General features: G+C 53.5%; 43 protein-coding genes and 1 pseudogene (1 of these 44 running past the window's edge). 35 read left to right on the top strand and 9 right to left on the bottom strand.

Going from position 1 to position 57671, the window contains the following annotated elements:
- The 13 genes from galE to M891_RS0111215 all read left to right on the top strand — a co-directional run.
- A protein-coding gene (galE, locus tag M891_RS0111275; protein WP_016311207.1) for a UDP-glucose 4-epimerase GalE crosses the window boundary here: on the top strand, positions 1-702 show its 3' portion. The gene continues 285 nt to the left of window position 1, outside the view; 702 of the gene's 987 nt are visible here — the last part of the coding sequence; the start codon falls outside the window, past its left edge; its stop codon occupies positions 700-702.
- A 12-nt stretch (positions 703-714) separates the two neighbouring features.
- Positions 715-2292, top strand: coding sequence for a UDP-glucose--hexose-1-phosphate uridylyltransferase (locus M891_RS0111270; protein ID WP_028538909.1), 1578 nt, complete (start codon positions 715-717; stop codon positions 2290-2292).
- 191 nt (positions 2293-2483) lie between these two features.
- The gene (locus tag M891_RS0111265; protein WP_028538908.1) at positions 2484-3647 is read left to right on the top strand and encodes an iron-containing alcohol dehydrogenase; all 1164 of its coding nucleotides are present in this window, start codon (positions 2484-2486) and stop codon (positions 3645-3647) included.
- A 143-nt stretch (positions 3648-3790) separates the two neighbouring features.
- Positions 3791-4321, top strand: coding sequence for an NfeD family protein (locus M891_RS0111260; protein ID WP_016311210.1), 531 nt, complete (start codon positions 3791-3793; stop codon positions 4319-4321).
- A 24-nt stretch (positions 4322-4345) separates the two neighbouring features.
- Complete coding sequence (locus M891_RS0111255; RefSeq protein ID WP_036700134.1) at positions 4346-5932, top strand: flotillin family protein; 1587 nt, start codon at positions 4346-4348, stop codon at positions 5930-5932.
- A 190-nt stretch (positions 5933-6122) separates the two neighbouring features.
- Positions 6123-6968 (top strand): glucose PTS transporter transcription antiterminator GlcT, encoded by an 846-nt coding sequence (glcT, locus tag M891_RS0111250; RefSeq protein WP_028538906.1) that lies wholly within the window; start codon positions 6123-6125, stop codon positions 6966-6968.
- Between the two features lie 235 nt (positions 6969-7203).
- Positions 7204-9279, top strand: coding sequence for a glucose-specific PTS transporter subunit IIBC (gene ptsG, locus M891_RS0111245; protein ID WP_028538905.1), 2076 nt, complete (start codon positions 7204-7206; stop codon positions 9277-9279).
- A gap of 131 nt (positions 9280-9410) precedes the next feature.
- On the top strand, positions 9411-9686 hold the full coding sequence (locus tag M891_RS0111240) for an HPr family phosphocarrier protein (protein ID WP_009224359.1): 276 nt from the start codon (positions 9411-9413) through the stop codon (positions 9684-9686).
- Positions 9679-11391, top strand: a complete 1713-nt coding sequence (gene ptsP, locus M891_RS0111235; protein ID WP_028538904.1) for a phosphoenolpyruvate--protein phosphotransferase — start codon at positions 9679-9681, stop codon at positions 11389-11391. Before M891_RS0111240 ends, ptsP begins: the two co-directional genes overlap by 8 nt.
- Before the next feature lie 373 nt (positions 11392-11764).
- On the top strand, positions 11765-12403 hold the full coding sequence (locus tag M891_RS0111230; protein WP_028538903.1) for a 50S ribosomal protein L25: 639 nt from the start codon (positions 11765-11767) through the stop codon (positions 12401-12403).
- 194 nt (positions 12404-12597) lie between these two features.
- On the top strand, positions 12598-13311 hold the full coding sequence (locus M891_RS0111225) for a DsbA family protein (protein ID WP_016311216.1): 714 nt from the start codon (positions 12598-12600) through the stop codon (positions 13309-13311).
- A gap of 44 nt (positions 13312-13355) precedes the next feature.
- Complete coding sequence (locus M891_RS0111220; protein WP_028538902.1) at positions 13356-13802, top strand: disulfide oxidoreductase; 447 nt, start codon at positions 13356-13358, stop codon at positions 13800-13802.
- 137 nt (positions 13803-13939) lie between these two features.
- Positions 13940-14848: a hypothetical protein gene (locus M891_RS0111215; RefSeq protein ID WP_051416940.1), complete on the top strand. Its 909-nt coding sequence runs from the start codon at positions 13940-13942 to the stop codon at positions 14846-14848.
- 83 nt (positions 14849-14931) lie between these two features.
- Here M891_RS0111215 and M891_RS0111210 read toward each other — a convergent pair whose 3' ends face one another.
- Positions 14932-15813, bottom strand: a complete 882-nt coding sequence (locus M891_RS0111210; protein WP_028538900.1) for an AraC family transcriptional regulator — start codon at positions 15811-15813, stop codon at positions 14932-14934.
- Between the two features lie 132 nt (positions 15814-15945).
- Between M891_RS0111210 and M891_RS0111205 the strand changes: the two genes are divergently transcribed.
- Positions 15946-17919 (top strand): glycoside hydrolase family 127 protein, encoded by a 1974-nt coding sequence (locus tag M891_RS0111205; RefSeq protein ID WP_028538899.1) that lies wholly within the window; start codon positions 15946-15948, stop codon positions 17917-17919.
- Between the two features lie 5 nt (positions 17920-17924).
- Here the strand turns inward: M891_RS0111205 and M891_RS23765 are convergent, their stop codons facing one another.
- Positions 17925-19238: an MFS transporter gene (locus tag M891_RS23765; protein WP_051416938.1), complete on the bottom strand. Its 1314-nt coding sequence runs from the start codon at positions 19236-19238 to the stop codon at positions 17925-17927.
- A 267-nt stretch (positions 19239-19505) separates the two neighbouring features.
- On the opposite strand from M891_RS23765, the gene M891_RS24645 reads away from it, so the two are divergent.
- The 3 genes from M891_RS24645 to M891_RS0111185 all read left to right on the top strand — a co-directional run bounded on the left by M891_RS24645 (position 19506) and on the right by M891_RS0111185 (position 27684).
- Positions 19506-23921 (top strand): WIAG-tail domain, encoded by a 4416-nt coding sequence (locus tag M891_RS24645; RefSeq protein WP_051416936.1) that lies wholly within the window; start codon positions 19506-19508, stop codon positions 23919-23921.
- A gap of 385 nt (positions 23922-24306) precedes the next feature.
- Complete coding sequence (locus M891_RS0111190) at positions 24307-26571, top strand: FMN-binding protein (RefSeq protein WP_051416934.1); 2265 nt, start codon at positions 24307-24309, stop codon at positions 26569-26571.
- A gap of 156 nt (positions 26572-26727) precedes the next feature.
- Positions 26728-27684 carry a 3'-5' exoribonuclease YhaM family protein gene (locus tag M891_RS0111185; protein WP_028538897.1) on the top strand — a complete coding sequence of 319 codons (957 nt, stop codon included), beginning with the start codon at positions 26728-26730 and terminating at the stop codon, positions 27682-27684.
- Between the two features lie 21 nt (positions 27685-27705).
- Here the strand turns inward: M891_RS0111185 and M891_RS23755 are convergent, their stop codons facing one another.
- The gene (locus M891_RS23755) at positions 27706-28569 is read right to left on the bottom strand and encodes a M15 family metallopeptidase (protein WP_198032032.1); all 864 of its coding nucleotides are present in this window, start codon (positions 28567-28569) and stop codon (positions 27706-27708) included.
- A gap of 104 nt (positions 28570-28673) precedes the next feature.
- On the opposite strand from M891_RS23755, the gene M891_RS0111175 reads away from it, so the two are divergent.
- The 9 genes from M891_RS0111175 (at position 28674) to M891_RS0111135 (ending at position 41208) form a co-directional block, all read left to right on the top strand.
- Positions 28674-29552 carry an ROK family protein gene (locus tag M891_RS0111175; protein WP_016311226.1) on the top strand — a complete coding sequence of 293 codons (879 nt, stop codon included), beginning with the start codon at positions 28674-28676 and terminating at the stop codon, positions 29550-29552.
- Between the two features lie 121 nt (positions 29553-29673).
- Entirely contained in the window at positions 29674-30870 is a 1197-nt protein-coding gene (locus tag M891_RS0111170; RefSeq protein WP_028538896.1) for a GntR family transcriptional regulator, read from the top strand.
- A gap of 787 nt (positions 30871-31657) precedes the next feature.
- Positions 31658-32998: an ABC transporter substrate-binding protein gene (locus tag M891_RS0111165; protein WP_028538895.1), complete on the top strand. Its 1341-nt coding sequence runs from the start codon at positions 31658-31660 to the stop codon at positions 32996-32998.
- Positions 32999-33026: 28 nt separating this feature from the next.
- Entirely contained in the window at positions 33027-33914 is an 888-nt protein-coding gene (locus tag M891_RS0111160; protein WP_016311231.1) for a carbohydrate ABC transporter permease, read from the top strand.
- Positions 33911-34837, top strand: coding sequence for a carbohydrate ABC transporter permease (locus M891_RS0111155; RefSeq protein ID WP_016311232.1), 927 nt, complete (start codon positions 33911-33913; stop codon positions 34835-34837). The genes M891_RS0111160 and M891_RS0111155 overlap by 4 nt, the downstream gene beginning before the upstream one ends.
- A 19-nt stretch (positions 34838-34856) precedes the next feature.
- Entirely contained in the window at positions 34857-35984 is a 1128-nt protein-coding gene (locus M891_RS25800) for a glycoside hydrolase family 76 protein (RefSeq protein ID WP_051416929.1), read from the top strand.
- On the top strand, positions 35984-37033 hold the full coding sequence (locus tag M891_RS25795) for a glycoside hydrolase family 76 protein (protein ID WP_051416928.1): 1050 nt from the start codon (positions 35984-35986) through the stop codon (positions 37031-37033). The genes M891_RS25800 and M891_RS25795 overlap by 1 nt, the downstream gene beginning before the upstream one ends.
- Before the next feature lie 114 nt (positions 37034-37147).
- Positions 37148-38416, top strand: coding sequence for a glycoside hydrolase family 125 protein (locus M891_RS0111140; RefSeq protein ID WP_028538891.1), 1269 nt, complete (start codon positions 37148-37150; stop codon positions 38414-38416).
- Between the two features lie 41 nt (positions 38417-38457).
- Positions 38458-41208: a carbohydrate-binding protein gene (locus tag M891_RS0111135; protein ID WP_028538890.1), complete on the top strand. Its 2751-nt coding sequence runs from the start codon at positions 38458-38460 to the stop codon at positions 41206-41208.
- A 69-nt stretch (positions 41209-41277) separates the two neighbouring features.
- Here M891_RS0111135 and M891_RS0111130 read toward each other — a convergent pair whose 3' ends face one another.
- Positions 41278-41619: a cupin domain-containing protein gene (locus tag M891_RS0111130; protein ID WP_016311237.1), complete on the bottom strand. Its 342-nt coding sequence runs from the start codon at positions 41617-41619 to the stop codon at positions 41278-41280.
- A gap of 257 nt (positions 41620-41876) precedes the next feature.
- Between M891_RS0111130 and M891_RS0111125 the strand changes: the two genes are divergently transcribed.
- From M891_RS0111125 to M891_RS0111095, 7 genes are all read left to right on the top strand, one after another.
- Positions 41877-42050 (top strand): hypothetical protein, encoded by a 174-nt coding sequence (locus M891_RS0111125; RefSeq protein WP_157268794.1) that lies wholly within the window; start codon positions 41877-41879, stop codon positions 42048-42050.
- A 207-nt stretch (positions 42051-42257) separates the two neighbouring features.
- Positions 42258-42638 (top strand): Na-translocating system protein MpsC family protein, encoded by a 381-nt coding sequence (locus M891_RS0111120; protein ID WP_016311239.1) that lies wholly within the window; start codon positions 42258-42260, stop codon positions 42636-42638.
- 125 nt (positions 42639-42763) lie between these two features.
- Positions 42764-43546, top strand: coding sequence for an ABC transporter ATP-binding protein (locus tag M891_RS0111115; RefSeq protein ID WP_016311240.1), 783 nt, complete (start codon positions 42764-42766; stop codon positions 43544-43546).
- Positions 43547-43582: 36 nt separating this feature from the next.
- Positions 43583-44485, top strand: coding sequence for an ABC transporter permease (locus tag M891_RS0111110; protein WP_028538889.1), 903 nt, complete (start codon positions 43583-43585; stop codon positions 44483-44485).
- Between the two features lie 54 nt (positions 44486-44539).
- A complete protein-coding gene (locus M891_RS0111105) occupies positions 44540-45574 on the top strand; it encodes an ABC transporter substrate-binding protein (protein ID WP_028538888.1) in 1035 nt (344 codons plus the stop codon).
- Between the two features lie 42 nt (positions 45575-45616).
- The gene (locus M891_RS0111100; RefSeq protein WP_036700147.1) at positions 45617-46243 is read left to right on the top strand and encodes a cysteine hydrolase family protein; all 627 of its coding nucleotides are present in this window, start codon (positions 45617-45619) and stop codon (positions 46241-46243) included.
- Between the two features lie 19 nt (positions 46244-46262).
- A complete protein-coding gene (locus M891_RS0111095) occupies positions 46263-47636 on the top strand; it encodes an MFS transporter (protein WP_028538886.1) in 1374 nt (457 codons plus the stop codon).
- Between the two features lie 71 nt (positions 47637-47707).
- Here the strand turns inward: M891_RS0111095 and M891_RS0111090 are convergent, their stop codons facing one another.
- The 3 genes from M891_RS0111090 to M891_RS0111080 form a co-directional block, all read right to left on the bottom strand.
- Positions 47708-49195 carry a UxaA family hydrolase gene (locus tag M891_RS0111090; RefSeq protein WP_028538885.1) on the bottom strand — a complete coding sequence of 496 codons (1488 nt, stop codon included), beginning with the start codon at positions 49193-49195 and terminating at the stop codon, positions 47708-47710.
- The gene (locus M891_RS0111085) at positions 49183-50625 is read right to left on the bottom strand and encodes a tagaturonate reductase (RefSeq protein WP_028538884.1); all 1443 of its coding nucleotides are present in this window, start codon (positions 50623-50625) and stop codon (positions 49183-49185) included. The genes M891_RS0111090 and M891_RS0111085 overlap by 13 nt, the downstream gene beginning before the upstream one ends.
- Before the next feature lie 207 nt (positions 50626-50832).
- The gene (locus tag M891_RS0111080; RefSeq protein ID WP_028538883.1) at positions 50833-51864 is read right to left on the bottom strand and encodes a LacI family DNA-binding transcriptional regulator; all 1032 of its coding nucleotides are present in this window, start codon (positions 51862-51864) and stop codon (positions 50833-50835) included.
- A 172-nt stretch (positions 51865-52036) separates the two neighbouring features.
- Here M891_RS0111080 and M891_RS0111075 point away from each other — a divergent pair, with 172 nt between their 5' ends.
- The gene (locus M891_RS0111075; RefSeq protein ID WP_028538882.1) at positions 52037-52957 is read left to right on the top strand and encodes a dienelactone hydrolase family protein; all 921 of its coding nucleotides are present in this window, start codon (positions 52037-52039) and stop codon (positions 52955-52957) included.
- A 38-nt stretch (positions 52958-52995) separates the two neighbouring features.
- On the opposite strand, the gene M891_RS0111070 is transcribed toward M891_RS0111075, so the two are convergent.
- The gene (locus M891_RS0111070; protein ID WP_028538881.1) at positions 52996-53877 is read right to left on the bottom strand and encodes an AraC family transcriptional regulator; all 882 of its coding nucleotides are present in this window, start codon (positions 53875-53877) and stop codon (positions 52996-52998) included.
- Between the two features lie 114 nt (positions 53878-53991).
- On the opposite strand from M891_RS0111070, the gene M891_RS0111065 reads away from it, so the two are divergent.
- The gene (locus M891_RS0111065) at positions 53992-57036 is read left to right on the top strand and encodes a glycoside hydrolase family 2 TIM barrel-domain containing protein (protein WP_028538880.1); all 3045 of its coding nucleotides are present in this window, start codon (positions 53992-53994) and stop codon (positions 57034-57036) included.
- A gap of 452 nt (positions 57037-57488) precedes the next feature.
- On the opposite strand, the pseudogene M891_RS25560 reads toward M891_RS0111065, so the two are convergent.
- Positions 57489-57671: pseudogene (locus tag M891_RS25560) on the bottom strand (hypothetical protein); the annotation flags it as partial.

Here is a 57671-nt window from a genome sequence, read left to right as displayed (position 1 = left end):
ACGCTTTGTTTGCTGGATGCGATGGATCAGGCGAATGTACGTAAAATCGTGTTCTCTTCCACGGCGGCAACCTATGGTGAACCTGAAAAGGTGCCAATTGAAGAGAGTGATCCAACCCGGCCAACGAATGTCTATGGGGAAACCAAGCTGACGATGGAACGGATGATGGCTTGGTTCGATCAGGTGCTGGGGATCAAATACGTGTCCTTGCGTTACTTCAACGCCGCTGGTGCCCATGAGAGCGGCAAAATCGGCGAGGACCATCGCCCGGAAAGCCATCTGATCCCATTGATCATTCAAGCGGCATTGGGACAACGTCCATCCATTCAGGTGTTTGGTGATGACTACAACACGGGGGACGGTACCTGCATCCGTGACTATATCCACGTCAGCGACTTGGCCGATGCCCATCTGCGCGCGGTGGATCATTTGCTTAGCGGCGGGGAGAGCGATGTATTTAACCTTGGCAACGGGCAAGGTTTCTCGGTGAAGGAAGTTATCGAAACCGTGAAGCAGGTCACCGGCCGTGACTTCCCGGTTGTCATCAGTCCGCGCCGTGCTGGCGATCCGGCGGTGCTCATTGCTTCCTCGGACAAAGCCCGCCGCGTGCTGGGCTGGAATCCGACCCGCAACAAGTTGTCCAGCATCATTGAAAGTGCATGGCAATGGCATAACAGCCATCCGAACGGCTATAACGACTAAGGGGTGTTATGGATGGGAGTCGAAGAGAAAAGTCGTCAAGACGCGCTTCATGCGATTGAACGGCTGGTGAATTATGCGCTCGAACAAGGCTTGATCGATTGGTGGGACGTGGACTATTCGCGTAATCGTCTCCTAGAGTTGTTCGCCTTCGATGAGCCGTACGCCGGTGAAGTGGCGACAGAGGCGCTGACTGGACCACAGGAACCGCTTGAGATTCTAATCGATTACGGGCTTGCCATCGGTTTGATACCGGAAAACACCGCTACGTACCGCGATTTGCTGGATGCGAAAATCATGGGCCTGCTCATGCCGCGCCCGTCGGAAACGATCGCTGCCTTCCGCAAAACGGAAAGCGAGCAGGGAATTGCCGCCGCGACCGACGCCTTCTACAAACTGTCGGTAGCCAGCAATTACATTCGGATGGACCGGGTGCGCCAGAACATCTATTGGGAGCAGCCCACACCGTTTGGAGACATGGAAATCACGATCAATCTGTCCAAACCGGAGAAAAATCCGAAGGAAATCGCGATGGCGAAGCTGCTGCCCCCTCCGGTATATCCAAAATGTCAGCTGTGCCGCGAGAACGTGGGGTATGCTGGACGGTTGAATCATCCCGCCCGCCAGAACTTGCGAGTCATTCCGCTGACGTTAAACGGAGAGCCGTGGTTTTTCCAATACTCGCCTTACGTCTATTACAATGAGCATTGCATCGTGTTCCACCACGATCATGTTCCGATGAAGCTGACCCGCGATACGTTTAAGCGGTTGCTGGAATTCACGACGTTGTTCCCGCATTACTTCATCGGTTCCAACGCGGATCTGCCGATCGTCGGCGGGTCGATTCTGACGCATGATCATTTCCAGGGGGGACGCCACACATTCCCATTGGAAAAAGCACCAGTCGAAGTCGTCTATGCGCATCCGGACTTCGCCGGTGTTACCGTCGGCAGGGTGAAGTGGCCAATGTCGGTGCTGCGGGTAAACGGTCAGAACCGGGAAGCCGTGTTGGAAGCGGTAGATCATCTGTACGAGAAATGGAAGCACTACAGCGACCCGTCTGTTGGCGTCCTCGCATTCTCCAAGCAGGAGGGGGAATTCGTGCCGCATAACACGGTGACGCCGATTGTCCGCCGCAGCGCGGACGGCGGGTATGAAGCGGACATCGTCCTGCGCAATAACCGGACGAATGAGCAGCATCCCGAAGGCATCTTCCATCCGCACCGCGAGATGCATCATATCAAGAAGGAGAACATCGGCCTGATTGAAGTCATGGGTGTTGCCATCCTGCCGGGCCGGTTGAAGGAAGAGCTGGCGGCGGTTGCTGACATTCTGAGCGGTGATCAGGCGCTGTATCAGCAAACCGTATCGGAACCGAATGCCCGCTTGGCCGTGCATGCGGACTGGGTGAAGGAACTGGTGGCACGCGTGGGCATGTCGCTGGGGCGTAAAGAGGCCGAAGCGCTGCTGCGTGATGAGGTGGGCCACAAGTTCGCCGAGATCCTTGGACATGCCGGCGTATTCAAAGCAACGCCGGAAGGCCATGAGGCGTTCGAACGCTTTGTGGAATCGATCGGGTACCGCAAACGTTAAGGCATGGATCGGTACAAAGGAGAAGGGTCATTCCAAGCTGTAAAGGTTTGGGTGATCCTTTCTTTTTCTGTTTGGCTTGTTGTTACAGTTAGAAGTATAATAGTTTGGGAGTTCGAAGAGGTTAGTAATAACACGATTGCTTAGTAGAAACACTACATTGATATAACCTAAATTTAAGGAGGAGTTACGGGATGGACAATTTCGTATTTCATAATCCAACGAAGCTGATCTTCGGTAAAGGCCAGCTGGAGGCGCTTCGGAACGAGGTGCCGGCTTACGGCAAAAAAGTGCTGCTAGTCTACGGCGGCGGCAGTATTAAACGCAGCGGGCTGTATGATCAAGTAACGTCCCTTCTGCGCGAAATTGGCGCCGAAGTAACGGAGCTTGCAGGCGTTGAACCGAACCCGCGTCTTTCGACGGTGCATCGTGGAGTCGAGCTGTGCAAATCCAACGGCATCGAGCTGGTGCTTGCGGTTGGCGGCGGCAGCGTGCTTGACTGTGCGAAGGCGATTGCCGTCGGAGCGAAATACGATGGGGATATGTGGGATTTCGCAGAGCGCAAAGCTGTGCCGAAGGATGCTCTGCCGCTTGGTACGGTGCTGACCATGGCTGCAACCGGCTCCGAAATGAACGGGAACTCCGTGATCTCCAACGAAGTGACCAAGGAAAAGCTGGGCTGGGGCAGCAAGCTGGCTTATCCGGCATTCTCCATCCTTGATCCGCAGTTTACGGTGACGTTGCCGAAAGATCAAACGGTATATGGCATGGTGGATATCATGTCTCATGTATTCGAGCATTACTTCCATCCGACGCCAAACACGTTGCTGCAGGATGAGTTCTGTGAAGGGCTGCTGCGGACCGTGATTGAAACGGCACCGAAGCTTGTACAGGATTTGGAAAACTACGACCTTCGGGAGACGATCCTGCTGTGCGGTACGCTCGCGCTGAACGGCGTGCTGAACATGGGCTTGTCGGGAGATTGGGCGACTCACAACATTGAGCATGCCGTGTCGGCGGTTTACGATATTCCGCATGGCGGCGGCCTGGCAATCCTGTTCCCGAACTGGATGAAATATAACTTAAAGCACGATGTTGCCCGCTTTAAGCGTCTGGCGATCAACGTCTTCCATGTTGACCCTGCGGGCAAGAGCGATGAGGCAGTGGCGCTTGAGGGGATTGAAGCGTTGCGTTCCTTCTGGAACTCCATTGGTGCACCAAGCCGCTTGGCGGATTACGACATTGACGACAGCCAATTGGAAGTGATGGCCGATAAGGCGGTCCGCTTTGGTCCATTTGGTAACTTTGCCGTGCTGGATAAACAGGACGTGCTCGAAATTTATCGGATGTCGCTGTAATCGCCATTTCCTAACTAGTTACTTCAAATAACCGGTCTTACGATTTGCGTCGTGGCCGGTTTTTCTTTTTTTGAAACATATTTCACCAATTTACGTATTTAATTGTAGAGTTCAACAATATTTTGGGTAGAGGGAGGAACGGGATGGAAGCGCTGTTTTGGGGTTGTTTTATCGGCGGTGCTTTGTTTGCCGTCATCAGCGCCGTGCTTGGTGACTTGATTGGAAGCTGGCTGGATGGCATCTTTGATTTCTTGTCCGCCGATTTTCTCAAGCCGATCATCACGGCCTCGGCGATCACGTCCTTTGGCGGAGCCGGCATTTTGCTGGACCGATATTCCGGGCTTGGCACAGCTGCTGTAGTGATGTTAGCCATTGTGATTGCCGTCCTGCTGTCTGTTCTCGTCTATTTCGTCTATGTGAAGCCGATGGAGAACAGCGAGAATTCCACGGGATTCTCCGAATCGGAGCTGCCCGGTAAAATTGGTGAAGTCACGGTGCCTATTCCAGCGCAAGGATTTGGCGAAGTGATGGTGAAACAGGCAGGCGGCAATTCGCTGCATATCGCTTCCAGCTGGGATCGGAAGGAGATTCCCGCCGGAACCGCCGTTGTCGTGATCGAGACGGCGAAGGACGGGACCGTCCAGGTTTCCGAGCTTTACCCCCACCCGATGTAGTACCAATTAAAGAAGAGGGAGCTGATGTCATTGTTCGAAGGTGTTGCTGATTTCCTACTCATCCCCGGGATCGTGATTGCAGTCATCATCGTGCTTGGGCTGGCATTTTGGGCAAGATACAAAACGGTGGGTCCCGATGAAGCAATGATCGTGACGGGGTCTTTTCTAGGGAACAAAAACATTTCCGACGACCAATCCGGCCGCAAAATCAAGATCGTGCGCGGCGGCGGGGCGTTTATCTGGCCGATCTTTCAGAAAGCCGAGTTTCTGTCGTTGCTGTCTCATAAGCTTGACGTGATGACGCCGGAGGTCTACACCGAGCAGGGGGTCCCGGTATCTGCGGACGGCGTGGCCATTATTAAGGTAGGCAGCTCGGTTGAAGACGTCGCAACAGCAGCAGAACAATTTATGGGCAAGCCGATTGAGTCGTTGAAGGGCGAGGCACAGGAAGTGCTGGAAGGTCATTTGCGCTCCATCTTGGGTTCGATGACCGTTGAAGAAGTGTATCGTAACCGCGATAAGTTCGCTCAGGAAGTGCAAAGCGTTGCAGCACGTGATCTGAAGAAAATGGGGCTGCAGATCGTCTCGTTCACGATCAAGGACGTTCGAGATAAGCACGGTTACCTGGAGGCGCTAGGGAAACCGCGGATCGCTGCAGTGAAGCGGGATGCCGACATTGCTGAGGCGGAAGCTCAACGGGATGCACGAATCCAGAAGGCGTTGGCGGAGGAAGCTGGGCAGAAGGCTGAGGTGGTCCGCGATACGAACATTGCCGAGGCAGAGAAGGAGAAGGAGCTGAAGGTTGCGTCCTTTAAGAAAGAGCAGGATACCGCCAAAGCCGAAGCCGACCAAGCTTATAACATTCAGGAAGCTCGGGCGAAGCAAGTGATGGTCGAAGAGCAGATGAAGGTTGAGCTGGTACGGAAGGAACGGGAAATCGATCTGCAGGAGAAAGAAATAATCGTCCGTCAGAAGCAACTTGAAGCCGAAGTGAAGAAAAAGGCTGAGGCGGACCGCTATGCCGTCGAGCAAGCAGCAGAAGCAGAAAAAGCCCGGAAGATGCGGGAAGCTGATGCGTTGCAATACTCGATTGAAAAGCAAGCTAAAGCATCTGCTGAACAGAAGCGGTTAGAAGGTCTGGCGATTGCGGATGCCGAACGGGCGAAAGGGACGGCAGAGGCCGAAATCATTCGTCTGCGCGGCTTGGCAGAGGCCGAAGCGAAGGAGAAGCTGGCCGAAGCGTTCCAGAAATTCGGCGAGGCGGCAATTCTCGATATCGTAACGAAAATGCTGCCGGAGCTGGCAAGCAAGATCGCTGCACCACTGTCCTCCATCGACAAGCTGACCGTGGTCGATACGGGCAAGGGCGAGGGAGCTGCTCGCGTCAGCAATTACGTGACCGAGCTGATGGCTACAGCGCCTGATATGCTGAAGAGCGTTTCCGGGATCGAGCTCGATCGGTTAATCCAAAGTCTGACCAAAGGCAAAGTTGTCGCTGCAAAACCGGAGCTCGAGACGGCTTCCGTCAAGTCTGCAGCAGGCGCAAAAGTTCCAGATTCGGTTGTACTGGAAACTGCGGCCTCAAAGGCGGCGGACCCAGACCAAAAGTAGGGCCTAAGTTGGCTTGACAACTGCCCTCCATCCGTGTATCTTGTCCTAGGATATGAAGAAACTCGGCGTCCCGCTCCTCATGAGAGTGAGGACGCCTTTGAAATGCCTGGGAATCGGCTGACGGCGTCCCCAAAATCCATTATAATGGGCTTAACCGTTTTCGGAATATAGGAAAAGAGGTGCTACTGTTGTGAACAGCCTGCGCGTGGCCAAAGTGTTGAATAACAATGTCATCATCGCGAATCATCCGGAGCATGGCGAGGTCGTTGTCATCGGCAAAGGCATCGGATTTAACCGAAAAACGGGAGATTCCATTTCGCTGGAAGCGGTAGAGAAGATGTTCATCCTTACGAACCAGCAAGAGCAGGAGCAATACAAGCAACTCGTGCACCAAGTGGATGAGCAACTGATCGAGATCATCGGCGAAATTATTATGTATATTTCCTCAAAAACCCAAACCGAACTGAATGAGCATATTCATATCGCGTTGACAGATCACTTGGCGTTTGCGATTAAGCGGGCGGAGCAGGACATCGCGTTTCATAATCCATTTTTGTTCGAAACAAAGGAAATTTATCCACTGGAATATGAATTAGCGGAATACGCCATACGTTTGATTAAGGACAGGCTGGGGATTGATCTTGGTGAAGACGAAATCGGCTTTGTGGCGCTTCATATTAACAGCGCCATCACCAACCGTCATATCAGCGAGGTCCGCGGACATGCCCAGTTGATCGCAGATTTGGTAGGCATCATTGAGAAGGAGCTTCACTTCTCCATCCTTCGCAACTCGCTGGACTATTCGCGTCTGCTCACCCATTTGCGATTTGCGATCGAACGGATACGGCGGGGCGAACAAGTGGGGGAAGTCCACAAGCTGGAACGGCTACTGAAAGAGGAATATCCTGTTTTGTATTCGCTTGCCTATAAATTGACAAAAGTTATGGAACAGCGCCTGAAACAGCCGGTTTATAAGGCAGAGGTTAGTTATTTAACCATGCATTTACACCGGGTGGCGCCGGCAAATCTTCAATAGCTTGCTTGCGCGAAAAAAGAAGGTCTGCTATAATTCCTAATGCATTAAAACAACAACTTCATAATCACAATGTGTGACTGATTCGATCAGGCATGAGTTGATAGAGGTTTTTTTGGATTGTATTGGACGGTTACGGGGCATTATATCCGTAAGCGATCACGGTACAACACAAAAGACCTATATTGGCTCATGCCTGTTTTTGTTAGTCCACCATAGTAATTACAGGAGGGTATTTATGTTTAAGCGTTTGTTTGGGGTATTACAACGGGTAGGTAAAGCGCTGATGCTTCCGGTAGCTCTTCTTCCGGCGGCAGGCTTGCTGCTCGGGATCGGCAATATGCTGGTCAGCCCCGAGTTCTTAAACTTGGTTCCAGCTTTGGATAACCATGGAGTTCATGCTGTAGCTACAGTCATGATGAACGCCGGCCAAATCGTCTTTACGAACCTGGCCTTGCTGTTTGCAGTAGGCGTCGCCGTGGGTCTGGCTGGGGGCGAGGGGGTTGCCGGTCTGGCGGCCATTATCGGGTACCTCGTCATGAACGTGACGATGGGAACGGTTATTGGAGTAGTACCGTCGATGATCGGAACCGATCCAGCCTATGCCAATGTACTGGGGATCCCAACGTTGGCAACGGGGGTATTCGGCGGTATTATCGTGGGTATCCTAGCTGCCGCAATGTATAACCGGTTCTTCCGGATCGAGCTTCCGTCTTACCTTGGCTTCTTCGCCGGGAAACGGTTTGTGCCGATTATGACAGCGGCTACTTCGGTTCTGCTTGGATTGCTGATGGTTATCATTTGGCCGCCGATCCAAACCGGATTGAACACGGCTTCCCACTTTATGCTGGAGCAAAACCGGACGTTGTCCGCGTTTATCTTCGGGGTAGTCGAACGGGCGTTAATTCCGTTTGGTCTGCACCATATCTTCTACTCGCCGTTCTGGTTCGAATTTGGCGAATACATCAATAGCGCAGGTCAGCTTGTGCGCGGGGACCAATCGATCTTCATGGCACAACTGCGCGATGGTGTACCGTTTACAGCCGGTACATTTATGACCGGTAAATTCCCGTTCATGATGTTTGGTTTGCCTGCCGCTGCGCTGGCAATTTATCACGAAGCTCGTCCAGAGTATAAGAAATATGTGGCCGGGATTATGGGCTCGGCAGCATTAACTTCCTTCTTGACGGGGATTACGGAACCGCTGGAGTTCTCGTTCCTGTTCGTTGCACCGGCGTTGTTTGCCGTTCATACGATCTTTGCAGGTTTGTCTTTTATGACGATGCATATCCTAGGGACGAAGATCGGGATGACCTTCTCCGGTGGTTTGATCGACTTCCTGATTTTCGGGGTGATTCCAAACCGGACGCCTTGGTGGAACGTCATCATCGTTGGTCTGATTCTGGCGGTCATTTACTACTTCGGTTTCCGTTACGTGATTCGCAAGTTTAACTTGAAAACGCCGGGCCGCGAAGATCAAGTTTCCGATGAGGAAGGCGCGGGAGCTGGTGGAGCAACTTCGCAAGACGATTTGCCGCATAACATCTTGTCCGCGCTGGGCGGTCAAGAGAACATCGTTCACTTGGATGCCTGCATCACTCGGCTGCGGGTGGAAGTGAAGGATAAAGCAAATGTCAGCAAGGATCAGCTCAAGAAACTGGGCGCATCGGGTGTGCTAGAAGTAGGTAACAATATTCAAGCGATCTTCGGAACACGTTCCGACACGATCAAGTCGCAAATTGCCGATATTATGAGCGGCAAGACGCCGCGGCCTGCGGCGAAATCGGAAGCGGTCAAGACGGAAGAGGTTAAACCTGCTGAAGTGGAACAACAAGCAGCCCAAGACGGCGATGCGATTATCAACGAAGATATCGTCATGCCGGTAAATGGTGAGCTGATGGATATTTCCAATGTACCGGATCCTGTCTTCTCGGAAAGAATGACCGGCGACGGATTTGCCGTGCTTCCGCACGACGGGGTGATTGGTTCCCCGGTTTACGGGAAAGTATTTAACGTCTTCCCAAGCAAGCATGCCATCGGCATTATGTCGGACGGCGGGAAGGAAGTGCTGGTGCACATCGGTGTAAATACCGTTAAACTGAAAGGCCAAGGCTTTAATGTACTGGTGAAGGAAGGGGATCTGGTCGCTGCTGGACAACCGATCCTGGAAGTCGATCTGGATTATGTGAAAGAACATGCTCCATCCATTATTTCGCCAATCGTCTTCTCGAACTTGCCGGAAGGCGCGTCCGTGAAGCTGAACAAAACCGGCAAGCTATCCAAAGGCGAAGCCGACATCGTCACTATTAAGTAAAGCTCCAATGCGCTGTCGTTTGATCGCGGCGGTGCATTTGGCATTGGTTCTCACGTTCCCTTACAATAGGGTAAGGAGCGTATTATATATTTTTTTCTAAAATTATAATTCAGAAAGCGAGAGGATTACTCATGGAAAGAATGTTCAAAATTACGGATGAAGACGGAATTCATGCACGCCCGGCAACGGCTCTGGTGAACACTGCTAACAAATTCAAGGGGGCCGAATCCTTCGCTGAAGCCGGCGGCAAGAAAGTAACGCTGAAATCGATCCTCGGCGTACTGTCCTTGGGTCTGGAACAAGGCGATTCGCTGAAGCTGATCGTTGAAGGCGAAGAAGCAGAAGCAGCACTTCAAGCGCTCACCGAAGTGATGGTTAACGAAGGGCTTGGAGAAGTGAATGCTTAAGATTGAAGGCATTGCCGCTTCGGCTGGCGTGGCCATCGCCAAAGCTTTCAAGTTGGAACATCCCGACTATACGATTCATCGTCGGGATGCTTCCGATTCCGCTGCGGAATTGGCACGCCTGGACGAAGCTCTGGCCAAATCTCAACAGGAGCTCGAAGCGATCAAAGAGCGCACGCTTCAAGAGCTTGGTGAGAAGAAAGCGGAGATTTTTGAATCCCATTTGTTGATTTTGAACGACCCTGAGCTGTTGACGCCGGTTCGCGATAAAATCACGGCTGAGAACGTAAGTGCGGAGTACGCTCTGAATGAAACCGCTAATGAATTCATCTCGATGTTTGAAAATATGAAAAGCGCCTACCTCAAGGAACGCGCAGCAGATATGCGAGACGTTACCAAGCGTGTGCTTACGCATTTGCTCGGACTGAACTACGTCAACCCGGCTGACATCAACGAGGAAGTCATCGTGATTGCGGAAGACTTGACGCCGTCGGATACGGCACAGTTGAATCGCAATTACGTTAAAGGCTTTACAACGAATATCGGCGGACGGACGTCGCACTCGGCAATCATGGCCCGCTCGCTGGAAATCCCGGCGGTTGTTGGTACCAAAGAGGTGCTGGATAAGGTAAACAGCGGCGATCTGGTGATCGTGGACGGATTGGACGGCAGTGTCATTATCAATCCGACCGAGGATGTTCTGAACGAGTACAAAGCCAAACGCGATAAGTACCTGGTGCAGATCGAAGAATGGAAGAAGCTGCGCGAGGTGCAGACGACGTCGAAAGACGGCGTTCACGTGGAATTGGCTGCGAACATCGGTACGCCTAACGACGTGACGGGCGTGCTGGAGAACGGCGGTGAAGGAGTGGGCTTGTACCGGACAGAATTCCTGTACATGGGACGCACAGAGCTGCCTTCAGAGGAAGTTCAATTCAACGCCTACAAGACCGTGCTGGAAAAAATGGAAGGCAAACCGGTCGTTGTCCGCACGTTGGATATCGGCGGCGACAAAGAACTGCCTTATTTGAATCTGCCGAAGGAAATGAACCCGTTCCTGGGCTTCCGTGCGATTCGCCTGTGCTTGGAGCAGAAGGATTTGTTCCGCACGCAGCTGCGCGCTTTGCTTCGCGCCAGCGTATACGGCACCTTGCGCATCATGTTCCCGATGATCGCAACGTTAGATGAGTTCCGCGCGGCGAAGGCGCTGCTTCTGGAAGAGAAGGAGAAGCTGCAAGCCGAAGGCGTTCAAGTCTCCGACGAGATTCAGCTCGGCATTATGGTGGAGATTCCTTCGACTGCGGTCTTGGCCGATCAGTTCGCCAAAGAAGTGGACTTCTTCAGTATTGGTACCAACGATCTTATTCAATATACGATGGCAGCCGATCGCATGAACGAACGTGTATCTTACTTGTATCAGCCATATAACCCATCGATTTTACGCTTGGTCAAAATGGTCATCGATGCAGCGCACAAAGAAGGCAAATGGGCTGGAATGTGCGGCGAGATGGCTGGCGATGCAACGGCAATTCCGTTGTTGCTGGGGCTTGGACTGGATGAATTCAGCATGAGCGCAACTTCGATCCTGCCGGCTCGTTCGCAAATCTCCAAGCTGTCCAAAGCAGATATGGAGCAGTTGGCAGCGAAGGCGCTGCAAATGCAGACGGCTGAACAGGTCGTAGAGCTGGTTCGCTCGATCGAAGCATAATCTTTTCCAATTGATAAATAATAGGGTTTCCTCTTGAACCGGTGCCGTTAAGGCGCCGGTTTTTTCCTTTGGCGAGGCGATTCATGTGATGCTCCTTTGCGGACTGTTTGGGGTGTCTGGCCCTCTTTTCGATGATTATCCCGTTGCATCAGGGGGTGTGGGGAACACCGCATAGCTCGGAACTAGGAGGATCAGCCTTTGATCGAACTCTAATTCTGAAGCAAAGGGATAATGGTGCAAAAGAGGCCAGAAGAGCATAGAACATTGAGAAGTTTAGTGGTGGTAAAAATGGGCACTATACGTTTATGGAGCTTATGCCATGGCAATTATGTCAGTGACGCAATAGGCACAATTTCAAGGAGGTTGTTGCAAGATGAGTACGAACCATCACACGTTTCAACTAAATGCTACGCCAAGAACGGATTTCCATCGTTCCACGCTGCGCAAGCTGAGACAACATGGACGTGTTCCTGCGGTTGTGTATGGAGCGGAAACCGAGAACCTTGCAGTTTATGTGGACGAGAAGGAGCTGTTGAAGGTTGTACGGACAGGCAGATCGGAGTTTTTTGATCTGAATGTCGAAGGGGGGCCAACCGTCCCGGCGCTGATTAAAGATGTTCAGCAACAGCAAGGGAAGATTTTGCATGTCGATTTTCAACAAGTGTCCAAAAACAAACCGATTCGCGTAAAAATACCGCTGCATTACACAGGTACGGCTGCGGGAGCGAAGGTAGGCGGTGTATTGCAGATTCAGGAGACGGAGCTGGAAGTGGAGGGTTTACCGGATGTTTTGCCGGCATCCTTGGAGGTCGATATTTCTTCGCTGGATGCGGGGGACAAGCTGATGGCCGGAGATGTGAAGCTGCCGGAAGGCGTGACGATGCATGCTCAGCCAGAGGAATTGCTAGCTTCCATCGTGCTGCCACGGGTGGCTGATGCGGATTTGGCGAAGGAAGCCTCGGCTGACGGCGAACCTGAAGGAACGGTAGGCGCGGACGAAGCGAAGGAATAACCTAAGACGATCGCTGGATAGGAGTTTCTTTGAAGGGCTGTTACTAATGCCTTGGGCGTTAGGGCAGCCTTTTTTATGGGAAAGTTCCAGCGAAGTTCTAGGCTCAACTTGACGAATCTTGCTTTTGTAACTAGAATGGTTGCAGGATAAAACGTATATTGAAAATGAACTATTATATGGAAAGAAGGGATCGCATGCCGCCGAAAACAACAAAGAACGCTTTGGCCAAGCGCAAAGCCGAACAACAAAAGCAGCAACAGCAATTAAAGAGGAGACGTCTGATCTGGTTTTCGACCGTGGGGTTGCTTCTGATTCTGATCATCGTTGTCTTGACGATTCAGCCGAAACCGAAGCCCGTCGAATTTGATTATGCTGCGCTGCCTGTGTTGGGACAAGCTGATGCCCCTGTTAAGATTGTGGAGTTTGGGGATTATCAATGTCCGTCTTGTAAACATGTTAATGAACTGATTAAGCCAGAGTTGGCGAAGGATTATATAGATCAAGGTAAAGTTGCTTTTTATTTCATGAATTTGCCGTTTATCGGTTCCGATTCGTTTACGGCCGCGCTGGCCGCTCAATCGGTGTATCATCAAAGCAATGAGGCATTCTGGACATATTTCGATGCGATTTTTGAACGCCAGGGGGAGGAGAACAGCGGTTGGGCTTCGCCTGAATTTTTGGTCAACCTGGCTAAGGAGCTGGAGTTACCCATCGATTACGACCTGTTGCAGAAAGATATCGCAGAGGCCACGTATCAGGACGAGGTGTCAGCGCATTTGGCTCGAGGAGACAAGCTGGGTGTAGACAGCACACCGACGTTCTTCATCAATGGGATCGAGTATGCCGGCAACCTTGGCGATTATGAGACGCTGAAGAAGACCATCGACAACGAACTGGCCGGAGAGTAAGACCTTCTAGTCAACCGAGGTTGAAAAAGGAGTAAAGAGGAGGAATGAGGACGATGCGGGGGTTTTTGAGGGACTATGGCATCTACCTCGCCTGGCTGGTTGCGATGGTCGCGACGGCGGGCAGCTTGTATCTAAGCGAAGTGCTGCATTATGAGCCGTGCCGGCTGTGCTGGTTCCAGCGGATCTTCATGTACCCGCAGGTCATTTTGCTGGGGATTGCTGCGTATAAGAACGATCGGCACATCATTCCGTATGTGCTCCCGCTCAGCATCATTGGCGGCATGATCTCCATTTATCATTACAGCGAGCAAAAAATCCCGGCGTTAGCCAAGCTGCTTCCCTGCAAAATTGGCGTTCCTTGCAACGTCGATTATCTTGGGCAAGGCTGGCTCGGATTTATTACGATTCCGTTCATGGCGCTGGTTGCCTTCGTGCTGATCGTCCTGTTCTTATTGGCCGCTCGCGAGGGCAAAGAAGTTGAGGAACAGTAAGGAATTAGGAAGAGGCAAGCTCTCCGTCTTAAGGAGGCTGCCTCTTTTTTGCGCTTTTGCGAAGCGTTCGCGTAAATTGCCTTGCGATGGCAACCTTTTAAAGAGTTAAGCCGTCTGTGTATGTGGGGGTGCTTATCATGACAAACATGAGTTTAAAGAAACATAGATGGAAGAAGACCGCCGGCTGGCTGGGAATGATCCTGCTTGTGATTTCGTTGACCGCTTGTGCCGGGAACAGTGCTGAGCCTGGAATGAATGCTGGCGGTGAAACGAATGAGAACCAGACGGAGACAGGCAACAACTCACCCGATGACGTCGCAGCCGAAACGAAGCAGGGGACGGGAACGTTTGTTGGTTTGATTGACAACCACTCTGCGGAGATTGAGGTGGAGGGGACGCCAACGGCTTTTCAAATGGATGAAACTATAAGCGCGTCGGCTCAGAGTCTGGTGCAAGGCACACCGGTGTCATTCGAGTATGTGGAGCGGGCAGTGGAAGGCGATGCTGCGCTGAAGCAACTCGTCTTAATGAAGCTGGAAACGGCTCCTGCCAAAGAGGCTACGGACTCCGGTGCAACATCGGATCTGCCGGCGGAGAAATCGATTGAGCTTGAGCTGGAAGGCATGAAAGAGACGAAAACGGCCACTTTGCAAAAGGGCGACGGCTACGCATTTTATATGTTCGACATCTTCTCCTTTGATGCCAAAACCAACAAGCTCATGATGAATTACGACCCGGATTATCATGTGATCATTTCCAAGCTGCCTGCCGATTACAACATCGAGGAACTGGCCAAAGCAGCCAAGAGGGAGATGTCGAAAATCGGTAACGTGGAGCAGCGCAGCGGCGATCAGATCTACGAAACGATGCGTGATGCGGAGCTGTTCCTGATCGCCCAAGGCAAGGGGCTGACCCAGCAGTATATCGTCAAGAACATCGACGGGCAGGGATTTGCCTTTCTGCTGAATCAACCGGTTGGCGAGGCATCGGAAGGCTTTGGTCCGCATGCGTTCGCATCGATCAACACCGTTGTGGCAACAAATTAATTATGAATGAAACCGTCCGCGCTGGGCTTTATGCAATGGGCGGTTTTTTTGTTTTTTAAGATATCAGAAAGAATGACGTTTTCTTAAGACATATATCGCTTGCGGAACTCGCGGGGAGAGCAGCCGTTTTTGAACGCAAACCGGTTCGAGAAGTAGGGCGTGCTGTTGAAGCCAACGTAAGAAGCAATGTCCGCAATCGGCCACTCTGTGGTCAGCAGCAGCAGCTTGGCTTGCTCTAGCCGGTAATGCAGCAAGTAATCGTTGGGCGTCATGCCATATACCTGCTTCATGCAGCGCGTGATGTAGTTATAGTGGTAATGCAAGGCATCGGCCATCTGCCCGCTGTTAAGCTCCGAACGGAAGTTGCTCTTGATGTAGGCCTCGGCCTTCTCCGCAACGGTTACTACCGGCGAGGCATGCGATTCCAACTGCCGGAGGTCCATTGAGCGAAGCAATTCCTCGAACCGCTGCTGCCGGTTCCAAAACGCCCGGGATTGACGTTCCCCGAGGCCTCCCAACAGCTGTCGGAACAAGCGGAACGTCTGGTCCGGTGAAGGAAGGTCCCACGCTTTCGGCAGATGCAGAGAGTACGGTGCAGCCAGGAAACGGCTGTAATGCTCATCCGCGTCCGGATAACGATGATCCGCTTCCTCTGCCGGGAGCTGCTGCCAAGCACAGACCGTATGAAAATGCAGCCAATAAAACGATGTTATCTCCTCGCATGGCTTCACCGCGTAATGATGCCGATCGGGCAACAGCAGCAGCGATTGGCCGGCCCCTAAGCTCCAGGATTGCCCCGACTCCCCGAGGTATAACGTGCCGGATTCCACGACGATCCAATCAAAGATCCCGATATTCCGTCGGTTGGGATGCTCGTCTCCGGGCTGATAGACGGTATGTCCACATTCCAAAAAATAAGGCAAAGGCGGCGCCGTCAGCTGTACCAGGTCCGTTGGTTTCGGCAAGGAACTCTCCTCCATTTCGAGTGTGAAATATTATAACTTTGAGGTTGATAGGATTCGTATTTCGTTCTAAATATATGAGATAAAATGAGATTTGTCAGTATGATTTTTTGAAAAAAAGGAGGAGGCCTTGCGATGAAGTTAGCCGGGCAAATGCCGCGTTCCGAGCGGGTTGCGCTGAATCGGGTGAACATTCGAGACGAATTTTGGAGTTACTATATCCGTTTGGTGAAGGATGTGGTTGTTCCTTATCAATGGGAAGCATTAAATGATCGGGTGGAAGGTGCTGAACCTAGCGGCGCTGTACGCAATTTCCAAATTGCCGCAGGGCAGGCTCAGGGAGAATATTACGGGCTGGTATTCCAGGACAGCGATTTGGCGAAATGGCTGGAAGCCGCTGCTTATATTTTGGAAGCGGATCCAAATCCGGAGCTGGCAGCGATCGCCGACGGGTTAATTGATACGATGGCCTTGGCACAACGGGAAGACGGGTATTTGAACACGTATTATATCCTGAAGGAGCCGGACAAGCGCTGGACGAATCTGACGGAATGCCATGAGCTGTATTGCGCAGGACATTTGATTGAAGCGGGAGTCGCCTATTATCGGGCCACGGGCAAAAGAAACCTGCTCGACATCGTCATCAAGTTTGCGGATTATATCGACAGCGTGTTTGGTGCGGAACCCGGCAAGCTGCCCGGGTACGACGGCCATCAGGAAATCGAGTTGGCGCTCGTTAAGCTGTACGAGGTGACCGGAGAAGAGCGATATTTGCGACTAAGCCAATTTTTCCTGGAGCAACGGGGACAGAAGCCTTCCTTCTTCGAAGAGGAGCTCAAGCGGCGGGGAGGTCAAACGCACTGGGCGGGACATGCCGATCATGTGAATCTCGCTTACCATCAGGCACATCTGCCGGTACGAGAGCAGGAGACTGCGGTGGGGCATGCGGTTCGGCTGCTGTATATGTTGACTGGGATGGCCGACGTTGCAGCGCTGACCGGTGACGAGTCGATGCTGGCTGCCTGCCGCAAGCTGTGGGACAACATCGTCGACAAACAGATGTATATTACCGGCGGGGTAGGCTCCATGCCGCAGGGCGAAGCATTTTCATTTGATTACGACCTGCCGAATGACACGGTATATTCGGAGACTTGCGCTTCTATCGGGCTGATCTTCTTCGCCCAACGGATGCTGCGAATTTCGCCGGATTCGAGATATGCCAATGTGATGGAGCGGGCTTTATACAATACGGTTGTCGCTGGAATGGCAAGGGACGGCAGGCATTTCTTCTATGTGAATCCGCTGGAGGTGGATCCGAAAGCTTGCGGAGGCGCGAACCATAAGTTTGACCATATCAAAACGGTTCGTCAGGAATGGTTCGGCTGCGCTTGCTGTCCGCCAAATATCGCCCGGCTGCTAGCCTCACTTGGCGAATACATCTATACAGTGCAAGGCGATACGGTATATGCGCATCTCTATATCGGCGGGGAAGCTGAATTGCCAACGAGCGGCGGCAAGGTGAAGCTGACGCAAACGACCGATTATCCTTGGGATGGAAAGGTGCGGTTTGAGGTGCAGCCAGAGGGAGAAGGCCGTTTTACACTGGCGTTACGGCTGCCGGATTGGTGCCCAGAAGCGAGCCTTCACGTGAATGGAGTAGAAGTGAAACTGGAGGGAGCTGTGCTTCAGGACGGCTACATTCGGCTGGCACGGCAATGGTGTGCAGGGGATGTGGTGGAGCTGAAGCTGGCGATGCCGGTGACGCGGATGTACAGCCATCCTCTCGTACGCGGCAACGCCGGCAAGGTGGCGCTGCAGCGCGGTCCGCTCGTCTATTGCCTGGAGCAGGCTGACAACGGGGCGAACCTGCATGAGCTGGTGTTGCCGCGGAAGGCCGAACTTCACGCGGCATACGAAGCCGATCTTCTGGGCGGCATCGTTACCGTGCAGACGGAGGCGGTTCGCATCACCGGGTCGGACTGGGACGGCGGATTGTACAGCGCGTCGCCGCGTCTGGCAGAGCAACCGGCAACGCTGAAGTTTATCCCGTATTATGCCTGGGCGAACCGCGGCGAAGGGGAAATGATGGTGTGGGTGCGCGAGCGCTAAATCGTCTACTGAACGTTCCACAACCGGGTTCGCACATAAAAGACCAGGACGGTCAGATTCCATATCGCGCAGGCGATAAAGATAACGCTTGTACCCCACCAGGCGATAACCCAGCCAGAGGCGTAGACGGCGATAGGCATGCCGATCCGGAAGCAGGTCCCGGTAATTCCGGCGATCCGTCCCATCAGCGGGGCCGGCGTCTGCTCTTGGCGGAAGGCGTACACCGACACGCTGTACAGAGTTGCGGCAAATCCGGATAGGAAAAGAGCAACGGCGAACATCACGAGGCCTTTGGAGATAAATAGAAGGAGATAAGCAATGACGTTCAGCAAGATGGATGCAGCAAACACTTTGCCCAGACCCCAGGATTGTCTTAACCGGCTGAGCAGCAAGCTTCCGGCAAGACCTCCGGCCCCTGACGCCGAGAGTACTACGGCCAGCAGGGACGACGATAACCCCAAATCATCCTTGGCATAGTAGATCGATGTCGTACTAATCACGGTGTGCGTACAGTTTAGAAAGACGACGAACACGGTCATCAAGACAAGCGGCTTGTTCGCGCAAAAAGCGCGCCAGCCTTCCAGAAACTCCGCGGTGAATCGGGATTGCCGCGGGGTTTCTTTTTGCTCCGCCAATTTTAGTCTAGTAAATAACCCCATACATATCAGGTAACAGAACGACGTGATAAGCAAGCCATCAGAAATGTCGGATAACATCAGGATCAGACCGGACAACGCCGGCCCCATAATGCCAACAAACGTTTCGGCGAAGCTCAGCTTGGCATTGGCGCTTGTCAGTTCCCGAGCCGGGACACTCAGTTTGATCAGGCTGACTTCGGCATTAAAATATCCATAGTTCAGCGTCATCAACAGGAAGCCGATGGCGTAATAGACCGGTAGCAGATGGATCCCGCTGCGGAATAAGACGGCAAAGGCAAGCAGCAGCATCGCTTGCAGTCCAATCATCCAGAGGACCCAGCGCTTTTTGTTGACGCGGTCAACCAAGACGCCGATGAAGATGGCAAAGAAGAAGTTGGGCAACAGCTCTGCGGTTTTCATACTGCTCATCGCCACAGAGGAATGAGTGATGGCATACATCATCAGCGGCAGGATGATTTCATAGAGCTTCCCGCCGAAGCTTAACAGCACAACGCTAGTCAAAATAATTGCAAACGAGCGGCGATACCCGAGATTGGGTGCAGTCGCGGGACTATCCGTCGATCGGGCGCTGGCGTCAGGCTCATTTGACGTGCCTGCGGCAGCCGGGCTGAGGTTGACGGATGCTTTTTGAGCGGTGTTTATGGCAAGATCGGTTTTCATGTCTAATTGCCTCCAGGACTTAGGCTTAAGGGATGTTCCGCGAACTTCAGTGAACTTCGGCGTGTTTCGACGTGCGTTCCGAGGTTTGTCGCGTAAGGATATTGTAACGTGCGGCCGTTCTGCTAAAAACGGTAGAAAACGAGGAAACCATTTCATCTTTTTCAGGAGGCGGCATGCGGCGGCATCAGGCCGAAAAGCTGTGACAAGAGCCTAAACCCCCGCATATGATACCAAAGATTACTATTTTGGCAAAGGAGAGGGCGGCTCTTGAAGAGACATAAATCATCAAAATCAAGCAGATCAAAGAAATCGCTCTATTACGTAGATAACCCGAATATCAACGAGCTTAAGCTGCTTGAGGAACGAAAGGCATCGTTGCGATCCCGAGACAAGAAGGTTGAGCTTCATGAAAGCCCAGCTCCCGTACTGCCCGCGCTGCCGGAACAAGAGAAAGAGGCGAACACGCCAGCATCAGCTGCGATAGAGTCTGCGGCAGGGTCTGCGGCAGTTACGGAACATGGAAGCAGCGATAGCGGGAACCAGGCGCTGCAGGAACTGCTCAGTGAAAAAGCAGCCCCGCATCAAGAGCAAGGGATTATTTATACCGACGATATCATCGATGAGGCTGTTACTGGGGAGAAAATTGCGCCGTATACGATCGATGCATCACGGATCATGCGAGGAACGATCGATACCGCTTGGATCGCCGATTATGCCGTGGAGACCATTAAGCTGGCGGATCGGGCGGTCACTTCTTCGAAAATCGCTCCTTCTTCTGTGAACGGCAGCCATCTGGTGGATGGTTCGATCGAAGGCCGAGCGATCCGGGATCACTCGATCAGCGGGGAGAAGCTGGTTGATGGCAGCATCACCCCAGAGAAGCTGGCGGATCGGGTGATCACCGGAGAGAAGCTGGCCGAAGGGGCAGTGGAGAGCCGGCATCTGGCGGAATGGATCGTAACGTCCGAACTTTTGCAGGACCAATCTGTTACGGGAGATAAAATCCGCAGCGGTGCTGTAAATGCGCAGCATTTGGCGAACGGAGCAGTCGACACCTCTAAACTGGGAGAGGCCGCGGTGACAACGTCGAAGCTGCGCGACCACTCCGTAACGGGGGAGAAGCTAGCGGAAGGGGCGGTGGAGAGCCGTCATCTGGCTGATCACAGCATAACTTCGCGGCATTTGGCTCCCGGGATGATCGATCGGGAACTGCTGGCTTGGTCGAGTGTCGGCGCGGAGCAACTCCAGGAAGGGAGCGTGACTTCAGCTCATTTAGGTGAAATGGTGATTGAATCCCACCATCTTGCGTCAGGAGCGGTGGGCAGCGAGCATGTACAGCCGGGTAGTATCGGTCAGGAGCATCTCGCTGACCAAGTGATCGAGGCGCGGCATCTCGCCGATAAGTCGATTCCCTCCACGAAGCTGGCCGACCAGTCTGTGGGCACTTCCCATATCATCGAGCAGGCGGTGACTTCGTCCAAGATCGCCGATCAAAGTGTGTTGCCGGGAAAAATCGCGGACGAAGCCGTATTGACCCGGCACTTAGCCAAAGGGGCCGTGCAATCGCAGCAGCTTGCTCGGGGAGCAGTTACGAGCCAGCACCTGACAGAAGGGGCGGTGCAAAGCGATCACCTGGGCTCGGAAGCGGTGCAGGAATGGCATTTGGCCGATGCGGCGGTCACGCGGCAGAAGCTGGCATCCGCCGAGGTGACCTCGGAGCATCTGGCGGATGAAGCGGTGGCGACGAATCACTTGCAATCCGGCAGCGTAACGGCTGACAAACTGGCAAAAGACAGTGTGACGAGCCGGGTGATCGCTCCGGGCGCGGTGACGGAATCCGCTATCGGTGCGCAGCAAATCACAGCTGACCATTTGGGTTCGGGCATTGTGCAGACCCGGCATTTGGCAACAGGCTCCATCACCCGCAGTCAGATCGCACCCGGTGCGATTCGGGAAGAGCACCTGGGGGTTGGCGTCATTTTCTCACCGCATCTTCAGGATCATGCGGTCACCAGCCTGAAGCTCTCACCGGAAAGTGTGACCACAGATAAGTTGGGAGATCTGGCAGTCACGGCGGCGAAGCTGGCGAACGGCAGTGTTACCGGCCCAAAACTGGCGGCGCAAGCCGTGGACGCCGGGCATCTAGCCCCCGGGGCCGTCGGATCGGAGGCGCTGTCCGCAGGCGCGGTAGGGACAGATCACTTGGCCGCTGGGGTGGTACAGAGCAAGCATTTGGCAGAAAACAGTGTGTCGGGACGCCACATAAGTGACGCAGCCGTGGGCTCCCGCCATCTTGCCGCCGAAGCCATCGAAGCCGGTCATCTGTCTGCCGAGTTGCGGCAGAGCGGATTGCTTCCCGAGGCGGGTATCCGCGGCAAGGATTTGCAGGCGGGATCCATCACCAGCTTGCACCTGCAAGCCGGTGCGGTGGATACGGATGCGCTGGGTGAGCAGGCGGTTGGCAGCGCACACCTACAGGAAGGTGCGGTGCAAAGCGGTCACCTGGCGGAAGCGTCTGTTCACAGCCGGCATTTGGCCGAAGGGGCGATCCAAAGCGAGCATTTGGCCAAAGGCAGTGTAACGGATCGCCACCTCGGCATCTCGGTGATTGGATCTTACCACATCGCTCCGGAATCGATCAGCGCTGCCCATATGACCCCTGCCTTGCGTCAAAGCGGGCTGCTGCCTGTCGCCGGGATCGATGGGGAGGCACTGCAGCCAGGAGCGATTACCAGCCAGCATCTGCAGGCGGGTGCGGTGGGCTCCGAAGCGCTGGGTGAGCAAGCGGTTGGCAGCTCGCATCTTCAGGAGGGAGCGGTGCAAAGCAGCCATCTGGCGGAGGCGTCCGTTCAAAGTGAACATTTGGCTGAAGGCGCGGTGCAAGGCGAGCATTTGGCCGAGGGGAGCGTGGAGTCTCGGCACCTTGGGGAGGCCGTGGTGGAAGGCGCTCATCTCGCCCTAGAAGCCGTGAATTACGAGCATTTATCCGCAGAGCTGCAGCTGCAAGGTCTGTTGCCGTCCGAAGGGATTAACGGGGATGACTTGCAGGCCGGGGCAATTACGAGCCGTCATCTGCAAGCCGGTGCGGTGAATGCCACAGCTCTCGGTGAGCAGGCGGTGAACAGCGGTCACTTGCAGAGCAGTGCCGTGTTGAATCGCCATCTGGCAGAGGCGTCGGTGCAAAGCCGGAATCTGACTGCAGGTGCGGTGCAAAGCGAGCATTTGGCTGAAGGCAGCGTGGAGTCCCAACACCTTGGGGAAGCCGTGGTGGAAGGCTCCCACATCGCTCCCGAAGCCGTGAATTACGGGCACTTGTCTGCCGAACTGCAGCAACAGGGGCTGTTGCCGGCAGGGGGAATCAGCGGCGAGGACTTACAGGCCGCATCGATTACGAGCCGACATCTGCAAGCGGGTGCGGTGAATGCCATTGCCTTGGGCGAGCAGTCGGTGGGCAGCGGACATCTGAAGGCAGGTGCCGTGTTGAACCATCATCTGGCAGATGGGTCCATCCAAAGCCGGAACCTTGCTGAAGGCGCAGTGCAAGGCGGGCATTTGGCTGAAGGCAGCGTGGAGTCTCGACACCTTGGAGAAGCTGTGGTCGACAGCAGGCATCTTGCTCCTGAAGCTGTAAGTATCTCGCATTTATCGACGGAGCTGCAGCGGCACGGTCTCTTGCCTGCGGAAGGCATCGGCGGGAAGGACCTGCAACCGTCGTCGATTACCAGCGCTCATTTGCAACCCGGAGCGGTTGGCCCTGGTGCGTTGGGCGTGCAAGCGGTGCGCAGCGATCATCTGCAAGCCGGTGCGGTGCAAAGCGTACACTTGGCAGAAGGAACGGTTCAAAGTCGTCACTTGGCTCATGGCGCAGTGCAAGGCGAGCATTTAGCAGGTGGGGTTGTGTCGGAGCACCATCTGGGCGAAGCCGTTGTCGGGGCACGCCATCTGCAGAAAGGTGCGGTGCAGAGCGATCAACTGGCGGAGGCGTCCGTCCAAAGCCATCACCTGACCGAGGACGCCGTGCAAAGTGTGAATCTGGCTGCGGAAAGCGTGGAGTCCCGGCATTTAAGTGATGCGTCGGTAAATGCCCACCATATCGCGCTCGAATCCGTCAATATATGGCATCTGTCCACCGAAATTCAGCAACATGGTTTGCTGCCTGAGGAAGGGATTAGCGGTGAAGACATCCAGCCCTCTTCCATCGGTCGTGAACATCTGCAATCGGGGGCTGTGGATGCCGGGGCTTTGGCTGCAGGCGCGGTTGGAGCCGAACATTTGCTGCCAGCGTCCGTTGAAAACGTCCATTTGGCGGCAAATGCGGTCAACAGCGCCAACTTAGCGGATGAGGTGGTGGGGACTCGTCACTTGCAGCCAGGTTCCGTTGGAGTGAAGCAGCTTGGGTTTGCTCCGGTAACGTCGCTGGCAGGCCAGCCGGCGGAGCTGCAATTTGGCATGGTTCCGTTCCTGTTGAAGCCTCAAGAGGAAGAGGCAGCGGTGACAATCAACTTTGAATCGCCGTTTGGTTCATCGAATTACGTTGTCGTTGCGATGACCAATCACCCTGCGTACTATGCTTCGATGAAAGAGCAAACGCCGGGCTCGGCAACCATCACGATATCCAAGCTGAAGGACACCAGCGTCAACTACGGAATCATGACGTGGATGGCGATTGGCAACACGCAGTAACGTCTTCCAAACACTTGCGGTATGGCAGCCGTCGGGAATCCCCCGGCGGCTATTTTTATCAGTTTAGCCGAAACAAAGTGACATATCTTTCAGGCTATGTGATTTTGTGTACAGCGTTTTTGCGTCAAATTACCTAGTATTTAATGGGAACCGCTCCATCTAATTTTTTTCACAGGTTATGTGAATTTCTTCACATTATTTCATGGGCGGTCCGGTTCAAAGGATAGACATCGTGCAAGAGGGAGGGGCGCGATTGCTTAGAGTAGCACTTTGATTGTGATGTGATCTAAGCACAGTTGAAATTCAAAACGAACATGCCATGAACGGCGAGCAGGTTATGTAACATTACGTAACTCGGTGAAAATCACAAGGGAGAGGATTGCATTTGAAAAAGCTGATTAGCCTTACAGTAAGCGCGACGTTGGTGTTATCGTCATTGTCGCTTATGGTTGGTACCTCCGGTTTCAAGCTGACCAGCATTGACGTGGTGTCTGCTGCATCGGAATCGGAAACGCCTGCCAAAGAATCAACACCTAGCAAAACCACAACACCAAGTAAGACAACGACACCAAGCAAGACGACAACGCCAAGTAAGTCGACAACACCAAGCAAGACAACAACGCCAAGCAAATCGACAACGCCAAGTAAGTCGACGACAACCAAAACAACCACGAAAACAACTACAAAAACGACAACAACTCCTGCAAAGACAACAACGAAACAGACAACTCCGGCCAAAACAACAACTCCGTCTGTCAAACCTGCGGAAAGTAAGTATGTTGACGGCGTATATGTAGCCTACGGCAACGCTTATTCCAAAGGGACCGAAGGGGCCAAAGTCACGATCAAGGACGGGAAAATCACTGCGGTTGAGCTGCTCAGAACCAGCCCTAAGCTGATCGACCGAGACGTTCGCAACAACTACAGCGGTCTCTGGAACGCTTACGAAACGATGAAAGCGGATCTGCTTGGCAAAACGCAAGAGCAGGCTGCTAAAGTGGACATTGTGTCCGGAGCGACCCGTTCGAGTGAGGGCTGGAAGCTGTCCGTTGACCGTGCCTTCCAAAGAGCCTTGAAGGAGAAGCCAAAGGATGTCACTTATTTTGCCGGCGAGCATATGGGTGTCGATCCGGAAGGCAAATACATGGTGTTTGTAACCTTCGACGCAACGAAACGTACAGCGGTGAAAGTGTATCCGCTTGACGCGAGCGGCAATGCCATCGAAGAAGCGAATATGACCAGCGAACAAGCGAAATTGGTGAAAGCGATCGCAGCGGAACTGCTGGCGAAAGGGACCAGTGCCGTGGGTGCAAAAGGTCAGGAAGCTGACTTCAAAGCCGCGGTAAAAGCGTATTGGGATGCGGAGCAAAATGCCAAAGTCAAAAATGATTCGAAATACATCGATGGTTTCTACTCCGCCTATGGTTCTGCCCGTGATAAAGGGGTGGAGAGAGCGGACATTTACATCCGCAACGGCAAGCTGGTGGATGTGAAGCTGTACAGATTGGGCTCCAACCTGATCGACCGCGGCGACACAGCCTATGCTGAAGTAGTCAAAGCGAATGCACCGATGACGGCAAAATTGCTCGCGAACGGCTCGTACATCGAGAACTACAAGGATGACGTTGATGCGATTGCCGGCGCCACCGAGAGCAGCCATAGCTGGAACCTTGCTGTAGAACGTGCTTTTGAGAAAGCGTTGAAGGTTCCGGAGAAAGCGAAATATTTTGAAGGAACGTTTGCCGGTGTGGATAACCAGTCGAGAATGCTGGTTCTGGCGGACATCAAGGCGGATCAAGTTTCGAACGTAAAAGTGTTCCTGTTTGGCGAAGACGGTAAATTGATCGCCTCCGATAAGCTGACGGATGAGCAACAAACCGTTGTCGCTCAGTTAACCGAAGGCTTGACGCAAAAAGGCGCGAACATGACGCCAATCGTAGGGGAAGAAAACTTGTCCCTCGCGGCGAGAGCAGCGTTCGCTGACCTGTTGAATAACGCGTCGAAAACGCAAGGCAACTACAAAGACGGAACATACACGACCTACGGTGACGCTTACGACAAAGGAACGAACCGTGCCGATGTCACGCTGCGCAATGGCGTGATCGTTGGCCTGAAGCTGTATCGTGTGGGCGTGAACATGGTGGACCGCGGTGCTTCGGCTTACGCTGAAGTCGTTAGAGCGATCCCGATCCTGACTCGCGATCTGTTGTATGCCGGAACGAGAGAGCAAGTAGCTCAAGTGGATGCTGTCACTGGGGCTACCAGCAGCAGTAACGCACTGAAAGCAGCCGTTGAAAATGCTTATAAGAAAGCGGAAATCAGCGAGACTTACAAAACAGCTTATATCAACGGGATTTTCGCCGGGATTAATAAGGACAAATCCGTATACGTGATGGTGACGGTGCAAAACAACATTCCGTTCAAAATGGAAGTCTTCTATTTGGATGAGAACGCCAAAATCAAGACTGAAGACCAATTAACCGCTGACGAGAAAGCCGTCAAGGCAGAAATCGAGACGCCAACCGCCGCAGGTTCCCTGCATAAATACGGGTATCGCCCGGCAGCGTTTGGTGAAACCGAAGGCGTAAAAGCCGTATCGGCACAAGTGATTGAGGCCGTCAAGGACGCGCTGGAGAACGCCGGAAGATAATTTGTTGAATTGAAAAAGGACGCTGGCTCCGTGAGATTCACGGGGAGGCGTTCTTTTTTTATCTATAGAAGGACGGACAGGCGAGCATGAAAATGCGCTGAGGTTTTGGCTGTCCCATAGTATAATGGGTCTATCATGGGTTTGGAGGAATTATGGGTGACGCAAATTAATCAATTACGAAACCAAGATGAATTCATTGGCTTTTATTTGCTGAAGGAGCTGGAGATCAAGCAGACGAACGCGAATCCGCCCAAAGATTATTTAGATATCGTGTTGTGTGATTCGACCGGGGAAATCCCGGCAAAATTATGGGATGCCTCGTCAACGGACAAGGAGACATTTTTCCCAATGGGGCTGGTCAAGGTACGGGGAGTCGTGCAAACTTACCGGGAGAAGCTGCAGGTGAAAATCATCCAGATGCGATTGGCCAAGCCGGAAGACGGTGTGAATCTTACCGATTTTATCCGCTCTGCGCCAATTTCGTCGGAAGCGCTGATTCATACGATTCAGGCCGTCATTCACGATATTGCCGATCCGGATATTCAGGCGATCGTCCGCTTTTGTGTCGGCAAGGTGGAGGAGAAGCTGGCCCATTATCCTGCGGCCAAAACACATCATCACGCGTATTTCGGCGGCTTGGCCTACCATATGGTACGGATGTTGGAAATCGGCGATTTCCTATGCGCGCAGCGCGCGTTCTTGAACCCGGATCTGCTGAAGGCGGGGATCATTTTGCACGATATCGCCAAGCCGGAGGAGATGGTAGCTGAACTCGGGATCGTGTCCGAGTATAGTACACCGGGCAAGCTGCTGGGACATATTTCGATGGCGTCGCAGTGGGTGACCGAAGCGGCCATTCGCCTGGGCATCGCGCTGGATTCGCCGAAGGTACTTGCCCTCCAGCATTTGGTGTTGTCCCACCACAACTTGGGGGAATGGGGCAGCCCGGTTCAGCCGCAGACGCCGGAGGCGGTTGCCCTCCACCATATCGATGCGCTGGATGCCAAGCTGCAGATGGTAGAGGACGCGCTGGCTACGACCCCGGAATCCGAAGCGTGGACCCCGTTGATCCGGGGCTTGGAGAACAAGGGGATTTATCGGTTGAAGTGGTAGGCTAACCAAACGCCTTAAGGTCTATTCCACGTCAAAATCAAAATAGGTCGAGGGGTAAGGTTCATCTTTTAGCGTATAGTGCCACCATTCTTTCGAATAGGGCTGGAAGCCTTGCTTCACCATGGCGGTCTTGAGAATATAGCGGGCTGCGCGCTGGGCTTTGGTCAACCCTTTCGCGCCATGCGCGGAAATCGGGCCCAGAAAATCAACCCGGCTGCCCATATCCACCTCTTCGCCAGTTTTTTTGTAGACCATGGTCAGGTCCACGGTGCTGCCGCGGGAATGGCCGGATTTGGAGGACAAGTAGCCTTGCTTAAATAGGTTTTTCTTATCTACGTCGGGATAGAAATGTTCCTTCATCCTGGTATCCTGCGGGTCCTTGGACCAACGGGCGAAGTGGTTCACTGCCTTCTGCGGCCGATAGGCATCGATGATTTTCAGACGGTAGCCCTGGCTTTCTAAGTCGTCGTTGACTTTTTTTAAAGCGCGGGCTGCCCGCAGGGTTATAATGGCAAACGGGCCGTTGTACCCGTCAATTCGCTCCCCGATAAAGTTATCGCCGGTATAATAGCGGAGATCGTATACGGCATTTGGAATCACTTCGTCGAGGTACACGAAGCCTTTCCCCTTCGGGAGTTGATACTTCTTGGTGACTTCCGCATTTTTGGTGTTGTTCGCAGTTTGGAAGGGAACCGACGATGAATCGGTAGGCTTGGTTGGTTGGGATGCCGCAGCGGTAGGCTTTGCGCCGGCCCCATTCACGCAGGTGATTAGCAGCAGAACGGTCAGGGTACATAAGCCGATTTTCCGATTTGTACGGCACAGATACTTCCTGGGTGCTGCAGGAGAGCTGTGCATGGATTTGTTTTGAAGGAAAGGTAACATGATCATGCTCCTTCACCAGTAAAATGATTCCAAGAATACAGCTGTTTAGTGAATGAATTTCTATGATTATAGCATATTCCGATCATAACAAAGGAGGAGATTTGATGCGTATCGGAGCGATTGAGGCCGGAGGAACGAAGTTTGTTTGCGGTGTCGGAAATGAGCACGGAGCCATCGAGGACGAGGTCAGCTTCCCAACCGAGCTGCCGGAGCCAACGTTAGAACGGGTGATTGCTTATTTTCGCGATAAACATGTTGAAGCGATTGGCGTCGGCTCGTTTGGTCCGCTGGATTTGAATCCACACAGCGCCACTTACGGGCATGTCACGACAACGCCGAAGCCGGGATGGAACGGATATGATGTGCTTGGCAAGTTAAAAGCGGCTTTTGATGTTCCCTATGGTTGGGATACGGACGTAAACGCTGCCGCGTTGGGCGAGGCGAAATGGGGGGCTGCTCAGGGCTTGGACAGCTGTGTGTATTATACGGTGGGGACCGGGATCGGTGTTGGAGTCCTGACCGAAGGCAAGCTTGTCCATGGACTGATTCATCCGGAAGGCGGACATGTTCTGCCGCGGCGGCATCCGGAGGACGATTTCCCCGGTCTATGTCCATATCACGGGGACTGTCTGGAAGGTATGGCTGCGGGGCCTAGTCTTGAAGCGCGCTGGAAGGTCAAAGGGCAAGAGCTGACACCGGACCATCCTGCCTGGGCGATCGAAGCCTACTATTTAGCGCAGGCGGTGACCGGGTCCATCCTCATGCTCTCGCCGCAGAAGATCATCATGGGCGGCGGCGTCATGCAGCAATCGCAGCTGTTCCCGTTAATCCGCAAAGAAGTTCAGAAGAACCTGGCCGGATATGTGAACGCACCAGCCATTTTGGACGGGATGGATGAGTATATTGTCCCGCCGGGATTAGGGAATCGAGCTGGGCTTTGCGGCGCTCTCGCGCTGGGCTTGGAGGCCTTGGCTCGCTCTTAGCTGAAGCTTGGGCGGAGGGGCGGTTGCAAACTTTTTCAAACATAGTTCGACATTAGCTATATATCATGATATATTATAATATATATCATGTCCTTGTGTGAGGGAACGTGGGAGGAACGTCATGAGTGAAACCACCTCGTCAAAGCCGATGTACGAGAAGATTTTTGATGATGTCAAACAGAAAATTCTGGATCAGAGCTATAAACCGGGAGACCGGATTCCATCGGAGAAGGAGCTGGCTGAGGAATATCAAGTCAGCCGGATTACGAGCAAGCGAGCTTTAGAAATGCTGGCTGCCGAGGGAATTATCGTGCGGAAGCCGGGACGCGGCTCGTTCGTGACGGACCCCGAAGCTGAGGGCGCAGGCGCGGAAGAACAGGTACAAGGCCGAATGGACGGAATCTATAGCGGGAACAGAACGGACAGGGAGGCTGCCGGGAAGCTGATCGGCGTGGTACTGACGGATTTTGCCGGCAGCTACGGCACGCGGTTGATCTATGGGATGGAGGATGCTGCGCGGGAGCAGGATTGTTTTCTCGTTCTGAAGCGGACGTTTGGAGTTCAGGAGAACGAGGAAGCAACGATCCGCAAGCTGCTGCAGCTTGGCGTCGACGGATTGATCGTCTTTCCGGCACAGGGGGAGTATTTCAACGCGGAGATTCTCAAGCTGGTGATCGAACGCTTCCCGCTGGTACTGATCGACCGGGAGCTGAAGGGCGTAGCGGCGGCTTCTATTATTACCGACAATGTGAAAGCGGCGCAGGAAGCGACGGAGCACCTGTTTGACCTCGGGCACGCCCGCATTTCGCTGTTATCCCCGCCGCCGATCGATACGTCGGCCGTCGAGGAACGGATCGAAGGGTTCGTGCAGGCGCATGCCGGCCGCGGGATCGCTGTTGAGCGGGAGCTCTGGATCAGCGATTTGACGTCGACGTTGCCGGACTCTTTTTACGATGACAACATTGAACGGGACATTCAAAAAATTATGCGCCATCTCGAGGCCCATCCTTCGATTACGGCCTTCTTCGCCATCGAGTACAACATCGCGCTGCTGGCGAAAGCCGCAGTGACCCGGCTCGGCCTGCGCATTCCTGAGGACGTGTCGATCATCTGCTTCGACAGCCCGCAGTTCCGCATCGGCGAGGGCTACGCCTTCACCCATATGCGTCAAAGTGAAGAAGATATGGGCAAGCTGGCCGTGGAAAACGTGCTGGCCCTGATGGAGAACCGGCCGGTAGCGAACAAAATCAAGCTGCCCGCGGTGCTCGTCCCCGGGGAGTCCACCGGACCCGCAAGGGAGGAGTGGGAGCGTAAGTAGCGCAGGGCTTGCTCCCTGGGTGAGTAGCGTAAGGCTTACCTCCTAGGGTGGAGCCTAGTAGCTTAAGGCTTACCTCCTAGGGGGGGCCTAGTAGCTTAAGGCGCACTTCCAAGGTGGAGCGCGAGTAGTGTTAGGCTCACCCTCTGGGTGGGGACGCAAGCAGTAGTGTTAGTGTCACCCCCTCTGGGGGAACTACAGTAGCATAAGGACACCCCCCTAGGCGAAGTGCTAGAAGGCTTACCCGCTGGGTGGATCGCAAATACCCTACGGTGGATTCAAGTTGCCCCGCCTCAACTCATACATGCCGAAGCTCAACTGCAAAAGTGCAGTTCAACTTCGGCATTTTTTCGTTTTTACCGGCCTTGGAATATAAAAGTGCAGTTAGTTTAAGGTGATTTAGTGGAAAAGGGAGAATTAGGCGGATTTTAACTGTACTTTTACAGTTGAAGGGTCCCAAAGCGACGCTTTCTCTAAAATCAACTGTACTTTTACATTTAGGCGCCACTTTTGGTGGTGCGGTCATTTAAGGCAGGATGTTGTCTTCCGTTTACGGACCTTTCTAATTACGGACTTTCTCGATCAAGGCCCTTCCCCATTAATGACATTTCTACAGGAAAGCCATTTTTGTACTCTCCAAATGTTGAAGGGGGTCATTTGGCATATCTTTATATACCAACTAACATCGATACTTTTTCTTATTGACATAATGATATGATACCAATATACTATCCTTATTGAAAACGCTTTAATTGCTATGTTATTCGAAATGAAAAGGGGAGGTTTACAAATGAAAAAGTGGATGATGGTAATGCTGGTGACCGTTCTGTTCGGTGCGATGCTGGCTGCTTGCGGAGGGGGAGGTAACGGCGGAAGTGCTGGTAACGGCGGCAGCGCAAGTAACGGCGGCGCAGGGAACAGCGGCGGCGGTGGTGACACCGGAAGCAGCAAAACCGAGAAAGTGAAGCTGACGTTCTGGGGCGACTGGGGCGGCGAAGGGCAGAAGCAGTTCGAGACGATGGTTGACGCCTTCAACAAGTCGCAAGACAAGATCGAAGTCAAATACGTGCTTCAGCAGGATATGGTCACGAAATTCCTCACGGCTGCGACGAGCGGCGGTTCGCCGGATATTTTGTTCTGGGACCGCTGGAGAACCTCATTGTACGCTCCAAAAAACGTGCTTCGTCCCATCGACGACTATATGGAGCGCGATGGAGTGAACAAGGAAGATTTTTACGAGGAGTCCTTGAAGGAGCTGACCAATAACGGGAAACTGTACGGCCTGCCGTTAACGGTAGATGCCCGCGCGTTGTTCTACAACAAGAAGATGTTTGCGGATGCAGGGCTGGAGGCACCAACGACGTGGGATGAATTGGAGCAAGCGGCCAAGACGCTGACGAAATGGAATGGCAGCAAGCTTGAAACTGCAGGGTTCTCCATGGCCGATCCGGGGTTGTTTAACATGTATTTACAGCAAGCCGGCGGGCAAATGCTCAGCGAAGACGGCAAAACCAACTTCAACAACGAGAAGGGCAAACAAGTTCTGGAGTTTTGGCAGCGCTTGCTGAACGAGGACAAAGTCTATAAAGTCGGCTTCGAACAAGGGCTTGGCGAAGGTACCGACGCGTTTGTTACAGGGAAAGTAGCGATGCTGTACACCGGACCTTGGATGATGAGCACGTACAACAAATATGGTAAGGATCTGGATTACGGCATCGTACCGCCGCCAGCCGGTCCGAATGGGGACAAAGGCAGCGTGATGGGCGGCTTCGGGCTTGTCATCCCGCAAGGCTCCAAGCATCCGGATGAGGCGTGGGAGTTCATCAAATGGTGGACAGCGAACAAGGACAACGCCTTGCTGTGGGCAAAAACGAGCTTGAACATGCCGGGCTTTAAACCGGCGCTGGAGGATGCATTCTTTACTGAAGATCCATTGTGGAAGCCGTTTACGGAGACGTTGGAATTTGCCAAAACGCGGCCGACCCATCCGGGATATTCTGTCATGGAAGAGAACGCGCTTATTCCGAACCTTCAACTGCTGCTCCAGAACAAGCAATCGATCGACGATACGCTGAAAAAAGCCCAAGAGCAAGGCGACAAACTGCTAGAGGAAAATGCTGTCGTGAAGTAAAAATCGGCCTCTGAAAGGGGAGCGAAGAATGGCATCCATCAATAAGCTTGGACGGCATCAGGCTCGAATGGCCTATCTGTTCATAACACCAACCATGCTGCTATTTGCCGTATTCATGGTCATCCCCGTCGTGATGGCCCTGTACCTCAGCTTCACCAACTATGACGTGCTGAGCAGCAACGATTGGGTAGGATTGGACAATTACCGCCGCCTGATCGACGATGCGCTGCTTTGGCAGACTTTCATCAACGTGTTCTATTATGCGATTGTTTTTGTACCGCTGAACTTATTGATTTCCTTGCTGTTTGCGATGCTGCTGAACAAAAAGATACGCGGGGTCAAGCTGTTCCGCACGTTTTACTACCTGCCGACCTTGACCTCGGCCGTCGCCGCGGCCACGGTATGGATCTGGATGCTGCATCCCGAATACGGGTTGATCAACGGGCTGCTTGCTTATTTTGGCATCACCGGCCCGGCCTGGGTGTCGCAGACGGAGACAGCGATGTTATCGATCATCGTCATGACGCTTTGGCAGTCGGTTGGCTCCAATATGATCATCTATTTAGCCGGCCTTCAAGGCGTGCCGGACTATCTGTACGAATCCGCCCGGCTGGACGGGGCGTCGCGGTTCGCTTGCTTCCGCTACATCACTTGGCCGCAGCTTCGTCCGACGACGTTCCTCGTCAGCGTCATGTCCATCATCGGCGCCTTGCAGTTGTTCGACCAGGCGTTTGTCTTGACGCAGGGCGGACCGGCGAACGTCACGAAAACTCCGGTCTACCTGATCTATCAGCAGGGCTTTAACCAATTGCAGATGGGGTATGCCTCAGCGCAGGCGTTTGTGCTGGCGATGGCGATTCTCGTATTTTCCATCATCAGCATGAAAATCACCAAAGCGGAGGAGCCGATCGTATGACAAATCCAGAGACGATAAAACCAGGCGTCCGTACACGAGGTCCGCAAATCGGTGTATCCACGCAGAACCGAATCGCGAATGTGTTGTTTTATACGGTTGGCGGTATCATTGCGGTCATCATGTTTTTGCCCTTTTATTGGAGCGTGCTGACCTCATTTAAACATGATGAAGACATGTTCACTTTGCCGATTAAATGGTTTACGACGAACCTGACATTCGAGCATTATTACAACGCGTTTACGACCGTGCCTTTTGGTCTTTATTTCTGGAATTCCTTTATTCTTGCGGCGGCCGGGGTGTTATGTAACTTGTTCTTCGGTTCGCTGAGCGGTTATGCGTTTGCCAAGCTGAAATTCCGGATGAACCAGCCATTCTTTCGCATTCTGCTGGTCTCCATGATGGTGCCGGGGATCGTGACAATGATCCCCAGCGTCTACGTGCTGCGCCATATCCCGCTGGCAGGCGGCAATGACCTGTTCGGCAGCGGAGGGTACGGGCTGATGAACTCGTTTTGGGGCATTATTTTGCCGGGGGCTTCCGGGACGTTTGCGGTCTTTTTCATGCGGCAGTTCTTTCTGACCCTGCCCAATGACATGATGGAGATGGCGCGGATCGAAGGCTGCGGCGAATTCAAAATCTTCTGGCGCATTTACTTGCCGCTGACCAAGCCGGCGCTGGCGACGCTCGGAATCTTTACGTTCCAGGCCGGTTGGAACGGCTTCCTCTGGCCGATGATCGTCCTGAACGATCCGGCGAAGGCGACGATTCAGATGGGGCTGCAGGCTTTTTCGTACAACTATCAGACGGATTATGGGCCGATGATGGCGGGGGCGCTGGTGGCCATTCTGCCGATCCTGGTGCTGTTCCTGCTGCTGCAGCGGTATTTTATTCAGGGGATCGCGTTTAGTGGAATCAAGGGATAGGACAGAGGGGAGAGCTCATATGACGACGACCATGAAAGAGACGGAAATCCGGCAGCAACGGGCCGACCTGGCTCAGACGGCATTGGATGCATTATTCTGGAACGAAAAAATTCGGATGTACAATATTCAAACGCCCTGCGAAAATGGAACCTGCAATGAGATTTTCCATTATTGGTGGATGGCGCATGCGGTGGATGTACTAGTTGACGGACTGCGGCGCACAGGGGAGCGGCGGTATGTTCAGCGGCTGGAGCAGCTGTATGATGGTCTGCTTCAGCGTAACGGAGGCGCTTGGCCCAATGAGCTGTACGACGATATGGAGTGGATGGCGCTCGCTTGGCTGCGCGCCTATCAGACCACAGGTGAACCGCGTTACAAGGAGGCCGTCCAACTGCTGTGGCAGGACATTCAAACCGGCTGGAACGAGCACATGGGCGGCGGGATCGCTTGGCAGAAATCACAGCTCGACTATAAAAACACCCCAGCCAATGCTCCCGCCGTGATTCTGGCAGCCCGGTTGTACCAAGCGTTTGGCGATCCAAACGATTGGGCTTGGGCACAACGGATCTACGAGTGGCAGGCGGCGAACCTGATCGACCCGGTCACCGGCCTGGTGTGGGATGGGATGAACCGTACCGGGGATGGCACCATCGATAAGGATTGGCGGTTTACGTATTGCCAGGGCGTCTTTATTGGAGCTTCGGTGGAGATGTACCGGGTAAGCGGTGATGCGGCTTACTTGGAGGCGGCGCTTCGCACGTTCCGCGTCGTCCTCCAGGAGTTCACCTCCAGAAAGACCGGTCTACTGCCGGAGGAAGGGGATGGCGATGCCGGACTGTTCAAAGGCATCCTGATCCGCTACTTGGTGCAGTTGGCACAAGCGGCTCCAGACCATCCTGAGGTTGCCGAGTACGTCGCCCTTCAGGCGGAACGTACCTGGAGCCACCTGGCCGCCGATCCGCAGCAACCGCGGTTTGGCACGGATTGGAGCCAGGCTCCTAAGCCAGATATAGCCGTATCCCTCAGCTCGCAGCTGAGCGGCGTGATGCTGATGGAGGCGGCAGCAGCGCTTAAGCCGAAGGCGGCTCAGGATCAATCAGCCCCAAGGCAAACTTCGGAGGCTGCCCCCCAAGGGGAGACGCCGTGATGGACCGCTGTGAGCTAGGTTGGGCCCAACTGGCGGAACGCATGCACCGCGATCTGTTCGCCTGTTACGGGAATGAGCAGACCGGCATCCTGGACCAGTGGTATCCGCGTTCGGCGGGACGGGTCGGCGAAAATTTCTACTACTGGTGGCAAGCCCATGTCCTCGATGTGCTGGTGGACGCCTATGAGCGGACCGGCGACCCGGCGCTGCCGGATCGGATGCGTCAGTTCTGCCGCAGTCTGGAGCGTTATAACGGCGGGACGTTCACGCACAATTATTATGACGACATGGAATGGACGGCACTGGCCCTGCTGCGGGCTTACCGGGCGACCGGTGAGGCGTGCTATGAGGAGAAGGTTCAAGAGTTATGGGCGGACATCCAAACGGCTTGGAATGAGTATTGCGGCGGCGGGATGGCATGGAAGAAGGATCAGTTGGATTACAAAAACACCCCGGCCAACGCCCCCGCAGCAATTCTTGCTGCCCGGCTTTATGGCATATTCGGTCGGCCCGAAGATCTCGCTTGGGCGAAACGAATTTACGATTGGAATAAAGCCAATCTGGTTGACCCCGCAACGGGCTTTGTTTGGGATGGCATGAACCGTACGGGGGACGGTGCGATTGATAAAGACTGGCGATTCACGTATTGCCAAGGCGTCTTCATTGGCGCGGGAGTTGAATTATACTTCTATACCGGCGAATCAGCCTACCTAGAGGATGCCCGGCGTACTGCGGCCGCCTGCTTCGAGGAGCTGTGCGAGCCCGGCACTTGGTTGCTTCCGGAGGAAGGCATCGACGATACCGGGTTATTCAAAGGGATCCTCATTCGCTATCTCGACCGACTTCTGGAGGTCGATCCAGCGTGTCCGCACGTGCGGGAGGTTATTTTTGCCAATGCGGAGACACTTCGATCCAGCGGGCTATTTGAGAGCCCGATGCTCTGCGCCCCTTCCTGGAAGGAGCAGCCGACCTTGCCGGTTCAGCTCAGCGTCCAGTTGAGCGGATTGATGCTGCTGGAAGCGGCGGCCCGGCTGGAGGCGCGCAAGTGAGGAACATGTACAACCGAACCACCGAAAGCGAACGTATGTGACCATAACGAGCACAACGAGCACAACCTGCATCACAAGCACAACGACTACGAGACAACACGGAGGAGATTAACCATGACTGAGCAACTAACTCAATCCGACATTATTGCCTTGGTGGAGACCAAAATGAAGCATCGCCCGAAAATCGTCGAGATGTTCAAACGGTGTTATGAAAATACGCTGGAGACCACCATCCATCGCCACGATGACGGCACGGTGTTTATGCTGACCGGCGATATCCCGGCCATGTGGCTGCGCGATTCCGTGAATCAGCTTCGGCCGTATCTCATCCCGGCGGCGCAGGATGCTGGCTTGCGCGAGATTATCGAGGGCGTGCTGAGAACGCAATACCAATCGATCCTGCGCGATCCCTATGCTAACGCGTTTAACGAATTTGAGAATTTCCGCGGTCATCAGACAGATTTGACCGAGATGTCCGGATGGATTTGGGAACGGAAATATGAGGTGGATTCGTTATGTTATCCCCTGCAGCTCGCCTACCTTTATTGGAAAAATACCGGAGAAACTCGCCACTTCACGCCGGAATTTAAGCAAGCGGCGGAACTGATTCTGCAAACGTGGCGGACCGAGCAGCGGCATGAGGAACTGTCAACATACACGTTCGTCCGGGAAAACAGCGGGGAAACCGATCGGCTTCCAGGACCGGTTGGCTACACGGGGATGACCTGGTCGGGCTTCCGCCCGAGTGACGATGCCTGCAAATACGGGTATCTCGTTCCGTCGAACCTTTTTGCCATTGTGGTGCTGGGGTATTTGTTGGAGATCAATGAGAAGTTTTACGGGGATGACGCTTTCGCGGGTGAGGTGCGTGCGCTGCGGGACGACATTCGGCAAGGGATCGAAAAATACGCCATTATTGAGGATGCGGAGTTTGGGAAGGTGTATGCGTACGAGGTAGACGGCCTGGGCGGCGTGAATCTGATGGATGATGCCAACGTGCCGAGCCTGCTGTCGCTGCCTTATCTCGATTACTGCAGCAAAGACGATCCGATCTATCTCAACACGCGTCGGATGATTCTGAGCCGCCGCAACCCCTATTACTATGAAGGAACGTATGCCAAAGGCATCGGCAGCCCGCACACGCCGCCGGACTACATTTGGCACATCGCCTTATCCATTCAAGGGATCACTGCGCTGGAGGAAGCGGAAAAGCTGGAGATTCTGGATATGTTCGAGCGGACCGATGCGGGAACGAATTTGGTACATGAAGGGTTCCACAAGGATAATCCATCGGAGTATACGCGGGAATGGTTCTCTTGGTCTAATGCCATGTTTGTCGAATTTGTGCTCAGTTTATGTGGTTTGGAAATTGCCATGCGCTAGCTTTCGGGTAAGAAAACATTTCCGAAAATGGAGGTTTTGCCGTGAAACGGAATCCGGGGAATGGAACGTTATCGAAATTACTTGCACTCACGTTAACGATGGCACTCTCGATTTCGCTGCTTACCGGAGCAAACGCTTCGGAGGCCCATGCGGCCAGTTGGACTTCCAAGGATGCGGATGCGGCGATCCGGGCATTTAACGCCAAGTTCTGGGATCCGCAGGCTAAATTGTTCTGGGCCGATTCCAATCGCGGCTCTAACTACCAGGGCTTCTGGGTGGAAGCCGAGCTGTGGGAAATGGTCATGGACGCTTACCTTCGTACATCGGATCGGGAGTTAAAGGCGCAGCTGCGGGCCCAGATCGACGATATTTTCGATGGAGCGGTCCTGAAGTATGGCGAGGATTGGACGAACAATCCGTTTAACGATGACATTATGTGGTGGGCGATGGCCAGTGCCAGAGCGTATCAAATCACCGGGGAAGTCCGGTATCTGAATAAAGCGAAGTATTACTTCGATTTCGTCTACGACACCCAATGGGATGATGAGTTTGCTGGCGGCGGCATCTGGTGGTTGAACAGCGAGCATGTCACGAAAAATGCTTGTATCAACTTCCCGGCGGCCGAAGCGGCAGTGTTCCTGTATGAAATCACGGATGACCCGCACTATTTGGAGGCGGCAACCCGGATATATCGATGGGGCAAAACGATGCTGACGGACGGAAACGGCAAGGTATTCGACCGGATCGAGATGGACCAAGGACCTGTGCCGGATGCAACGCATTATAATCAAGGAACGTTTATTGGCGCAGCTGTCGGACTGCATCGTGTAACAGGCGACAAGGTGTATCTGGAGGATGCGATCAAGGCTGCCCAATTTACGATGGCTCATCAGACAGAACCGAACGGACTGCTCGGTTACGAGGGGCCGCATGGAGATCTGAAGGGCGGCAAAACGATTCTGCTGCGCAATTTGGCTTACCTGCAAAAAGCAGTGGACGGCAGTAAGTCCAAGGCGCATCGTGAGTTCGAGCGGAAGTTCGACGATTGGCTCGCTTTTAATGCGGCGATGGCCTGGAGCCATCGGAACGCAGAGGGGCTCGTCGACGGCAACTGGATCGGACAGCTGTTGTCCGGCACCTATGAGTCCTGGTCAGCCTCCAGCGCCGTTCAGGCTGTGACGGTCGTGCAGCCAAAACCGGTGACAGTTCCGGTATATCCGGTGAAGCCGGCCAATCAACGGATCGAGGCGGAAAAATACAACATCGGCCAAGGCTTCGTGCTCGAGGGCAGTGCAGAAGGCACGTTGCAGCTGGGCGGGATCCAGCACGGACATACCGCTGTCTACAAAAATGTCGACTTCGGGTCGAAGGGAGCCGTTGGCTTCATTGCTAGGGCTGCCAGCGCCACGTCTGGCGGAAGCATCGAAATCCGGCTGGATAAGGAGAACGGACCTAAAATCGGTACCGTTCGGGTTGAGGGCACAGGCAGCTGGAACCAGTTTATCGATGCGGTGGCCGTGCTCAAGGATGAACAAGGTCAGCCGGTGGCCGTGACTGGCAAGCATGATGTCTATCTCACTTTTGTCAAAGCAAATGATGATTATCTGTTTAATTTGAACTGGTTCCGGTTTACGGAGACCGATCCGACGAAAACCGATGCCTATGCGAAGCGGAAGGCCGGCGATTTCGATGACGGAAACGGGGTGAGCCGAAACAGCGAATACGGCTTCCTGGAGGGGATCACGAACGGCGCGTACGTTCGGTATGAAGGCATCGATTTCGGCAGCGGTGCGGCCGGGATCACGGCGCATGTGGCAAGTGGAAACCGCGGAGGAACGATCGAGGTGAAGCTGGACAGCTTGAACGGGCCGACCATCGCCGCCCTTGAGATTCCGGCGGCAGGCGATTGGTCAACGTGGATCGACGTAATGTCCACGATCGATGATTCGGCTGCGAGGGGCATCCATGACGTCTATCTGGTGTTCCATGGCACAGACGGCAGCGATTATCCATGTAATCTCGACTGGTTCAGCTTCACGACCGTCAAAGGCCGGGCTCAAGACGCTTACGGCAAAATCGAAGCGGAGAGTTATACCCTTGGCTCAGGGTTTGGCACAGAGCAGGGCGGAGGACAGACGTATCTCGCTGGAATGTACGGCCCGAACCAGCCTTATGCCATGTACAACTACATTGATTTTGGCGAAGGCGGCGCAGCGGGGCAATTCCATGTCAATGCGGCGAGCGATACCGCCGGTGGGACGATTGAGGTGCGGCTGGACAGCCCAAGCGGCCCTGTAATTGCGGAGGTGCAGGTCACAGGGACCGGCGGCTGGCAGGAGTTTAAGGTGTTCTCGGCGGAACTCACGGCTTCGGTTCGCGGCAAGCATATCGTGTTCCTGCTCTTTAAGGGATCGGATTGGTTGTTTAACCTGGATAAATTTACGTTTGGTGACCCGGACGTATTTACGGCACCGCCTGTTACACCTGAGCCGCCTCGGGACCACACTCCTCCAGGAGAGGTTGAGCATGTACGTGCGGTTCGAGAAAATGGACAGATTCGGTTAACTTGGGACGGTCCGTACGATGTGGATGCTGTGAAGGTGCAGATTCGTTTGCTCAAAAACAAGAAGCTAATCGGCAATACATTGGAGGTGGCGCGCGGTGTCCAGACCGCGGTGTTGCCGAACGTAAACAATCCCAAAAACTATACGGTCCAATTCCAAGCCGTTGATGCTTCTGGCAATGTCTCCAAGGGAACTGCCGTTTCGCTGGGAGACTTGATCAAGAAGTAATAAAAAACAGACCGGGGCGGAGGGGAGATTCAGCCTTCGGTCTGTTTTTTTGCGATTAGAATTCGTATCTTAAATGTTCTGTGCGTACTCTGGTGCAGGAACTTTGGTTAAGAAAACGTACAAGCTGGCGGGCTTGGTTCCGTCATTCCGGTAGGAGAAGGCTTCCGCTCCTTCCAAATGCAGGACTTCACCTTGATTGAGCGGAGAGGTTGCTCCATCCACCGTAATCGTCCCGTGACCTTGCAAGGCGAGAATAAACACGTCTGTATTCGGATGGGTGTGGGTTGGCAGCTCTTGGCCCGGCATAAAGTTTAGCACAAACACGACGCTTTCCCCTTTTTTGTAGGCTATCCGTTTGGTGAATTTATCCGCTTGGAAGTCCTGAAGTTGAGCTATTGATAATTTTTCCATTTTCCTGATATCCTCCTTATTCCGGCCTGGTGGACCGGATCCTTTGGCTGGAATACTCCGGCTTGATCGCCGGGACTCCTGATCCTTGTCTCCTATGTTAGCATCGAGCTTCTTCTTTCTACTTGATTCAGATCAAGTTTGCGAAAAAATACCCCCTATTTCAAAACTCTGTGAAATGGCCACTACTGCAAATTGGAGTAAATTGGAGAAAGGGGATATGGATGTTTTTTGAAAATGTGGTGAAAGGAGTAACGCTCGTGAAACGTTTTCCGGGGATGGATCAAGAAGCGGTCATGATGGAGATTAAGCAGCTCAAGCAGAAAGCTGACCGGCTGCTTGCGATGTCAATTCGGCTGAATCAACCCAGCTTGGCAGACGAAGCGGAGCGGTTGTACCAGCAAATTGACAGGTTGGCTTTGCTCACCGGGTAATTTGACACATTTCATCCTATGCCATACATTTAAATATAGCCTTCATGTAAAATAACATCACATCCAAGTGGATGGATGTTATTTTTTTTGACGTAAACGTATTGACAATCCCTTTTAAACGCCTATAATAAATCACAAGAATGAGAGTTTCATTAATCACACCCCAGAGTTATGATAGAATACCTGACATGAAGGAGGGTGTGAGGTATGGCCAACTTGACTGCTGGCGAATGGAAGCAGGACATTTTGAGGATTTACAACGCGATCAATAAGCAAATCTTTAACGTGGGTGTAAAACAGCAAAAGGTCGATTTCGTCGGCAACAAAATTGTGATTATTTCTTTGAACGGGCGAGTGCCGGTCTTAAAGCTATTGGATGAGGCTTATCCTCAGTCCACAAGGCAGCTGGATTACTTGTTATTTCAAGTGTTCAAGCGGGAGATTAAGGCAGCCCTCGAACGTCAATTTCAACTGAATATCGTCGCCATACTCAAAGATTACGATGCAGAGACCGAATTTTCCGGTACGATCGTTGTCTTGGATCGCGACGTGGAGGATTATCTGAAGGAGTTGTCGGAACTTCGCTAATCGAAAGAGCCGGCTAATCGTCAGTTTGGACTCGCAGCGCTATTTGTTAGGGGGCGCTATGGGTTTTAACTGGCGATTTTTTTATATCTACACACGAAAATTTCAAGGAGTGGAGGCGTTGGAGCATGCAGCCCAAAATCGAGATTAACGGAGTCAGTAAATGGTTTCGCCGGAACGGCCGAGATATCCCGGCCATGCAAGAAACGAGCCTGAAGATTGAAGCGGGAAGGTTCGTCAGCATCATTGGCCCAAGCGGCTGCGGCAAGTCGACCTTGTTCAACATCATTGCCGGACTCATTCCCCCCTCTACCGGAGAGGTGCTTGCGGACGGGGAGAACATCGTGGGAAAGACGGGATATGTTGGTTACATGCTGCAAAAGGATATGCTGCTGCCGTGGCGGACGATTCTGGACAACATCATTCTGGGGATGGAAATTCGCGGCGTCCCTAGAAAGGAAGCGGTGGATCGAGCGTTGCCCCTGATGGAGAAGTATGGACTCAAAGGCTTTGACAAGCATTATCCCAAGGAATTGTCGGGAGGCATGCGACAACGGGCTGCGCTGCTGAGAACGCTGCTTTACGATCGCGACATCATCTTGCTGGACGAGCCGTTTGGCGCGCTGGATGCCCAGACCCGGCTTACGATGCAAAATTGGCTGTTGCAAATTTGGACCGACTTTGGAAAAACGGTGCTGTTCGTCACCCATGACATCGATGAGGCGATTTACTTATCCGACGATATTTATGTCTTCTCTTCACGGCCGGGCCGGGTCAAAACGAAAATCACGGTCACGATGGAGCGCCCGCGTAAAACGGAGGATATGACGTCTCCGGATTTTATGGAATTGAAACATCTCTTGCTTGACCAGTTATCAGCGGGACATGCCGAGGAAGAACTCGCGCTTTGACCGTTGGGATAAAAAACGATCTAGGAGGGATGAAGTGTGGAAGAAACTGTGCGGAAATCGACTTTTGTGATTCATTCTCTGTCCACGGATGCGGTGGTGCCGGCAGCTGAAAAAAAGCTAAAAACCCCGTCCGCTACAAAATCCGCACCGCTGATTTATGACGAAGAGGCGGCGGAGCGGAAGAAAGCTCGCAGAATCGGCTGGGGAAGGGTGGCCGTAGGGGTTCTGCTGTTCATTATCTGGGAGGTATTTACCCGGATCGGCTGGTTGGATTCTTATTATTGGAGCAGCCCAAGCGCGATATGGCAAACGACTTGGCTGCAAGTGGCGGAGGGCGGCCTGTTAGGCGATATCGCCTATACATCAGGCTCAACCTTACTGGGCTTTGTGTTTGGCACGTTATGCGGAGCTTTGCTGGGCCTGTCCTTCTGGTGGTCACGCAGCTATGCCGGCATTAGCGAACCTTACTTAATCATTTTAAATGCAATGCCCAAGCTGGCTCTGGCGCCTGTCCTCGTCATTTTGCTGGGAATCGGCTTCTTCTCCAAGGTGGCGCTGGCTTTTTCCATGACGGTTGTGGTATCTGCTTTGTCCGCCTACAGCGGGGTGAAAAGCGTAGACCCAGATATGGAGAAGTTGATGTATTCGCTGGGGGCCAAACGCTGGCAGGTCTTTACCAAAGTCGTCATTCCGTGGTCGATGCCCTGGATCATCAGCAGTTTGCGCATCAACATTGCCCTTGCGCTTGCCGGGGCCATCGTCGGCGAATTTATCGCCTCCAGCCAAGGTGTTGGACGCATGATCATGTATGCGGGGACGATTCTTGACATCAATCTCGTATGGGTTGGCGTGGTGGTGTTGTCGGTGCTCTCTATGGCCATGTATTGGGGCGTCGTGCTGTTGGAAAGAGGGTTGTCCAAAGGGTTCGGCGTTAAATAAAGAGGACCTTGTCAGTCATCCGGAATCAGAAAATGTTCATGAGGGGGAAGTTGGATGAAGAAGAGCAGACTGTTACCGTTATTATTGGGATTGGCTTTGACGGCCAGCTTACTTGCGGGATGCGGAGGAAAAAGCGAGTCCACCGCGGAAGCAGCGGAGGGGAGCACGGAACTCAAAAAAATCGTTATCGCCGAACCCGTTCATTCCACCGGATATCTACCTCTCTATTTGGCTCAACGGGAAGGTTACTTCAAGAAGCGGGGACTGGATGTGGAGGTGATTCAGGCAGCTGGCGGAGCACATGTCACCGCGGTGGTTAGTGGAGATGCATGGGGCGTCATCGGCGGAACGGAGTCCAACGCACTGGCGAACAAGAAGAACTCCGATCCCATCGTGTCAATCGTCAACGTCGTGAACCGAGCCAACGTCTACTTGGTGGCCAAAAAAGGGCTGGCTCCGGCCGGGAATTCAGAGGCGGATTTGAAAGAGTTCTTTAAAGGGAAGAAGATCAATGCCGGACGTCATGGCGGTACTCCCAATTTGCTGATCCGTTATTTGCTCATCTACTTGGGGCTGGATCCAGAGAAAGATGTCACGCTGCTGGAGCCGGCGGATGCCTCCACTGTCGTGACGATGGTGCAGCAAGGAGCGGCGGATATCGGCAATGGCGCGGAGCCGCAAATTAGCGACGGGATTTCTAAGGATGTCTGGGGCGAACCATTTTATAAGTTCCATGATTTCGGCGATTTCTCTTACTCTGTGCTTAGTGTTAAGAAATCGACGATCGAGAAAGATCCGGAAACGGTGCAGTTGTTCACCGATGCAATTATCGAGGCGCTGAAGGCAGTACAAGAGGACAAAGAACTGGCGATGAAAAACATGAAAGCTGAGTTCCCTACGTTATCCGATGATGCGATTCAGGCCTCCCTTGACCGCGCCTATGCGGACAATCTATGGAGCAGGGATGGGTTCATTACGGGAGCCGCTGTGAAACAAGACATGGATGTGCTGATCAAAACCGGGATTTATACGGGCGATTATTCCTATGATCAATTGGTAGATATGCAGTTCGTTAATTCATCCAAGTAAGGAAAGGGAAGGTGAAGCAAGGTGAATTTAGAACAGAAGCTAATGAACAGCCGGACAGCCATCGTGGTGGTCGATGTACAGAATGATTACTGTCACCCGGAGGGGGCTTTAGCTCAAGCGGGGAATGACATAGGTGCCGTAGCCGATATGATGCCCAATTTACATCGCCTGTTGGCAGCAGCCAGAGTGTTTGAGGTGCCGGTGATTTTTATCCAGACCTTTCATGAAGAAGCGACCGATTCCGAAGCTTGGAGGGAACGATCGAACGGACGATCGATGGCGGTATGTCGGAAGGGCAGCTGGGGGGCGGATTTCTACGAAGTTGCGCCCGAGCCGGGTGAGGTCGTCGTGAACAAACACCGTTACAGCGCTTTTGTGAATACTCGACTCGATTCCATCCTGCGGAGCCAGAAGATCGAAACGTTGATCATGACCGGTGTCAGCACCAATGTGTGCGTGGAATCGACGGCTCGGGACGGTTTTATGCTGGACTATCACATCGTGCTGCTTCGCGATGCCTGCGCCTCTTATTCAACCCAGGCTCATGAAATGACGATAAAAAATATTGAAGGATATTTCGGTGAAGTCACGGACACCCGCGAAGTGATTTCCTTGTGGGAACGGGCCGGGAAAACGACCGTGAACCCGATGACGATGACACAAGTGTAAAGCAGGTGCAGGTATGGGCATGAACGGCAAAACCCGTACACTGGTTCAATATATTATTTGTACGGGAGCCTTCTTATCGAACTGTTCCGCCGGCATGTTCAACATCGCGCTGGTGGATATCGCTAGAGATTATCAGATCGGCCTTGCCTCTGCGCAATGGGTGGTTACGGCTTATTTGCTGGTCATTTCCGTCCTCCTGCCGGTGATGGGGAAACTCGGGGATATCCGGGGGCGGCGGTCCGTGCATAATCTGGGTTACCTCGGCTTTGCGTTAGGAGCGCTTGGCTGCGCGCTTGCCCCGTCTCTGGGCTGGCTGATTGCCTTCCGGATCGTACAAGGCGTTGGCGCCTCGATGTATCAGGCGACCAACATGGCGCTGATCGTTTCTCTGTTTCCTCCCGAAAAGAGGGGGAGAGCCCTAGGGATGATCAGCACCTTCGTGGCCGCCGGTTCGATGATTGGCCCCAGTCTCGGAGGGGTGCTGATTCAATGGATCTCTTGGGAGGCGTGCTTCTGGTTGCTGGCCGTCACTGCCTTGGCAGCATGGATCATGGCCCAGCGGTTTATTCCGAAGGATCAGCCGGAGGAGCAAGGGCACATCGATGTAACTGGAGCGCTGTTGTTTGGGATTTCGTTAACCGGCCTGGTCACAGCGATTCATCTAGGCTCGGAATGGGGATGGGGATCCCTGGCTGTGGTCGTGTTGTTGCTCTTGTTTGCGGGTTGTGCCGCTGGATTTGTAATGTGGAGTCTTTCCACCAGCGGCTCCCCCTTCATCGATCTCAAGCTGCTCAGCGATGCTGCGACAAATACCGGGCTATGGATCACCATCGTTACGTATATGGCCGCATTTTCGTCGCAACTTGTATTGCCGGTTTATCTTCGCCACGAGTTAGACGCCCCGCCGGCAATGGCCGGATTGATCATGATGGGGTATCCGCTGGCTTTGATCGTCGCTTCCCCGTTATTCGGCAGTTTATCGGACAAGCACGGTTCCTTGCCGTTGTTGACGGCGGGATTGCTCGCGATGTCGGGAACGTTATTGGCTTTAGGGTTTCTTTCCTCCTCCTATCCGATGTTTCTGCTCATTACCTTGATTGTCTTGCTGGGGGCATCCATGGGGATGATCACTTCGCCAAATACGAGCCTGGTGATGGGCCGCGTGGATCCAAGCCACTTGGGGTTAATCAGCAGTTTACTCGCGTTGTCGCGGAACCTGGGCATGATGTTTGGCACAGCGGCAGGCGGAGCCCTCCTGGCCGGCGTAGACGGATATCGGATGGTATTCGTCCTTTGTCTCGCATTGGTGTTCGGCTCCTTGGTTCTTCTGCTGTTTACCGTCCGTCAAGCGCGGCATCGTCGCCACCATGAAGAGACGGTATCGCCATCTTAGAAAAGCTAAGCCATTGCCTGGACGTTATCGTCCGGGCAATGGCTTTTTGGTGTGATTTGGGCGCGATCCGTTTATAAGGTGACTCCCGTTTTGAAAATTGCCAGTTCGCGGACCTCGTTCTGCTCGTTCCGAGTCGGTTGACCGCTGGCTACTGCAATGACGTATTGAATAAACTGCTCCAGCACTTCTTCCATCGGCGTATCCAACAAGATGCCGGCGTTGAAGTCCATCCAGTGCTTCTTCTTGGCGAACAGCTCGTTGTTCGTAGCCACTTTGACGGTGGGAACGAAGCTGCCAAACGGTGTCCCGCGGCCAGTCGTAAAGAGAACGAGCTGGCAGTCGGCGGCGGCGAGCGCAGAGGAGGCAACCAGGTCGTTCCCTGGTGCCTGCAGCAGGCTGAGGCCTTTCTTGCGCAGCTTCTCACCGTATTTCAGGACGTCGACCACCGGGGCGGTCCCGGCCTTTTGCGTGCAGCCCAGCGATTTGTCCTCCAGTGTACTGATTCCGCCGGCCTTATTGCCGGGCGAGGGGTTTTCGTAGACCGGTTCACCGTAGGATAAGAAATATTGCTTAAAATCGTTGATAAGTGCAACAATTTGCTCGAACACCTCTGGACTTTCCGCGCGGGCCATCAGCATCTGTTCAGCTCCAAACATTTCGGGGACCTCGGTTAGAATTGTAGAGCCGCCCTGGGAGATGAGAAAATCGGAAAAAGCGCCAAGCAGCGGGTTGGCCGTAATGCCGGAGAAGCCGTCCGATCCGCCGCACTTGAGCCCAACGTTCAGCTCGCTGAGCGGCACCGGCTCTCTGCGATCGTTGCGCGCCGCTTCAACCAGCTCCTCCAGCAGTGCCAGACCGGCCTCCAGCTCATCCTCGACCTCCTGGGCCACCAGAAATTTGACGCGTTGCTCATCGTAATGGCCCAGCCGCTCCCGGAACTCGGAAATGACGTTATTTTCGCAGCCTAGACCAAAGACGAGAACGCCGCCTGCATTGGGGTGAAGCACGGCATCAGCGAGAATGCTGCGCGTCATGAGATGGTCTTCCCCAAGCTGCGAGCAGCCATAGGGGTGACTCAGCACGGTAATGTTATCGAAGGGACCAAGATCCGGGTGCTCCGCTTTAAAGGCGCGGATCATTTGCTCCGCGATTCCGTTCACGCAGCCGACCGTGGGCACGATGTACAGATCGTTGCGTATGCCGGTTTTTCCATTGGCCCGCCGGTATCCTTGAAAGGTCAAGGAACGCTTCGGATAAATGACGGGGTGCAGGTTCGGTTGATACGTGTATTGCTCCTCGCCGGCGAGGTTGGTTCTGATGTTATGCGTATGCACCCACTCGCCAGGAGCGATCGCGGTGACCGCATGGCCAATTGGGTAGCCGTATTTTGTAACGGACGAACCGGCGGGGATGGCGGTGAGTGCGATTTTATGGCCTTGAGGAATGTCCTGCAATGCACGAACAGACTCTTCGTTAACCTGGAGCTCTTCACCGGCTGTGATTGGCCGTAACGCTACCGCTACATTGTCACGCGGGTTCATTTTCATTAATCGTCGCATAAGCTGCCGCCTCCCAACCATTGTAATGTCGCTCGGGCGCCAAAAGCGTCCAGCTTCCGCACATATTGCTCCAGGGTTCTCGCCAGTTCGGGAACGCTGGATAAATCCTGCCCCCACAGCTTCGTTTCCCGTAACAGGACCGGGATCGCTTCAACGGGTTGTGACCAAGCTTGATCAAAAAGGGTCAGCACCTCCGGACTGTCCTTTCGCGCAAGCCGATCCCCCCGATAACCAACCAGCAAGGCGGCGAAGGCCAGCGTGATTCGCTTTGGCAGCTCGCCCCGTTCCCGCTGGTAGCGCAGGAGCACAGGCAGCAGCCGGGTTTGGAACTTGGCGATGCTGTTTAGCGAAATCGAAGCCAGCTCGTGGCGGATAAACGGGTTCATGAAGCGCTCGCGAACAGCCTCGGCATAAGACAGCAGTCCGGCTCTAGGCAGATCAAGCATCGGAACGATCTCCTGCTCCATCAGTTCCTTGACGAACACAGAGAGATCCTCGTCGTTCATCACATCTTCGACCGTTGTTAGCCCGGCAAGCAAGCCCAACGCGGCCATGGCCGTGTGGGGGCCGTTTAACAGATGAACCTTCTGCTCGCGGTACGGACGCAGGTCTTCGGTAAAGATGACGTTTAACCCCGCTTCGGTTAATGGCAGCCGTTCAGGCAGCCAGGCTGGGCCTTCAATCACCCACAGCAGGTAAGGCTCGGCGGTTACCATCAAAAGGTCTTGATAACCGAGCTCTTGCGCCAGTTGCTCTGCTTGCTGCTGCGGATATCCGGGAACGATCCGGTCTACGAGGCTGCAGCAAAAGGTGTTCTCCTGTTCAAGCCATTGGATGAACCCATCGCCAAGATCCCATTCAGCGGCGTAGCGCAGGACGATCTCGCGCAGCTTCTCGCCATTGCGGTCAATCAGCTCGCAGGGGATGATCGTAAATCCTGCTTTGCCCAGCTGATAGCGACGGTAGAGGAGGGCGGTCAGCTTACCGGGAAAGCTCTGCTGCGGTGCGTCCGTGAGACGATCCTCCGGCTTGTAGGCGATGCCGGCCTCGGTCGTGTTCGAGGTGATGAATTCCAGTGAATCTTGCTCCGCCAAGGCGAGAAATTGTTCGTACTCGGTGTACGGACTGATCAATCGGCTGACAGAGTGAATGATCTCGTGTTCATTGATGACTTGCTGGTCGGCGATCCCGTTAATGAGTACCGTGTAAAGATGATCCTGCTTCGCATAATGCTCAGATACCGGGCTGCCCTGCGGCTTAATCATCACGATGTTACCTTGAAACCGGCCTTGCTTGTTCATCTGCTGCACCTGCCAGGCAGTAAAGGCACGCAGGAAGTTTCCTTCGCCGAACTGGATCATCCGTTCCGGGTAGGCAGGCAAATCGGGAAATAAGGTTCGGGATAAGAGCGGATATTGCGGGGTGTCCATATTTTTCGCCTCCTTGGTATAGATGCTGAGGAGATAAAGAGATACCACACTTGTTTGCACACGTGAACATTAAGGAGTAGGGTGAGTTGCCTGGCTTGCCGAACAGGGCCAGGACTAACCCAATAAGCTTGCTAATTGCGGGTCGAAGTCGACCCTATAATGTAATGACTAACAGTCAGTAAGCATGATTCACTGTTCCAGTTTAGATCAGGAGATCTTGGCCACAGACTGTCGAATCACCAATGTCGTTGGGACGAACAAGGTCTCGCTGGATGGTTCAGTTGGTTGCTCCTGATCCGATGCCCCTGGACCTGCAGGCTGCATTAGCTCGATCAGCTTGCGGGTTCCCAGTTCGCTGATATCGGCGACCGGCTTACGGATGGTCGTCAAGGCGGGGTTGGTGTATCCAGCGAACACAATATCGTCGAACCCGATCAGCGACACCTGATTCGGCACGTTCACCCCCCGGGCGAAGCAGGCGTTCATCGCCCCGATCGCCATATCGTCGTTCGCGCAAAATACCAACGTTGGCGGCTCCTTCAGATCCAGCAGCGCGTTCATCATCAGGTACCCACTATCGATGCTGTAATCGCCGGCAACTTGATATTCAGCAGGGAGGGCAAGACCGTGGGCAAGCAAGCTTTCCAGGAAGCCTTGCTTCCGTTCTGTCGCAGACCGAAAGCCTGCTTTGCCTTCCATGATGGCCAGCCGCCGGTGGCCTTGATCGATTGCATAGTTGATCGCCTCCCGCACACCTTCCCGGTCATTGGCAACAACGTTCACGATGCCGGGATCATCCAGATAGCGGTTTAAGACAACAAGCGGGATGCCCGCCTGCTTCACATGGTAAATAAACGCATTGTCGGCGTCACTTTGGCTCATGACCAGGATGCCGTCGAAGCGGTGCGGCGAAATGCCTTCCAAATGACGGATGCCGTCAATCCCGTGCACAGTAAGACTGTAGTTTTCATCCAGCGCATGATGAATGCCCTTGATCGCATCCACGAGGAAGCTGGCGGACGTTCCTTGATCGATGCTGGAGAAGAACAGTCCGATCGTGTACGTCCTTTTCATCACCAGACTTTTGGCGCTGACATTCGGAACATAATTCATCTCGGCGGCGATTTTTTCAATTTTCGCCCGCGTCTCCGGCTTAATCAGCGGGCTTCCGTTTAATGCACGGGATACCGTGGTGTGGGATACACCAGCCACGCGGGCAATGTCTTTAATCGTAATCATAGATCCTCAACTTCCGCAGCAATTCACATTGTTTTTCACGTTTTCATTCTATTCCCCAATATATAAAAAAGTCAAGAAAAACAAGCAATGCACACGTGAAAATAAAATTTGCCCCAAATTGATTGTAAGCGCTATAATTATCGGTAAATTGTAACAGAGAGGATGAACGGATATGCACGTGAAGGAGCAGCGATCAAAGCTATGGGAGACGCTTGGGGAGTTGCCTTCCTTTGGAAGGCCGGTTTCCGCCGGGTTATTAAAGCGGGAGGAGTTTGACGGCTACGTGCTGGAGACTCTGCTGCTGGATTTAAACGGGCTGGAGGCGGTACCGGCCTTTTTCGCTAAGCCGCAGGAGGAGGAAGGTCCTTACCCGCTGGTTGTGTTTAATCACTCCCACGGCGGAAATTATGGGAACGGTCGCCATGAGTTGATTCGCAGCAGCGGTTATCTACAAGAGCCGTCTTTTGCCAAAGTGCTGACCGGCTTAGGTTGTGCGGTATGCAGCATCGATATGTGGGGCTTCCATGAACGCAGCGGCAGGAGTGAAGGCGAGCTGGTTAAAGAAATGCTGTGGACCGGACGATCGTTATGGGGCATGATGATTTACGATAATTACCGGCTGATCGATTATCTGTGCACCCGGGAGGACGTTGATTCGACGCGTATCGGGACGATCGGTATGTCTATGGGAGGGCTGATGGCGTGGTGGCTGGCGGCGCTTGATGAACGGGTAAGCGTCGTCATTGACCTTTGCGGACAGGTTGATGCAGAAACGTTGATTGCGCGGCGCGGTCTGGAACATCACGGGTTTTATTACTATGTACCTGGGCTGCTGAAGCGTTTTACGACCCTCGATATTCAAAAGCTCATCGTTCCCCGCCCCCGCCTCAGCTTGGTTGGCCGCAACGACCGGTTATGCCCGTTTGAAGGGGTGCAGCGGCTTGATCAAGGCTTACGTGAAGCCTACGCCGCCGCCGGGAAGGCAAACCATTGGCAAACCGTTATCACCGGCGGCGGCCATATGGAGTCCGCGGAAATGCGTGCGGCGTGGCCGGAATTCATCGCTCAGTATTTGCTGCATTCCGCACCATAGGAAGAGTCGCGCTCGGAGCAGTCATCAGCCTACGACCATCAGCTGCTTTCCCGTCCGCGAAGCTCCTCCGACGGCAGCCGGCCGAACTCACGCTTGTACAGCCGAGCGAAATAAACCGGCTCCAGGCCGACATACGCCGCAGCTTGGCGAATCGTCATGTCGGGATGATCAAGGAGCAGATGCCGGGCTGTTTTTAGCCGTATCTGATGAAGGTATTGCAGCGGTGTTAACCCCATCGCTTGCCGGAAGAGCCGGGTCAGTTGCTTTTGTGAGTAGCCGACGTGACCTGCCAGTCCGGCGATGGTAATCGGCCGATTTAAGTGGTCATGCAGAAAGCGAACCGCAACATCCACAACCGATGCTCGGTAGGAGGCGGGGGGAGCAGCGGGCGGCACCCATGGGACGGCTGAATCCGACTTTAGGCTCGTTTGTCCCGATGTATCCTTGAGGATGGCTAGAAATAACGAGTACAATAACTCGGTCGTTCGCCAAGGGTCATGTTCGTTACCGGACAGCTGCCAGATGGCAAGCAGGCGATCCGTAAATAATGAAATGTCTGAGAGCTGCAGTAACCGCGGGGCATCCCCAAAGCCCCATCGGTTTAGCACCTCGCCAAAGTTTTCCAGCAACGTGACATACCCGACAAACCAAGGCCCCTCCCCGTAGGGCATATATTCATGAGCACAGCCGGCGGGGATGTAGAGCAATTGGCCGGGGCGCAGAATGTCCCATTTGTTCTTGTTAACGTAAAGCCGGCGAAACTGCCCTGTACCAGAGATCGTTAAGAACAGCTGATGTGCCGAATATCCCTTCATTCTGGTGAGCGGCGGCTGAATTTCCGTACCCACCGTATAAACGGATAGCGGCAGAAGCTCGTTGTGTAAGGGGGTTAAATTACTTCTGAGCGGAAGCAGGTCCATGGGGAGTTCCTCCATTTTGTCCATTTTGTCTGGTGGTTTGTCCGATTTGTGGCTTCCGCCCGATTATATCTCAACCCTATAATGAGAGCAAATCGTTTGGGGAGTGTGAAATAGGTGGAATTGAACCGTGAATGGGAAAATTTATCGTGTCTGCACATCGGCCGGCTGCCGGCCCGCGCCTCCTATATTCCGTATGAGAGCGCCATGACAGCCCGAACGGGAAAACGCGGACGCTCACCGCATGTTCAAACATTAAACGGAAACTGGAAATTCCGCTATTATCGCAGCGTTCGCGAAGTAGACAGTCATTTCTATGAGACGGAAACGGATGTGAGCGGTTGGGACGATCTAATCGTGCCTTCTTGCTGGCAAACGAATGGGTATGACCAACTGCATTATACGAACGTCAACTATCCGATTCCCTACGATCCGCCGTTTGTGCCGGATGACAATCCTGCGGGAACTTATGTAAGGGATTTCAATCTACCCGAAGCATGGACGAAGAAGCAGACGCGGATCGTATTTGAAGGTGTGAACGCCTGCTTTTACCTGTGGGTGAACGGCCGTTTTGTGGGTTACAGCCAAGGCAGCCGAATTCCGGCGGAGTTTGATCTTACGCCGTTTGTCGCGGCAGGACGCAACCGTCTCGCCGTGCTGGTGTTGAAATGGTGCGACGGTACCTATTTGGAGGACCAGGATGTCTGGCGCTTCTCAGGGATTTATCGCGACGTTTATTTGCTGTCCCGGGATAATACGCACATCCGTGATGTGTTTAATCAACCGCTGTTATCGGACGATCTATCCGAAGGCAAGCTGCGGTCGGAGATTGAAACGACGGGGAGCCTGACGATTCAAGCGGAGTTGCGAGATCCTGCGGGCAAGCTGATTGGACAAAAGGAGGCGCAAATCGACGGCAAAGGAGCAATGGAGCTGGACGTGCCGCAGCCTCAATTGTGGAACGCTGAGCAACCCCGGTTGTATGAGCTGATTCTGACCGCGGGCCAAGAAGTGCTGCGTTTTCGGGTTGGCTTCAAAAAGGTGGAGATCACAGATGGCATCTTCCGCATCAACGGCCGCGCTGTGAAGCTGAAGGGAGTGAACCGCCACGATTCCCATCCGGAGCTGGGGCAGACCATTCCGGTGAACCATATGATTGCAGACCTGAAGCTCATGAAGCGGCATAACATTAACACAATCCGGACCTCGCATTATCCGAATGACCCGAAGTTTCTTGATCTATGTGATGAATTCGGGTTTTACATCATTGATGAAGCGGATCTGGAGTGCCATGGTGTGACCAGAACCGGTGAGCTCGAAGCAGGAGCTTTCCATAAGTTGTCGAACAATCCGGATTGGAAAGAAGCGTTCGTGGAACGGGCGGTTCGCATGGTCGAGCGGGACAAAAACCACGCCTCCGTCATCATCTGGTCCATGGGCAATGAATCCGGATACGGGGATAACCATATCGCCATGGCGGAATGGACAAAAGCGCGGGACGCCTCACGTTTAGTTCATTACGAAGGAGCGGATCCTCGGTATTACAGCAATTCGGACACGTCCTGCCTGGATTTGGACAGCCGCATGTACCCTTCAGTGAAGGAGATCGAGCGGTATGCCCTCGATGAGAACAGCACCAAACCGCTATTCCTTTGCGAATATAGCCATGCGATGGGTAACGGACCAGGCGATCTGCAGGATTACTGGAACGTAATTTATCGCTATCCGAAGCTGATGGGCGGTTGTGTCTGGGAATGGTGCGATCACGGGATTGCTGCGGAGACGCCGGATGGGCAACGTTATTATGCGTACGGCGGCGATTTCGGCGATCAGCCAAACGACGGGAATTTCTGCATCGACGGCCTGGTTTTCCCAGATCGTCGGCCACATACCGGTCTGCTGGAATTAAAGCAAGTCATTGCACCGGTGCTGATCGAGGCAGAGGATGTCGCTCAAGGCCGCTTCCGCGTACTGAACCGTTATGATTTCAGCAACCTGTCACACCTGGCGGTCAGCTGGAAGCTGGAGCAGGAAGGAGACGTGCTGCAGCAAGGGCGGTCAGGCTTGCTAACCGCTGCACCAGGTGAGACCGAGATCATCTCTCTTCCCTATGATCTGACGGTGGCACAGGAGGAGGGGACGGGGCCGCTCACCTTAACCTGCTCGGTCCGGCAACAGCTGGACACACCATGGGCGGAGGAAGGATACGAAATCGCCTTCTATCAATTTGAATTGCCGGGTGCGACTTCAGCGTTGGCCCACGAGAAGCTGCAAAGCGAGGGATACGCCGGCTTTATGACGATAGATGAACAAGACGGCATGCTTACGGTACGTGGGTTTGATTTCGAGCACGTCTTTGATCTGAAAAAAGGGATGCCGCAACAGGTATCGAAGCACGGTGTGCCGTTGCTTGCGAGTCTGGCTCGGTTTAACATCTGGCGGGCTCCGATGGATAACGATATGAACATCCGCAAGGAATGGGAAGCGGCGGGTCTTGATCATGCTGCAATGAAGGTATATCGGAGTCACTGGGAGCAAAAGCCAGACGCTTCGGTCGAAATCCACGTTGACTTCTCGCTCGCCAGTTATATCTTCGAACCGTTCGTACGCGGTAATGCTGTATGGACAGTTGGGGTCTCGGGCGAGATTCAGCTGAAGGTTCACGCCGAAGTACGCGAGAATCTTCCGTTCTTACCGCGCTTTGGCCTTGAGCTGACGATGCCGAAGGGGACCGAAGAGATTGAATATTATGGCTACGGTCCGCATGAGAGCTACATCGACAAACGGGCAAGCGTACGCAAAGGCAAATACTTGCTGTCGGTGGACGATATGTTCGAGAACTATGTGATGCCGCAGGAAACGGGTTCCCGCTACGGTACGGAATGGGCGATCGCCTCCACCGTTCAGGGCATGGGATTAAAGTTCACGGCAGCCCAACCGTTCTCGTTCCAGGCGCTGCACTACACCGCCGAGGACCTGACGGCAGCGCAGCATACGTATGAACTCAAGCGCCGCCCCGAAACGATTGTCACGCTCGATTACCAAATGAGCGGCACCGGCTCCGGCTCCTGTGGCCCGCAGCTCGCAGAGCCTTACCGTTTTACCGAGAAGTCGTTCGATTTTGAGCTAACCATCCAGCCGATATTTAAGGAAGAAGAATAGAGATAGCGTATAGTTGGTGTAAATAACCGTTCCTTGGCTAAAGCAGCTGGGTGAGCGGTTATTTCTTGCTGCGGGGGAGGAGGAAGAGGTGGTCTATCCGATCCCCCCTTTTGAAGGATTATCCCGTTGCATCAGGTGGTGAATAAAGAGAAGGAGTAACCGTACGTAAAATTAAAAAAGAAAAAGCAAAGAAGAGTAAGATGCCCCAAAGTTAAAGTTTAAAAGGAGTAGATATATAGAAAAGGAGTAGACATAGATATTGATATTTTTTGGATATGAAAATATGGATCTAAAAGTAGATTTAGATATAGATCATAATATATATAAATAATGTATATTAAAGTAAATATTTAGAAATGATTAATCAGATATAGATTCGAGTGCAAATCTGCATGCTGAATTACGGATTCTCCCGATGCCTGTTGCGTCGAGAGATTAAGTTGCAAGATGGATTAAGCTGCGGTTGCAATGGACGGATGGTTCCGATGATGTGCGATTAACTGGTCGTAAGAGATCGCAGGAATGGACAAGCACATCTGCAGCAGGTTTTGGCGCATCTCTTCCTCGGAACAAGTCATGCGCAGGTAACGGCGGACGGTGTACTCATTCAAATACGCCTGCAAATGCGTTATTCC

Source organism: Paenibacillus sp. J14 (assembly GCF_000518465.1).
Lineage (GTDB): Bacteria > Bacillota > Bacilli > Paenibacillales > Paenibacillaceae > Fontibacillus > Fontibacillus barengoltzii.
Note: the sequence above shows the minus strand (reverse complement) of the source record. Positions and strands in the feature narration are given on the sequence as shown.

What these genes read in the sequence shown, in the direction of transcription:
- M891_RS0111270 (WP_028538909.1), top strand. Translation starts at nt 715, where the DNA reads ATGGGAGTCGAAGAGAAAAGTCGTCAAGACGCGCTTCATGCGATTGAA.
- M891_RS0111265 (WP_028538908.1), top strand. Translation starts at nt 2,484, where the DNA reads ATGGACAATTTCGTATTTCATAATCCAACGAAGCTGATCTTCGGTAAA.
- M891_RS0111260 (WP_016311210.1), top strand. Translation starts at nt 3,791, where the DNA reads ATGGAAGCGCTGTTTTGGGGTTGTTTTATCGGCGGTGCTTTGTTTGCC.
- M891_RS0111255 (WP_036700134.1), top strand. Translation starts at nt 4,346, where the DNA reads ATGTCATTGTTCGAAGGTGTTGCTGATTTCCTACTCATCCCCGGGATC.
- ptsG (WP_028538905.1), top strand. Translation starts at nt 7,204, where the DNA reads ATGTTTAAGCGTTTGTTTGGGGTATTACAACGGGTAGGTAAAGCGCTG.
- M891_RS0111240 (WP_009224359.1), top strand. Translation starts at nt 9,411, where the DNA reads ATGGAAAGAATGTTCAAAATTACGGATGAAGACGGAATTCATGCACGC.
- ptsP (WP_028538904.1), top strand. Translation starts at nt 9,679, where the DNA reads ATGCTTAAGATTGAAGGCATTGCCGCTTCGGCTGGCGTGGCCATCGCC.
- M891_RS0111230 (WP_028538903.1), top strand. Translation starts at nt 11,765, where the DNA reads ATGAGTACGAACCATCACACGTTTCAACTAAATGCTACGCCAAGAACG.
- M891_RS0111225 (WP_016311216.1), top strand. Translation starts at nt 12,598, where the DNA reads ATGCCGCCGAAAACAACAAAGAACGCTTTGGCCAAGCGCAAAGCCGAA.
- M891_RS0111220 (WP_028538902.1), top strand. Translation starts at nt 13,356, where the DNA reads ATGAGGACGATGCGGGGGTTTTTGAGGGACTATGGCATCTACCTCGCC.
- M891_RS0111215 (WP_051416940.1), top strand. Translation starts at nt 13,940, where the DNA reads ATGACAAACATGAGTTTAAAGAAACATAGATGGAAGAAGACCGCCGGC.
- M891_RS0111205 (WP_028538899.1), top strand. Translation starts at nt 15,946, where the DNA reads ATGAAGTTAGCCGGGCAAATGCCGCGTTCCGAGCGGGTTGCGCTGAAT.
- M891_RS23765 (WP_051416938.1), bottom strand. Translation starts at nt 19,238, where the DNA reads ATGAAAACCGATCTTGCCATAAACACCGCTCAAAAAGCATCCGTCAAC.
- M891_RS23755 (WP_198032032.1), bottom strand. Translation starts at nt 28,569, where the DNA reads ATGTTACCTTTCCTTCAAAACAAATCCATGCACAGCTCTCCTGCAGCA.
- M891_RS0111175 (WP_016311226.1), top strand. Translation starts at nt 28,674, where the DNA reads ATGCGTATCGGAGCGATTGAGGCCGGAGGAACGAAGTTTGTTTGCGGT.
- M891_RS0111170 (WP_028538896.1), top strand. Translation starts at nt 29,674, where the DNA reads ATGAGTGAAACCACCTCGTCAAAGCCGATGTACGAGAAGATTTTTGAT.
- M891_RS0111165 (WP_028538895.1), top strand. Translation starts at nt 31,658, where the DNA reads ATGAAAAAGTGGATGATGGTAATGCTGGTGACCGTTCTGTTCGGTGCG.
- M891_RS0111160 (WP_016311231.1), top strand. Translation starts at nt 33,027, where the DNA reads ATGGCATCCATCAATAAGCTTGGACGGCATCAGGCTCGAATGGCCTAT.
- M891_RS0111155 (WP_016311232.1), top strand. Translation starts at nt 33,911, where the DNA reads ATGACAAATCCAGAGACGATAAAACCAGGCGTCCGTACACGAGGTCCG.
- M891_RS25800 (WP_051416929.1), top strand. Translation starts at nt 34,857, where the DNA reads ATGACGACGACCATGAAAGAGACGGAAATCCGGCAGCAACGGGCCGAC.
- M891_RS25795 (WP_051416928.1), top strand. Translation starts at nt 35,984, where the DNA reads ATGGACCGCTGTGAGCTAGGTTGGGCCCAACTGGCGGAACGCATGCAC.
- M891_RS0111140 (WP_028538891.1), top strand. Translation starts at nt 37,148, where the DNA reads ATGACTGAGCAACTAACTCAATCCGACATTATTGCCTTGGTGGAGACC.
- M891_RS0111130 (WP_016311237.1), bottom strand. Translation starts at nt 41,619, where the DNA reads ATGGAAAAATTATCAATAGCTCAACTTCAGGACTTCCAAGCGGATAAA.
- M891_RS0111120 (WP_016311239.1), top strand. Translation starts at nt 42,258, where the DNA reads ATGGCCAACTTGACTGCTGGCGAATGGAAGCAGGACATTTTGAGGATT.
- M891_RS0111115 (WP_016311240.1), top strand. Translation starts at nt 42,764, where the DNA reads ATGCAGCCCAAAATCGAGATTAACGGAGTCAGTAAATGGTTTCGCCGG.
- M891_RS0111105 (WP_028538888.1), top strand. Translation starts at nt 44,540, where the DNA reads ATGAAGAAGAGCAGACTGTTACCGTTATTATTGGGATTGGCTTTGACG.
- M891_RS0111100 (WP_036700147.1), top strand. Translation starts at nt 45,617, where the DNA reads ATGAACAGCCGGACAGCCATCGTGGTGGTCGATGTACAGAATGATTAC.
- M891_RS0111095 (WP_028538886.1), top strand. Translation starts at nt 46,263, where the DNA reads ATGAACGGCAAAACCCGTACACTGGTTCAATATATTATTTGTACGGGA.
- M891_RS0111090 (WP_028538885.1), bottom strand. Translation starts at nt 49,195, where the DNA reads ATGCGACGATTAATGAAAATGAACCCGCGTGACAATGTAGCGGTAGCG.
- M891_RS0111085 (WP_028538884.1), bottom strand. Translation starts at nt 50,625, where the DNA reads ATGGACACCCCGCAATATCCGCTCTTATCCCGAACCTTATTTCCCGAT.
- M891_RS0111080 (WP_028538883.1), bottom strand. Translation starts at nt 51,864, where the DNA reads ATGATTACGATTAAAGACATTGCCCGCGTGGCTGGTGTATCCCACACC.
- M891_RS0111075 (WP_028538882.1), top strand. Translation starts at nt 52,037, where the DNA reads ATGCACGTGAAGGAGCAGCGATCAAAGCTATGGGAGACGCTTGGGGAG.
- M891_RS0111070 (WP_028538881.1), bottom strand. Translation starts at nt 53,877, where the DNA reads ATGGACCTGCTTCCGCTCAGAAGTAATTTAACCCCCTTACACAACGAG.